Below are 57,671 nucleotides of genomic sequence, written 5' to 3'. Positions count from 1 at the left end.
GTAGATCCCTTCCGAAGTCAGCTCAATTCCCTTTTTCGTCTTGAAGAAAAGCTTTGTCCCGACTTCTTTTTCGAGGTTTTTCAGGCGGTATGTCAGGGCCGGCTGCGAGATGTACAGCCGTTCCGAGGCGCGGCTGATATTTTTTTCTTCATATAAGACCTGCATCGCTTCCCAATCTTTTTCATCCATTTCGATCACTCCATCTATGTTATAAGTATTTTCGATAAGGTATCGAATAAAATATCTATTTCACTTATGACTCAAATTACCATACTCTGTTTTTAGAAGCAATAGAATTTTCAGAAAGGTGGTTCATCCGATGAAAGTGCCGATTGCCGTGATGCGCGGCGGAACCAGCAAGGGAGTCTTTATCAATTACGAGGAAATGCCGGAGGACCGTGTGCTTTGGGACAGCTTCCTGCTCGATATCATGGGAAGCCCCGACCAGCGGCAAATCGACGGCCTGGGCGGAGGCAATTCCCTCACCAGCAAAGCCGCCATCATCAAAAAGTCGGAGATGAATGGAATCGACGTGGACTATACGTTTGCGCAGGTCAGCATCGAAAACCAGCTGGTCGATTTCAAGGGGAATTGTGGGAACATCTCGTCTGCCGTGGGCCCGTATGCCATTGAACAAGGGCTTGTGGCAGCCGTGGCGCCGGTGACGGTGGTCCGGATCTTCAACACGAACACGCAGAAAGTGATCATCGCGGAAGTCGAAGTGGAAAATGGACGGGTGAAAACGGAAGGACATTGCGAAATCCCCGGCGTTCCGGGGACCGGCTCACCGATCTACTTGTCGTTTACCGATGCGCAAGGCGCCGTCACCGGCAAGCTGTTCCCGACCGGCAACCCGGTTGACCGGATCGAAACACGGAACGGCCCGATTGACGTGTCCATCATCGATGTCGCCAATCCCCTCGTTTTTGTGAGAGCAGAAGACGTCGGATTGACCGGCTCCGAATTGCCGCATGACTTCACCGCGGAAAAGCTGGCGGAATTGGAAGAGATCCGCTCAGCCGCCGCTGAAATGTGCCTGTTTTCAACGAAAGAGGAAGCGACCGTGAAATCGCCCGCCGTGCCGAAAATGACGATCATCGCACCTCCCGAAACGTATTTCGACGTCAACGGTGTGGAACGGAAAGCGGACGGAATGGATTGCCGCATCCGCATGATGTCGATGCAAAAGCCGCACCAGGCCTTGGCCATCACCGGCGCCATCTGTACCACGGCCGGCGCCTTTTTAAAAGACACGATTCTAAGCGACGTCATCGAAGTCGAAAACACCGTCCTGCGCTTAGGCCACCCGTCCGGCATTATTGAAACGAAAGTGGACATGATTGCGGGACATATCAGCAACATCAAAGTCGTACGCACCGCCCGCATGATCCTGGAAGGGTTTGTCTACACGAAGCATAATTATGTGTACAGCAAGTCGCTAGCGTGAGGAACGTCCCTTAAAGCGGCAGTTTTTGTGGGCAGGACATCAAAAAGGCTTTCCGGTTTCCCGGAAAGCCTTTTCTTCATTTTTAATTTTACATCAAAGATTTTTGGATTTTACGTGGTTCAAAAAAATCGCCAGTATAAGGATAATACCAGTGATGACGTTTTGCCAGTACGACGAGACGTTTGCCAAGCTTAATCCATTTTGCAGTACCGCGATGAACAAGACACCTAATGCGGTTCCCGCTACTCCGCCAACGCCGCCTTTGAAACTTGTTCCTCCGAGCAACACTGCAGCCGCAACAAGCAATTCCGTACTGGTCCCGATTGTCGGGGCAGCAGAAGCCAATCTTCCAGTTTCGATGATGCCGGCCAATGCTGCAAACATGGCGCTGATTGCGTAAACTACTGTAATCACCAGTGTGACGTTAATGCCAGACAGCTTCGCCGTGTGAGGGTTGCCCCCGACGATGTAGATGGAACGGCCAAAACTGGTGTATTTTAAGAACAAAAACGAAGCGAGGAAAACAACCAGCATGATAATGATCGGATACGGAACTGCCCCAAGCTTTCCGTTGCCCAGAGCCATGATTAGCGGATACTCGGATACATATTTTGTTTCCCCGTTCGTCCAAACAAAAACGATTCCCCTAAACAGCGACAAGGTGCCTAAGGTGACGACAAAGAAATTTAATCCGACTTTTCCGATCAATAGGCCATTGATGAGAAAACCGATCGCTGTAATCGCCGCAATGGTTACGACGATGCTAAGTATTTGCGACATTCCAGTAGACAGCAAAGTTACGAGCATGACGCCGCTCAATGCCATCGTAGAGCCAACCGACAAATCGAATCCGGCTGTCAACAGCACCAGCGTCATGGCCATGGCCATGATCCATATGCCGGAACTTGCGGTGAGCAGGTTGATCCAGTTCTGGACTGTGAGGAATGCCGGGTTGATGATGCTCACGATAATGCACAGGAGAATCAGCAGCGGCCCAATTCCGGCAAACTTCAATAATAACTGCTTGTAGTTCATCTTTTTCGGGCTGACTTCTTCGACGGTTTTTAAGGTAGTTTCAGTATCCATATTTACCTCCGTTCTAATCGTTACCTGTGGCGTAGTACATGATATTTTCTTCGGTAACTTCATGGTTGTTTAAAATCGTTTTCAGTTCGCCCCTGAACATGACGCCGACCCGGTCTGCGACTCCTACCACCTCTTGCAAATCGGAGGATGAAATGATGACTGTTAATCCTTCATCTGAAAGTTTTCGGAGCAGGTGATAGATTTCCGATTTTGCTCCGACATCGATGCCGCGCGTCGGTTCATCCAGCAAAAGCACCTGCGGCCCAATTGATAATGCTCTTCCTAAAATCACTTTCTGCTGGTTGCCTCCGGACAAATGTTCGATGTGTGTATGGACGGAAGCGGTTTTCACTCCTAAATCGGCTATGATCTTTTCAACAACTTCCTCTTCTTTTTTCCGGTTCACCAATCCGAGCAAGGACTTCCGGGACCGGACGCCCAGAACAGCATTTTCAAACACGGATAAATGGCCGATGATCCCTTCGGATTTCCTTTCAGCAGGAATCAGGGTGACTCCCCTTTTCAATGCTTCTACCGGACTTTGGCAAGGGTACGATTCTCCAGCCAAATCAATCTGTCCGTCGGATTCCATGTCGCCTACCAGCGCCCGCAGAATTTCACTTCTTCCGCAGCCCACCAATCCTGAAAAAACGAAGATCTCTCCTTTTCGGATATTGATATCCAAAGCTTTGTTGGCGGAGTTCTTTATTTTCAGCTCTTTGATGCAGACCATGACATTCGCGTGCTGCGCTTGTTTTTTATTTGGAAAAAGATTCGACAATTCTCTTCCAACCATCGACGATATAATCTCTTCTTCGGTCCAGTGCGGCGGGACAAGCCTAGTTATATAATGGGAATCCCGCAGTACGATGATCTCATCGCATATCTTCAAGTATTCCTTCAATTTGTGTGAGATGAAAATGACGATATTGTCGTTTGCCTTGAACTCCTGCAGCAATTCGAACACTAAATCAGTCTGGTCGTCTGTCAACGAACTGGTTGCTTCATCCAAAAGCAGGATGGTGGGCTCTGTCGCCAAGGCTTTTGCTATAGACACCAATTGCTGCTGATCCGGGGATAACTTTCCGGCTTTTTCTTTCACATTCAGGTCCAGCCCGAGCTTGTTCAGATAAAAAGAAGTTTTTTTCTCTTTTTCCTTCCAGTTCACAAACCACTTTCCGCTTTCATTTACAATGACATTTTCCGCGATCGACAACTCTTCCACCAAAGACGGCTCTTGCGTTACCATGGCAATCTTTTGGCGCCGTGCACTTTTAATGGAGGTAATGGGTTCATTCCTGACTTTGACTTCACCTTCACTCGCTTTTTCGATTCCTGTCAAAAGCTTCAGCAGTGTGGATTTTCCTGAACCGTTTTCTCCTGCCAACCCAAGGATGGTCCCCCATTTGATTGAGAAGTTTATGCTTGAAAGCGCCTTGACTCCGGGATAGAATTTGGAGATGTTATTGAATTCAATCGCGTCTTCGCTTCTTTTCATCGCCTTCACTCCCATTGTTCCTTAGTCAGCTGATATTGAATTCAGCTCTTCTTCCCATGAAACAAAATCTTCCGTGTCTTTATTGACCATCGGAACCGGAATCACGATTTCTTTGGGCAACTCTTCCAGTTTTTTGCCTTCGTTAAGATGTTGGTTCAGGAAGTCGACTGCTTCAACGCCTGCTTTGATGGGATTCAAATTGAATGTCGCATGCACTTTTCCTTGTTCAATCGCTTCAATGCCACTTTTTTCAGCGTTCACGCCGATGATCATGACTCCTTTATCAGGGTCTTCTTCATATAAGGTTTTGTTGGCGTTTTTAATAGCCTGTGCCGCTCCAATTGCGGTCTCGTCATTGTAAGTGAAAACGGCCCGAACATTCGGATTTTTCGTGAGGATATTGGCCATGATTGGTGCTGCCCCGGCGATATTATCAGTCGGGTTGTCCTGTTGTTCCACCCATTTGAGGTTATCGTAGTTTTCCGTTTCTTCTTTGAACTTTGACATAACGAAGATATTTCCAGGCACCGGAATGGCCATGCCGATTCCTGCCACTTCCACTTCCTGGCCTTTGAATGTTTCAGCAAAAACCTTTGCCGCTTCTGTAGCGGAAGCACCCCGGTCAAAGATCACCTGGCTTGTCAGGTTATAGCCCTCCCCGCCTTTAGCCACATTGAAATCCACACCAAGCACCGGGATGTTTTTGGCGATTGCGCGGTCAAGCGCCGGTTGGACGGTATTTGCATCCAGCGGCCACACGATGAGTGCATCCACATTTTGTGTCAGCAGATTATCGATGGTGCCCACTTGCTTGCTGGGATCCCCTTGACTATCGATGCCGATCACTTCAAATCCTTGTTTTTCTCCACTGGTTTTAATTGCTTCGTACCAATTTTTCACCGTATTGTTTGAACCCGCCGGGATGGATACGCCTATTTTCAGTGCATCGCTCCCTGAAGCAGTATTTTCAGATCCACAAGCCGACAGAATAAGCACCAGAATCATACAGGTAGCAACGAAAAAGTGTCTTTTGTTTTTCATAAGCTGGCCACTCCCCACGTTTCAATTTGTGTTGTGTTAAAAAATGAGCCGGCAAACCACTATAGGTGAAAACATTCGCCAGCTCATCCTTATTCAACTGGTCAGACCGTCTGTCTCAGCTTTTGAGTTTTTTCCATATCCACCGTACCCCGTTGCGCGTCCGTGAATGCCACTTTATATTGTTCCAGCGCCACCTGTTCCGATACGTAACCGCATCTCACATCAAATGCCACTTGTTCAACCTTTCGATCTGCCGGATTGCCGTAGCCTCCGCCTCCGCCAGCCAATTGTTTGTACACGGTTTGTTTAGGAATGTCGGAAATCAGGTCTTTGACATGGCCCACATATTTTCCATCGTTCGGATAAAGCAGTTCGATTGTATTGATGCTTCCAGGCTTCCCGCCCAATATGCCCGGTGCTCGTGTGTCTTCTGTGCCGCCGTCACCAAAAATGCTGGCTTGGCCGCCATCGTCCAAGAAAGTGAAAGTTGTTTCTACACCCAGGCCGCCCCGCCATTGTCCGGCACCGGCAGAATCTTGGCTGTATTCATATTTCGTCAGGAAAACCGGATTAACCATTTCAAACATTTCGGGATCTTGGGCAGCCAAAGCCCCCCCGGAAGCGATCAATCCGATATGATCGTATCCGTCTGTTCCATAAGTGCCGCCGCTTCCGCCTTTCGTGCCATTCAATAAAATATCCACATACGGCATCTGTCGTCTGGAATCATAGCCATTTACAATGGCACACAATAAAGTATTCCAGCCTGCGGTGATTCGTTCAGGAAGCGCCTCCTGCAGGGCCAGCATGATCACTGAACATACCTGGTCGCTCAAATGGTTTCCGAAACCTGTGGCAGCAGGGTACTTGGGATTGAGCATGGTTCCTTCAGGGACTTTCAGCGTAATGCATCGCTGAACAGCCTCGTTGTGAGCGATTTCCTGCTCGCTCAACATGAAGAACGTAATCATCACGGAAGAGAGCGTGACAGGATACGGCGCGTTCACGTACCCTTTTGTTTGAGGGGAAGTCCCTTCAAAATCAAAGGTGATGTGTTCATCGTCCACTTGTATGTCGACTTTGATGATCATCTCCGCGTTATGGTCATGGCCATCGTCTCGAACTTTCCATGACGCTTTGTAATTGCCGTTAGGCATGCCTTTGATGATTTTCTTCGCCATCTTTTCAGTAGAGTTAAAGATCTCTTCGACAGCCTCATAAATCACCTGTTTTGAATATTGTTCAAACAACACTTTCAATTCTCTTTCACCAACCGTGCAGCCTCCCACCATCGCATGGATGTCATCCCCGACCACCGGCAACCTGACGTTCCCGATGACCAGATCCCACACATCATACCGGAGCTTCCCTTTTTCATAGATTTTCAGCGGGGGAATCCGCAAGCCCTCCTGCCATAAATCGGTGGCGTTCGGATTATAGGAGCCTGGAACCGCGCCCCCGACATCCGCCTGGTGAGCTGTGATAACAGTCCAAGCCACACATTCGTCATTATAAAAAACAGGTTTCAGCACTTTCCAGTCCGAGTTTTGGTTGCCCCCGGTAAACGGATCGTTATGGAGGAAGACATCCCCTTCATAAACGTCATCTCCAAAATATTTCACCACTTCTTTGACGCCTGGACTCGCCGCATATCCAAGAATCGGGATGTATTCTGTCTGCTCGATCAAGTTCCCTTGGAAATCATAAATTCCCAATGAAAAGTCTCGTCCTTCCACAAGCAAAGGGGAATGCGCACTTCGTTCAATGACAACCCCCATCTGGCGTCCAATGGCTTTCAAACGGTTTGACAATATTGAGACTAGGATTTGATCCATACTTTTTCCTCCTCATGTGCTTGAAGTGCATGGGCTGAATCTCTGATGATGAAGTTGCCGTGTTTGTTCAAATCGACATTGAAACCGGTTGGCACTACAATCGTCGTCGTCGTCAACTCAATAATTGCCGGTCCTTGTAGAGCGGCTCCCGCTTTCATCATTTCACCATCGTAAACATCCGTTTCGAGCAATTGTTTCGTCACCGGATCAAAGACCTTGCGTGTGTTTTTCGGCTGGACTTCCTCATTTTCGCCCACTTCGTCTATTGTCTGCGCTTTGAATTCCGATTGTTTGCCTTTGCATGTCAGTCGGATATTCATGATTTCAAGATCACTGTTCAGTAAGCTGAAGCCAAAGAGCCTTTCATGTCCAGCGTGGAATTTGCCAGCGACTTCCGCTTTGTTGTCATTGCTCATATCTTCTTCATCAATTTCAATGGTCACTTCATAGTGCTGGCCAAGATATCTCATATCCAATCCGTAGACCAACGCACTTTCTTCCTCTTTCACGCCTTCATTCGACAAGGCTTTCAGTCCAAGCGCTCTGTCTTCACTCAACACGTCCATGATTTCGTCCAAGCTCGCAGACTTCCAGTTTTTGTTGTAGGTTTTCACGTAATCATGTCGCAGGTTGGATGCGAGCATCCCTACCGCACAAAGCACTGAAGAGAATTTAGGGACGATGATTTCCTTGATGTCCAGTTCTTTTGCAATCATGGCTGCATGCACCGGACCGGCGCCTCCAGCTACTATCAGTGGGAATGAACGGGGATCATGGCCCTGCAGGACGGTCGCTTCCTTGATGCCGTTTGCCATATTCAGATTGGAGATTTCATAAATTCCGAGTGCCGCCTCTTCAATGCTCAACCCGAGCGGTTTGGCCACATGTTCCGACACCGCTTGCCGTGCTTTTTCCAGGTTCAGCGAAATGCCCCCACCCAGGAAAAAATCAGGGTTCAGATAGCCCAACACCAGATCGGCATCAGAACATGTTGGCAATTCACCGCCGCGGTCATAACATGCAGGACCAGGAACGGCTGTAGCGCTTTGCGGTCCGACTTTCAATAAGCCTCCGTCATCAATCCACGCTATGCTTCCTCCACCGGAACCGATTGTATGAATATCCGCCATCGGCAAGGAAATGAGGTTGCGTTTTACTTCTCCCTCTTTTTTGATGCTTACTTCTCCTTTGTCGATGATGGAAGCTTCAAAAGAGGTCCCTCCCATATCGACGACAATGGCGTCATTGAACCCGCTCGTTTTGGCAAACACACTGCCCGCTACCGGTCCTCCTGCAGGTCCGGATAACACCGTAGTCGCCGGGACTTCAACCACATTCAGCGGATTAGTTACCCCACCATTGGACTGCATGATTAGCAGTTCACCCTCAAAATGGAGGCTGCGCAATTTATCGACAAGGTGGCCGATATAATTTTTAAGGATAGGGCCGACATACGAATTCATCGCAACCGTACTTACGCGGTTATAAAGTCTCACAACAGATGCCACATCCGTGGAAATCGATACGAATGCATCCGGCATCAATTCCTCTACGTATTGCTTCGCCAACAGCTCATTTTGGGGATTGGCATAAGAATGCATAAAGCAAATGGCGACAGAGGAAATCCCTTCTTCCTTGAACAGCTCGACCGCATTTTTCAAATCTTCTTTGGTGACTTCAGTCAAAACCTTTCCATCCAGGTGCGTTCTTTCTTTTGCCCCGTATATCAAGTGTCTAGGAACCAAAGGTTTCGGAGCTGCATATTTATTATCGTAAAGGTGTTCCTTGCTACGTACGCCACGGCGCATTTGTAGAACATCCCTGAAACCTTCTGTTGTGATCAAACCGGTTTTAGCTCCTTTGTCAGTTAAAACCGCATTGGTTGTTACGGTCGTTCCATGAACGATCAAACCGGTCTGCTCCAATAGCTGCTGAGCAGTCAGATTGAATTTTGCAGCAATGTTGCCGATACCGGTCAGCACGCCTTCCGATGGATCATGGGGTGTTGTCAATACCTTTTCAACCAACTGCTGGTCGTTTTCGGAATTCAAGAATAGAAAGTCAGTGAAAGTACCGCCAACGTCAATGCCCATTGTAAATTTTGACATAATGTAATCCCCCTTAAAGTTTAATGATGTCGTATGTGCCTCGGCTGAGTGATTCCGCTCCATCTTTCGTAATGATAAAAACATCAGCAATACTGACCCCATATTGCTCCTGCTTGTCTGAATAATTCGGATGCACACTAACAACCATATCTTCTTCGAACAAGCTTGTATCGTCGTCCGTCAAAATCGGCAAATCATGATCCACGCCAATTCCGTGCCCATGCCAGATTCCCATGTTCACATCCAGTTTCTCCGTATGTTTGTAGATGATTTTCGCTACGGTATTGATCGGAATGCCCGGCTTCAACGTCTGCTGAATTTCTTTGATAGCGTTTACACAAGACTGTGCAAGCTTCATTTCTTCCTCGGAAACCTCACCCACTGTGAACAATCCGGCTTTTTCGACCCAATAGCCGTTTTCATCAATCAGTTCCACGTATGCGGTCACTAATGAGTTGTTCGTGATTTTTTCAGAAGTAGGCTTTCTTAAGAAGTAAGGCCCTTCTTCTACGAAAATCAAAGTGTCGATGGCGCCTTTTGCACGCGCAACTTTTTCAATGTCGGCAGCGATTTCTGCGGAAGTTCTTCCAGGTCTGATGGCGGTCTTGAATTCATCAAAGCTTTCAAGGGCTAACGCATAAGATTGGCGAATTCCTTCTTGCTCGTCGGGAGACTTAATGCCTTTGATTTTTTCGATATTTCGGGTGATATCTAACACCTCGGCATCCACCAGATTTTTCAACATGGAACTTTGGCTGCTGCTCATCATCGATTCAAGTCCAACAACCCCTACTTTTTTCGGTTCATACGAGTTGATCAGTTCCCCAATCTGTTGATACAAATCAGCTTCTGAGTGAATGACGTCCCCTGTCCCCAGGAACCTCGCGTCATCAACAAATCCCATCTTTTTCGCTAAATAACTATCTGCTCTTGTAGTGTAATAAGCAATCGGTTTCTGTCCCTTGGCATAAACGATGAAACCCGGTCTGAGAATTGGATAATATCCGCCAAAATAATAAAGGAATCCATATTGAGTGATAATCCCTTTCCCATAGACAACGACAACGTCCAACTTTTCAGTTTCCATTAATGAATCCAGTTGATTCCATCGATATTTTACAGCATTTTTTTCATTGTAAGTTTCCACCATGTTATTCGTCATTTCGCTCTCCCCTTCGCTAATTTAATGACATCAATGTAATGAATTTTGTATTTCCTGATTTTACAGAAAATTCTGTACATCGATTTGACTACAATGTATGATAGAAGAATATTAAAGTCAATAAAGTTTCATGTAAAAAAAACTTACAAGAATTTTTTCGCCTTCATTAATCTTATTTGAGTAAAATATTAAGGGGAGATTTTATGGAACTGTTCACTAAATTGAAAGATTTTGAATTGCAGTCGGTGCCTCTGCAGATTGCAACTGCAATCCAAAAGCAAATATACAAGCAGGATTTGAAACCCGGTGATCGTTTACCGAAACAAGAAGAACTGGCAGATTTCTTTGCGGTAAGTAGACCTACCATTAGAGAAGCACTGGACTTATTAATTGAGTCCCAGTTGATACAAAGGGAATCTCCAAAATCTAAAAGCTATGTCATCGCCAACTTCCATCCAGATAAAGCATTAAAAAGTGTACAAGACATTATATTACTATCATTAACTTTCAATACCTTAACTAAGTGGGAACTCTTTGCAATCAGAGAAATGATTGAAATTCCTTGTGCAGCATTAGCAGCGAAAAACCGAACTGAAGAAGATATACAGGAATTGGAGAGGTTGCTGCCAACTTCAGAGATTCTCAACAAGAGTGTCCCGGAAATTTTTGAGGCGGATGCCAGATTCCACATCAAGCTGGCCGAGTGCACCCGGAATCCATTAGCTAAGACCTTAGTAGAATCTTTGGTCTATGCATACTTCAAATTGGACATTTTTATCAGCGAAGCTGAGAAGCACTCTATAATAGATGGATTACCAGAACTTTTCGAAGCAATAAAAAACGGAGATGAAGAAGAGTCAGTAAAGAAAATGAAGGAGCATATGGACCATTTCAAGTACTATCACAAAAACTGAGGGTGGTATTTGGGTTAATCGCTGCTTCAACGTAAAATCAATCTTTTTATCTCCATTTCAAATTCATTAATATGCAAAAAGGACTTCCCGCTTTTGTGGGAAGTCCTTTACTTTCTAACCTATTTCATTCCGATGGAATCAGATTTTGCAATTGCTTTTTCCACTTCTTTACCGAGCACTTCAATGCAGATACGGATGCTGTTCTTCAGATCCTCATGCGACCAGCTCGGTATCTTGCCGTGCTGAATCGCCAGTTCATGGGAAGCCGGGATGTGGATGAATCCGGAAGGGATTAGGCGGTCCTGTGCTTTCGCGTAGCGGAGCCCTTCATACATGACGTTATTGCAGAGATACGTGCCGGCGGTATTGGATACTTCTGCCGGGAAGCCTTTCTCCTGCAGCTTGTTGACCATGGCGCGGATTGGCAGTGTGGAGAAATAAGCAGGTACACTGCCTTCGGCAATCGGTTCGTCTACAGGAATATGCCCTTCATTGTCGGCATCGCCGTCTTTGACATTGACAGCAACGCGTTCAGGCGTGATCTTGTAGCGGCCGCCTGCCAAGCCGAGCGAAATGACCGCATCGGGACGTGTGTCCTCGATATGCGCTAACAGCTCCTTGCCTGACGAATTGAAATCGACGGACATGATCCTCCCCACGATTTTGTATCCGCCAATCGTTTGACCGTCGAGTTCTTCAACAATCTTCATCGTCGGATTCACCGTGAATTTCAGGAATGGTTCGAAACCGGTCAGCAATAGTTTTTTCATGATTGGTCCTCCTCCAGCTCAAACTCGGCAGGATGCAGGTTTTGCTCAAGGATAATCTTCAGCCCCCACACTCCTAGCTGATAGGCATCAGCAAGTTTGCCCTTTTGTTTCCTTTGGTTATACCATATTTTACAGCGCCTTCACCAGTCCGTCGTCCGCGAGCAGGGTCTGTCCCGTTACGTAAGTGTTTGTACCTGTCTAGTAGATTTTTGCAGATGGGCCGGCCGCTCATCATTTACTCGTATCTACTGTATTCCCTTGTGTTCCTGGGATTTCGAATCGTTCTATAGAGTACTCACGTGATGCTGTTGATGCTTATCTGCAATCTTAATACATTAATTTATATATGGAAGCACGGTAAAAAGACTCCCTGTTCAAAGGGAGTCTGAGTGTCTTCAATGTCAGAGCCACAACCGAAACAATCCTTCATTAACTCCCAGGTTATACATATAATACAACCCGAACGCGGCGCTCAACAGCCCAGCGAACTGGATCAACGGCTTGTTGACTGATGCCTTGTTCTTGCTCATGACGAACGGGATGCCGATGACGGTGTTGAACAGGAGCATGCTGACGATCGTCCCGAAGCCGAATACCAGGATATAGCCCGCTCCCTGCCAGATGCTGTCGACGGTGCTCATCGTCAGGAGGATCATGGCGGCGCTGCCGGCAAGGCCGTGGATAAAGCCCATGAACAAGGGCTTGCGGTAATGGAATTTGCCGCCTGCTCCCGCTTCCGTTTGGCGGTGTGTCCCTTTCTTATGCAGGATTGCCGCCACGCCGAAATAGACGAGCATGATGCCGACGAGGAACTCGAGGCTCATCGCCCATTTGTCGGTGATGCTGATTTTGAGAACAATGAGAAGCAAACCGGTCACGAGCAGTGTGCTGGTGTGTCCGATGCCCCAAAAGACGCCGACCAGCGACGATTTCCAGAGCTTTTTGCTTTCACTTGCCAGCGTCGAGACGCCGATGATGTGGTCAGGCTCGAGCGCATGTTTGATGCCAAGGACAAAGCCGATGGCCAGGATGGACCATAGATTTAACTCGCCCATGCTTATAACCCCACGTCGCTGTATTTCAGCCCGAACTGTGCGCCTGCTTCTTTCTGCACTTCAAGGAACACATCGCGCAGCGGAACGCCATGCGAGATTGCCGCTCGTTTCACGTCTTCAAATTCCGGCGACAGCTTGAGGATTTCGCCTTCGAGCATGCCGACTTTTACCGTAACCGGGCCGTATGCTGTGTCGACGGCCTTGAAATCGCGCTCGAGGATGCGGCGCGTCCACTCCGTCTTGCGGACGCCGAATGTGCTCGTTTCGCGCAGCAGGATGTCTTCGAGCTTAAAGGCGTGCTCCGGCTTCGCGAGGACGGTTATGAGCGTGCCGGGGCGGCTTTTCTTCATGGCGACCGGCGTGTAATAGACGTCAAGCGCCCCTTCTGCAAGCAGCTTTTCCATGACATAGCCGAGCGTTTCGCCGGTTGTGTCGTCGAGCTGGCATTCGAGGACGGAGATCTTCTCGCGTGCTGCAGCCGGCTCTTCGTTGAAGAGGACCGCCCGGATGACGTTCGGGTGTTCGAAATTCTTTTTGCCCGCGCCATAGCCGATGTTCTCAATGGCAAGCGCCGGCAGCTGGCCGTATTCGCTGGCCAGCGCTTTGACGAATGCTGCGCCGGTCGGCGTTGTCAGTTCGCCGCGCACATGGAAGTCCGCGAGCGGCACGCCTTTCAGGATTTCGGCAGTCGCCGGAGCCGGGATCGGGTAGAGGCCGTGGGCGATCATGATCTTACCGTGGCCGGTCGGAACCGGTGAAGAGATGATGCGGTCGACGGCCAGGCTTTCAATCGCCAGGCAGACGCCGATGATGTCGATGATCGAGTCCATGCCGCCCACTTCGTGGAAATGCACTTCTTCCGGGTCCATGCCGTGGATCTTCCCTTCGGCTTCCGCGATGACGCCGAACACCGCCAGGCTCCGCTGTTTGACGCGCGGCGCAAGGCTGCTGTCCCGGATCATCCCGAGGATGGTCGATGCTTTCCGGTGCGAATGCGAATGGTGGCCGTCGTCGTGTGCATGCTCGTGGCCGTGCTCGTCGAGGTGGCTGTGCGAGTGGCTGTGGGAATGTGTATGGCTATGGCCGTGGTCGTGCGAATGATCATCTAAATGGGCATGCGAATGGCTGTGCCCGTGCGAATGGCCCACGCCGTGTTCATGGGAGTGCCCATCGCCTTCCGACTCTTCAAACTGCAGGTCGAGCAGTTTGGCGGAGATGCCGCGCTTGTCGACTTGTTTGACGTTCAGGGTGAACGGGTCGATCGGCAGTTTTTTCAGTTCATCGCTGATATAGGCGATGTCCGCTCCCAGGTCGATGAGCGCTGACAGCGTCATGTCGCCCGAGATGCCGGACTGGCAGTCAAGATATAGGACTTTCATGGTGGACCCCCTCGGAAACTAGTTTCATAATCATGGCAGCCTGGTAGGCGGCGCCGAAGCCGTTGTCGATGTTGACGACGCTCATGCCGGATGCACACGAGCTCATCATGGCGAGGAGCGGTGTGATGCCTTCGAGATGCGCCCCGTAGCCGATGGATGTCGGGACGGCGATGACCGGACGCTCGACGAGGCCGCCGACGACGCTCGGAAGCGCCCCTTCCATCCCGGCGACGACGATCAGTACGCTCGCCCGGGTGATTTCATCGCGGTACGCAAGCAGCCGGTCGATGCCGGCGACGCCGACGTCATAAAGCCGCCGGACATTGCAGCCCATCCATTCCGCGGTAAGGGCCGCTTCTTCCGCCACAAAAAGGTCGGACGTGCCGGCAGCCAGCACCATCACCTGCCCGCCGAATGCCAGTTCCGGCTTGCCCACTGTCAGGATGCGGGAGATCCGGTCGTATTCGGCTTCCGGAAACAATCCCAGCAGATGCTCCGCTTTTTCAGCATCCAGGCGGGTCACCATGACCTTTCCGTGCCGGTCGATCAGTTTGCCCATGATCGGTCCGATGTGTTCGATGGCTTTGCCTTCCCCGTAGATGACTTCCGGGAAGCCCTGCCGTTTTTCTCTGTCGTAATCCACTTTGCTGAAACCCAAGTCTTCGAAATTCTCCATGTTCTCACCTGCTGTCTTAGTCTTGGAAAAAGGCTCCGTGCGCCCATTCCAGAATGCTTCTTGGCATAGAAACGAACCCGTCCCATCCAGGACGGGTCCGCAAGGGTCAGTTCGCTTCCGCTTCGAGCTGTTCGTCGCTCAGCACTTCGTTCATGCTGCCTGTGCGGTAGCCGCGGAGGTCGATGGAAATGTACTTGAATCCGAGTGAAGTCAGTTTCAATAGGATCGGTTCGCGGTGCTCTAAGAGCCCGGCCATCTCTTCCGCTGCCACTTCGATGCGGGCGGTGTGTTCATGATGGCGGACGCGGACCATGCCGAACCCGAGCTTGCCGATGAATTTCTCCGCTTCGTCGACTTGGCGGATCTTCTCCTTGTCGAGGCGGATGCCATACGGGATGCGGGACGCCAGGCTGCACGATGCCGGTTTGTTCCATACCGGAAGCGCCAGTTCTTTCGACAGTTCACGCACTTCGCGCTTGTAGAGATCTGCTTCCTGCAGGACGCTGCGCGCGCCTGCTTCCGTGCGTGCACGGAGGCCGGGTCTGAAATCGTCCAGGTCGTCCATGATCATGCCATCGAGCACGTAATCGTAGCCCAGTTTTTCAGCCAGCCCGTTCAGGTGGCTGTATAGGAGCTTCTTGCTGTGGTACCAGCTGTCCGGCGTATTCGCCGCGACGCCTTCGTCTTCAAGTTCCTTGATCTCAGCCTCCAGGACGTTCGCCCCGAGCTCTTTTGCCAAATTAACGGCACCTGCGAATTCCTCTTTGCGGAACAATTCCGATGCCACAACGACGGCAAGGACGTTGTCGTTTCCGAGTTCCTGTTGCGCGCGCTTTAATACAAGTGCGCTGTCCACGCCGCCGGAGAAGGCGACGATGACGCGGTTCATGCCTTTCAGGATTTCACCGAGCTTGTTGTTCTTTTCGATAGTGGTTGTCATAACTTCCGCCTCGTTTCGTTTTAGTTTATTCGACCGTTACGGTTTCTTCGACATACGGGATGGTCAATGGGCCAAGCGGCAGCACCGCGATGGTCATGTCTTCGCCGTATTTCTTCTTCAATTCTTCGATAGTCGCTTCAATGTCGTGCGTCGGCTTGAGCATGGTGCTCTCCACCTGTTCGTCGGTCAGCTTCGAGTAGACGAAGACGTCCGCCCATACCTGGATGACGGCCTGTTTCTGCACCTGCCACTGGTCGAACAGCTTGAAGTCCGGATTGTTGATCATGTCGAGCAGCTCCTGCGGCGAATTCGCCATCTCGAAGATTTTCGAATAATTGCCGTGGTCCGGCAGCCCATCCGAGCATTCGGAGGCGATGATGATCGAGCCGCCTTTTTTAACGATCTTATGCGCGGCGCTCATGCCTTTGACTGCCTGGTACAGGTTCTGGTCAAGCGGATAGCCCGAATTGGACGCGATGACGACGTCAAAGCGCTCGTCGCAGCGGAGCATCGCGTGCTCTTTGGCAAACGCGCAGCCCCGGTCGTGCGCTTCAAAAAGTTCGCCGGCGAAGATGGCCGTGATGTCCTTCTCTCGGTTCAGTGTCACGTTGAGCATGAAATCCGGCTTGCACATGCCGTTGATCTCGCGCGTCATATCCTGTACCGGGTTGTCGACCATATTGCCCCAAGTTGCGAGCGGGTCGCCGATCATCCGGGCATTGTGGAACGTCATAATGGTCTCGATGCCCGCGATGCCCGGCATCATGCCTTTCGGTCCGCCGGAAAAGCCCGCAAAGAAATGGGGTTCAATGAAACCGGTGACGATTTTGAAGTCCGATTCGACGTAATCCTTGTTCAGGTAGACATCACAGCCGAAGCGGCTGTGGCCGACTTTGATCAGTGTTTCCTTGTCGTGGCAATGGTTGTTGACGATGCGGATGTTGTCGACCACCCATTCGCCGAGCATGCCCACGAATTCCTCGCGGGTCTGGTCGCGGTGGGTGCCGGTGCCGTTGATGATGACAAAATTTTCATGCGGCACGTGGTCCAATTCCTCAATCAGCGCCGGCACCAGGATGTGGTTAGGCGTCGGGCGCGTGATATCGGAGATGACGATCGATACGATGTCCGTCGCCTTCACGGATTCACGGAGCGGCTTCGAATTGATCGGATTGCGGAGCGCTTCCCGGATCGCTTCACGGTCATTTTCCATTTTCGGCAGATTTTTCGGTTCGATGACAAATGCATTGTCGGGAAGATCCAACATGATGCCGTCTTTTCCATAGAGCAGTTCTGTTTTCATACGGGATGCCTCGCTTTGCCGGTAGATTTTGTTCAGGTGCAAAATAACACGTGATCCCCCTATCGGAAATAGGGGGATGACAGGTTCTTTAATTGTCGATGACTTCTTTGGTCTTCACGTTTCTTGGTGCAGCTTCCACTTCATCCACCCGGCCGTCAATGCCTCTTTTACGCTGGTAACGGTCCATCAGGATTACCCCGATCGGGCACAGCAATGCAGTGGTGATGGTCGAGATGGAGATCTGGGCGGTTGCGATAGGCACGATGCTTTCAAGCTGTGCATATTCCGCTGCCGACATCGCGCCTGAACTTACGGCTACCGCAGCGGCTGCCAGGATCGCTGCAGGCGTCGCTGCCGCATTTCCGGCTGTCGAAGATTCCGCCACCGGTGCGATAAAGCTTTTTTCCTTGAAGATCTTGAATGCCAGTATGCCAAGAGCTGCTGTTACAAAGAATGTCAGGAATGCAAGCGCAAGGCCGCCAGCCAGAACTTCCGGATTGAAGAAGTTGGCCAGGTTCATGCCGGCTCCGAGGGCGAACGCGAAGAACGGAATCGTGATCGTTTCACCCGGCTTCAGGAATTCGCGGATTTTCGGATCCAAGTTCCCCAGAAGCATGCCGATTGCAAGCGGCAGCAAGACCGCGATGAACGAGATGACCGGGAACGCAGTACCCATCAGGCCAAGCGCCACCAAGGTGAAGAACGGGCCATCGTTAAGCGACAGGATCGACAAGCCGCCGACATCCGAACGGTTGCCGTATTGTCCCGTCAATGCCGCATAAAGTCCGCCGTTGCTGTTGGTCATGCCGGCGATGATGGCGAGTGTCGAAAGGCCGAGGAGGCCGTGCCATGGATCGAAGAAGAAACCGAACGCCACCCCGACAACGACGCCGCCAAGGTATTTGGAGCCGGTCAAAATCGCTCCTTTTTTCAGCGCCTTGGCACCGACTTTCATATTCATCTGGCTCCCGATGGAGAACAGGAACAGAGCAATCAGCACCAGGGCACCGTCTTTGAACAATTCCTGGGAGAATCCGCCAATCCGAAGGAATTCATAAAATCCGTCTTCGGTCGGTGCCGCACCCAGCCACTTCAGGATGCTTTGGACAAACGGCAAATGAAGCTGGTCAATTGTATTCAATGTGGCGCCAAGCAGCAACGGAACGACCATCAGGCCGCCGGGAACTTTTTCAATGGTATCTTTGATGTTCATACTTCTAACCTCCCTTTAATGTGTGTGTTTTGGTAAAAATATGCACGAACAACCTGTTCGGCACTGGATTCCAGCAATTCCTCGGCCCTTTCAAAGGCTTCGGCTAAAGTCATGGGCCCGTTGACGATGCTGTGTATGCTAACCACGCCGTGCTTATGCAGGACGCCCGCCCCTTCTCCGACACTTCCTGCCAGGATGATGGTCGGGACGTTTTGGCTGCCGGCCCGCTGCGCCACCCCGAGCGGCGTCTTGCCGAAAGCCGTCTGGCGGTCGACCTGCCCTTCCCCGGTAATGACCAGATCTGTGCCTGCCAGTTTCTGATCGAGCTGGATATAATCCAGAACGACATCGACGCCCCGTTTCACGGTCACCGGGAAGAACGCCTGGAACGCGCCGCCGATGCCCCCGGCAGCGCCTGCACCGGCCAAATCGTGCAGCCGGATACCGGTCGCTTCCAATATCCGGTCCGCCCAGTGGACAAGGTTCCGGTCAAGCAGCTCCACCTGTTCCAGATCCGCCCCTTTCTGCGGCCCGAAGACGTGCGACGCCCCGTCCGGGCCGATCAGCGGGTTCTGCACATCCGAAGCAATGATGAATGTGCTTTCGCTGATGCGTGCATCAAGCGAGCCGGTATCGATCCGGCTGACATCCGAAAGCGCCCCTCCGCCAAAGCCGATTTCATCGCCTTCGGAATCGAGGATGTTGAGGCCGAGCGCCTGCAGCATCCCGGCGCCCCCGTCATTGGTGGCAGAACCGCCAAGGCCGACGATAAAGTTTGTAAACCCGTCGTCAAGTGCATGGCGGATCAATTCGCCCGTTCCGTAAGTGGTGGCTTTCAGTGGAGAAAGTCCATTTTCCGGAACCAGGTGCAGGCCGGATGCTGATGCCATTTCCACCACACACGTCTTGCCGTCCCCCAATATGCCATAAGCGGCTTCGGCAGGCTGGTTCAACGGGCCGGTTACTTCCACCCTCCGGATCTTTCCGCCGGTCGCAGCCACCAGCGTCTCCATGGTACCTTCCCCGCCGTCGCCGATCGGAAGCTGGACGGTCTCCGCTTCCGGAAATGCTTTGAGAATGCCTCTATTGATTGCGCTTGCCGCTTGGACAGCGGTCAAGCTTCCCTTGAATGAATCAGGTGCTATGATGATTTTCATCGAATCCCCCCTCCGGAAGCGCTTTCATAAACATAGTCTAAATTATAAGAATATTGACTCGATTCGTCTATGGCTGTACCATCTAAAGATATATGTTACTGAACCGTTTTTGTTGTGCATGTTAACTAAAAAAGGAGATCATTTATGCAAATGCTTACCAAGAAAATCGCGAATGAAATCGTCCGGGAGACTTCTCTCCGTCTTCACCGCAACGTCAATATCATGAATACCGAAGGGATTATCCTTTCGGCTATGGACAAGTCAAGGATCGGGGCAATCCACGAAGGGGCTTTGAAAGTATTGGAAACAAAAAAAATGCTCGTGATCCACGAAGGCGAGGAACTGAAAGGCGCACAGCCGGGCATCAACCTGCCCATCGTCTTCCAGGACCATATTATCGGAGTAATCGGCATTACAGGCGTGCCTGCTGAACTGGAGGAAATCGGCGAACTGGTCAAGATGACCACGGAGCTGATGATCAAACAGGCATTCATGGATTCCCAGATGGAATGGCAGCAGCGTACAAAGGAAACCGTGGTCGATCAATTGCTGAAAAGGTCGCCCTCGTTCACCTCCGTCCAGGAGAACCTCGGCTTGCTCGGCTTCACGCTGACACCGCCCTTCACATCGGTCATCGTCCAGATAGCGGAACGTTCAGCCGCCAACCGCACCATCATCCAGGCAATTGAAGGGATGCTCGGACAACAGCGGGCGCTGGTCAGCTTTATCAATGTCAATCGCCTGTTCATCGGCTTGAATGGCATCGAAGGGAATGAAGCAGACGAGGCGATCCAGGCGCTTCAAGAGCTGCTGAAAAAACTGGATGTCCGTTTCCGGATGGCTTACAGCCTTCCTTTTCATCATCTTCATCAATTCAATCAATCTTATAAAGACTGCGAAATCGCACTCGCGATCAGCGGAAAGGATAAAGAATGCGTCTCTTTTTCCCATATCGAAGTGAAATCCCTGTTTTACCAAGTGGATGCCGACATCGCCGACCGTTTTGCCCACCGGGTACTGAAGAATTTCGATGAAGCGAAAGCCGAGACGCTGGGTGCCTTTTTCGCCAACAACTTGAACATCCAGCAGACTGCGGACGCCCTGTACCTCCACCGCAATACCTTGATCTACCGGTTGAAGAAAATTGTCGAAGATACAGGCCATGACCCGAAGAACTTCGAGGATGCCCTGATTCTGCAAGTTGCGCTTTGGATTTTTCAGAAAGAGCAGCGGGATTAAAATCCTTAATACTATTAATAAGGAAACAAATGAAAAAAGGGCTTCCCAGTTTCCCGGGAAGCCCTTTCGCTTTTCTATTTCTGCAGCCGCTCAACAAACTCGTTGAGCCGCTCCAATCCATTGATGTTGCTGTTGCAGGTTTCATTGTCCAGACAGACGTAATTGCCGCGTTTGACGAACTGGTCCTGCCCGGAGCTTTTCGTTTTCGCCGTGAACAGGCCGACTTCGCTGTGGCGGTTGCAGATTGTGCAGACGCCTTTTTTATGGCTGCGCGTCATCGTGCCGTGGATGCCTTCAAAGCGGCCGTCCTTTTCGGCGACGAGGTACATCAGCGTCGAGCTTTCGGTCCAGGCGATGTAGGAGAGCTTCTTGAAATCGAGCGCCTCCAGCTTCGGCCCTTTCAGTTTTTTCGCTTTCGGGAACAGCTTCTTGAGGCTTTGTTCCGTCACGGTTTTGAAAGGGATGACGTAAGGTTGGAGTTGTTCCAGGAACGCCTCCGCTTCAGCGGTCTCCTTCACTTTGGCGAGCGGATTGAGCACCGCTTTCTGCTCTTCGGTAAGCTGGGGGAACAGCTTGAAGACCTTCTCGTGCGCCAAGTGGCGGAGCACGTTCAGCACTTCGGCGTCGTTTCCGGTCGCCTGCCCCGAGACGAGGATGCCCGCCTGTTCCTTGATAAAATTGAATTGGTCATTGCGGATGAACGCCTCCGGAAGATCCGTTGCGTTCCCGGTTCTGCCGGATGATTCTTTGACATGGATCATATGCTACACTCCTTATTCGTTGGGTTGTACGGAATATATAGAAGCAAGCCGTGTATCGGCGCATCCATGCGGGCGATGGGTCATTTCAAGTCTGCCCCACACAAATTATCGCCTTCCCGGATACCAGGCTTTGCATGAGTGAGTGCTGACGCTGACAATAGATTTTTGATTGCCACCTTATACCACCACCTTTAACGTTCTGTTAGGTCTAATGATACTTGATATCGAGGCCGTTTTCCATTGAAGGGATTAGCGGCTGAGCACCGGATTCCCTTTTTGACCGGCCCATAAATCGCTCGCTTCGATTGCGGTGGCGAGCCCGAGCAGCCGGTGCTCTTCGCCTTTTTGCGCCATGAACTGGACGCCGATCGGCAGGCCGGCATCCGACACATGGACGGGAAGGGATACCGCAGGCTGCCCTGTCAGGTTCGCAAGCTGCGTATACGGCGTATACGTCAAGCTCGGCAGGAACATCTCATAGATTATGTCCTGCTGGCGCTGCATCGTGCCGGCTTTCGCCCATTGCTCGAGGAGCGCCCCCTTCGATTCGGCGGAATGCGTCAGTTCGCCGATCTTCGGCGCCGTGAACGCGGTCGCCGGCGTCAAGTAGAAGTCATACGTGCGGTGCAGCGAAGCCATCTTGGCCGCGGCTGCGTCCCACGAAGCAAGGCTCGCAGAATAATCAGCTGCTGACACGTTCCTGCCGGCTTCACTGAGGAGCCACGATTCGATCTCCATATCGTACGCCGTCATCGGGCGCCCCATCGCGTTTTCAAGGGTCCGCGTGAGGAGCGCCATCTCGCCGCTGTTCATCAAGTAATAGTCCTGCATGAGCCGGACGCCGTCAATGCCGTTGTGGACCTCTTCCACTTCATGCCCGGCGTCGATGAGCCAGCACACAGTTTTCTGCAGCGCTCTTTTCGCATCTTCGGACACCGGCGTGCCGACGGGCGACTCCAGCGTAAAAGCGATTTTCAGCCCCGTTTCCGGAACTTTCAACGCGTCCGTATATTTCCCGGGAAATAGCGGCGCCTGGAACGCGGCTTCCGGCTGGACCGTCTGCAGTATATCAAGCAATGTTGCACTGTCACGTACCGTGCGGGTCAGGGCAAAATCGATCGATGCCCCTTGCCACTGCCTCCCGGCGCCGGGCCCGACCGGTGTCCGGCCGCGGGTCGGCTTCAATCCGAACAGGCCTGTGAACGATGCGGGGATGCGGATCGAGCCTCCCCCGTCGCTTGCTCCGGCAAACGGCACGATGCCGGATGCCACCGCTGCAGCCGCGCCGCCGCTTGAGCCGCCCGGCGAGAATTCTGGGTTCCACGGGTTGCGGGAAGCACCGTACAGTTCGGGTTCACTGATGTTCTTCAAGCCGAATTCCGGCGTGTTCGTGTGCCCGACAACCGAAACGCCCGACGATTTCAATTTCGAAACGAAATGGGAATCGTGCTTTGCAACAGAACCTTCCAGCAGCTTGGAACCCGCAGTCAACGGCTCGCCTTCAAAGGACTGCGAAATGTTCTTCAACGCCATCGGCACGCCGGCAAAAGGACCGGCTTTATTGGCATCCAGCTCTCTCATCGCCGCTTCCTGCCGTGTGGACGTGAATGCGTTCACTTTAGGGTTCAATTCTTTCAGCCGTTCGAAGCTCAGCGCGAGCAGTTCGGCCGCAGTCGTCTCTTTTTTCGCGATTCCCTCCGCCATCGCAGTAGCGTCGAGTGTCAGGTATGTAGGTAAATCCATGGGTTCCTCCAGTCCGGCCAATCGCTGGCCTGTATGGTGCATACCGGAATTGTATCATTGCAGGCGCCCGGAAGAAAATCGATTCTGGGAATAAAATTCCATAACTGGTAGAATGGAAGGAGTTCTTTGGAAAACCGACTTAAGGAGTGAATCTATGAAACAGACAGCGGCCACCGCTTTGATCAGCATCGCGATCCTCACTTTGATCGGGATCACCGGTTTCCTGTTCATCCAGAATGGGGCGTCGGAAGAGGAGGAGCGCCCTGCAGCAGCCGGCGAGGCGAAGAGCCGAATCCAGCCGGCGGTGTTCGACGGCGTCGGCACCATCGAGGAGCCGTCCGGCACGATGAACGAAGCCAAGCTGCAGTTCTTCCTCCATGAAATGACGCACAGCAAGGTCTATGCCGAGGACAAATGGGGCGAAGCGCGGCCGATCAGCCAGGAAAACATCGACCGCCTGCTTGAGGTCGTCGAAGCGAGCGACTTCAAGGACCGGGCGTATTACCGCCGGACGCTTGAGGAATGGCGGGACGGCGACTTCGTGAATGCCGTCGATGTCCACAACAAGATTTGGCACCTCCACGGCGGCACGATCGGCAAGGCCACCCGGCTGATGACCCAGGAGGAAGAAGCCGCTTATATCCAAGCCCATTTTTCACAGTGAAGGAGCTCTGCCGCGCAGGGCTTTTTCCTTTTGCTACGCGTATCAGCTGAGCGTGCTCCCTCCTTTTCCCGCGGCTCTAAAAAGAAGTTGACAAGCTCAGGGAACAGGCGTATTTTTTAGCTTATCACCAAACAAATTCAACAACCTTTAAAATCGCTGAATCGTTTTACGAGCGGGGGAACCATTTCCGATAGCTGCAGCTATCTCGGGGTGAATCTTATTTGTGTAAGAAGGGATACTCTTGGTCCCTAATCCGACAGCTAACTCCGCAAGCGTTGAAACTGTAAAGAGGAAGGCCATAGGGAACCCCTAAGACCGTTCTATTTGGAATGGTCTTTTTTAATTCTTCCATTCCGGCGGCAGCGGCCAAGGCGAAAATTTCTGTGAAAGAAGGACACTCATATCATGAGAAAGCTCACCAAAAAGAAAATCAAGATTTCACCTCCGCTCCTGATCTCGGGCAGCTTTCTGCTCCTGATCTTTGTGGGGACGCTGTTGCTGAAATTGCCCGCCGCCACGACCGTGCCGATTTCCTGGACCGACGCCATCTTCGTCGCCACGTCGGCGACGACGGTGACGGGATTGAGCGTTTTCGACCCCGGGTCGGTTTTGACCGGCTTCGGGGAAGGCGTCCTGCTCGTGCTGATCCAGTTCGGGGGCATCGGGCTCATGGCGTTCGCCATGGCCGTCCTGATGATGTTCCGGAAAAAAATCGGCCTCCAAAACCGGCTTTATTTGAAGGAAGCGTATTCCCAGTACTCGTTCGGCGGCATCATCCGGCTGGTCAAGTACATCCTGATCTTCGCGTTCACCGCCGAAGGCATCGGGATTGTTGCCCTGACGTTGTACTGGATTCCGGAGTACGGGCTTGCGGATGCCCTGCACCTCAGCATCTTCCATGTCATTTCCGCATTCAACAACGCCGGGTTCTCGCTGTTTCCGGACAATCTCGTCGGCCAGCAAAGCGATCCGTTTGTCCTTCTGCTGCTGTCAACCCTGTTCATCGTCGGAGGCATCGGCTTCACGGTCGTGGTCGACGTCTTTCAAAAAAAGGGCTTCCGCCACTGGTCCCTCCATACGAAATTGATGATCACTGGGACGGTGCTCGTCAACTTTCTGGCGACTGTGCTGGTGTTGGTGCTGGAGTATGACAATTCCGAAACGATCGGCAAGCTGCCGCTGTTCGATAAGCTCTTTGTATCCTATTTCACCGGCGTGACGCCCCGGACCGCCGGATTCAACGTCGTCGACTATGGCGCGATGGAAGACCCGACGCTGTTGCTGACGATGATTCTGATGTTTATCGGCGCCGGCAGTGCGTCCACCGCTTCCGGCATCAAGCTGACGACGTTTATCGTGGTCGTGCTGGCGACGATTTCGTTCCTGCGGTCCGAGCGCGAACCGGAAATTTTCGGCCGCACCCTCCGCATCGAGATCATCCTGCGGTCCCTGGCGATTACCGCGATCAGCGTGTTGACCGTCTGGCTGTTCCTATTTTTGCTGGCCGTCACCGAAGATATCCCGTTCCTGCCGCTCGCGTTTGAAGTCGTGTCTGCGTTCGGGACGGTCGGCCTGTCGATGGGCATCACCGGCGAATTGAGCAGCATTGGCGAGCTGCTGGTGAGCGTTCTCATGTTCATCGGCCGGATCGGCCCGCTCACCTTGTTCTTCCTGCTCGTGAAACCTAAGAAAGAGCATTACCGCTATCCGTACGACCAGGTGTTTACGGGTTGAAGAAGCGGCTATACGGTCTGCCTGTATTACTTGATGCCTCTGCCCTTTTCGGAGCAGGGGCATTTTCATAAAAATCTGCGGTCCGCGCCTTTAATATCCAGACAGAAAAAGACATTCCGCCGGTTAGCACGGAAATGCCTTTTTCTGCCCTTCTTCAGGGATGCTTCTATAACGGATCACATTTGCAGTGTCTTACTTGTCATAAGGCGGCATATGGCCTTCTTCCCGGTGGAACGTTGAACTTTCCCGGTCCACCAGATAGGACATCATCCAGGAACCAGCCGCCGCTCCTGTTTTCCAGTCCTCTTTAAAGGTCACCTCGTAAACGCCATCATCCACTTTTTCGGCAGCGGTTGTTCTCCGGACATGGTAGCCTTCAATCTGTCCTTCCCACGTCCCTGCTTCTTTAGGGAACCGGTCGATTGGAGTACCTTCCCCACCGGTCGCGAATTCAACAGCTTCCGCTGCCGTATAGGGCGGCAGTGCTGCAGAAGCGTTCTGGAAATAGCCCCACAACAGCAAAAAGACGAGGAACGGCACAATGCAGAATGCTTTATTCGCTTTGTCCTGCCCCTGCCTTTTCAGCAGCCATTTGTCGATCATGCCATAAAGGACGGCTGTCAGAACGCCGATGAAAACGAAGGGGAGAATCGGAAACAGCAGACCGATGGCCGCACCAAATCCTCCGAGGATCAGGACATACGCCCAGTCCGCCCCTTCGAACCACTTCCGCTGCAAGGCCTCGATGGCAAGTGACACAAGATTCCCGTAGAACAGTACAAACCCTCCGATGTAGAGAAAGAATACAAACGTCATGCCGAAAAATTCTGTGCCCGTCTCATTAACCACGTCATCGGACACAGCAATGCTCCAGGAGCTCCAGGCCATGGACATGATGAACACCGAAAAGAATGTGGCTAAAAGCTTGCGGGCAGCGACCCTCCCGATTTGTTCTGTCATCGTCCACCTCTCCCTGCCCCAAATGCGGCGGCTATTCTACGCCATCAATTCCATGCCGGATAAAAGGAATGGCCGCTTTGATGAACGCCTCCGGCGGCACGTTGCTGTTCCGTCTCCATTCGACAGACGCTCCGTAGATCCCCCAGCTCAGCATGACCGCAGCCATTTTGAGCGCGTCCTCTTTTTCCGCACCATTTCGTTTTCTGAGCAGCTGATGGAAAAGGACTTCAAGCTGCTCGCGGATGATGCGGGCGATGGTGTCTTCATAGCCGCTGTGGCAATGGTGCGACAGCGACTTCTGGAAATTCGTCACCGCTTCGAAGATCTTGACGATCGTTTCTTCATCCACTTCCCTGTCCTGATAGGTTTCCACATCCAGATTCACCAGCAGCACTTCGCTCAAGGCCTTTTCGAGCAGATCGTAAATGTCCTCGAAATGGTAATAGAAAGTGGCCCGGTTGATCATGGCCTCCGCTGTGATGTCCTTTACCGTGATATCCTTGAATTCTTTCCTTTCCGATAGCGTGATGAATGAATCCATGATCAGCTTCCGGGTGCGGACGACGCGTGGATCCGTCTTGGATTGCACCATTTTCTCCACTCCTTTTCAAACAATATCGCCAATGTGTTGGATAAGCGACACATCGCTGGAATTATTGGTGTTGTTTGTTTTCATTATCGCTTACGATTTGATTGTAAAGCAACCCTGCCAGTCCAGAATGCGCTGCCGGCTTGCAAAGCGGCAAGCTGAAACGAGGAGGAAAAAGGAATGAAGGACAATAACGGAATGATGTGTGATCTCGAAACCGGAATTTGCGGAGTGGCCGAGGAAGAAGAAACCGGCCTGATCGATTTTAGCCGGCCGCAGAAAACAGCCACGCTGTATTATGTAACCGACCCGATCTGTTCCCATTGCTGGGCGATCGAACCGGTGCTCCGCCGTTTTATGGAACAGTACGGCACCTTTCTTAACGTCCAGACAGTGATGGGCGGCTTGCTGGAGAAATGGCATGACGGACCCATCGACCCGGCGAACGGCATCTACAAGCCGGCCGATGTGGCGCCCCACTGGAGGGAGGTCGGCGAACATTCCAGAATGCCGATTGATGGCTCGCTCATGGTCGACAACCCGGTGCAGTCGTCGTATCCGCCGTCCTGCGCCTTTAAAGTGATCCAGGAAACGCATGGCGCAGAAAAAGCCGCGGAATTCCTGCGCCGTGCCCGAGAAGCGCTTTTCGCATTCAACCGGAACATTTCAGAGCTCCCGGTTTTGGCCGATATTATCAATCAGATGAAACTCGACGGCGAAGCCATCGTCCGGAAAGCGGAAAGTCCGGCCGGGCAGCAGGCGCTGAATGCGGATTTCGCACTCGCGAGAAGCTTGGGCGCCAGAGGCTTCCCGACCATCATCATGGTCAATGAAGAGAACCAGGGCGTGAAAATCACCGGCGGCCGTCCGCTTGAAGCTTATGTGGACGGGTTGAAACAAGTTTTAGGACAGGAACAGCTGCAAGCAGCCCCGCAGCCGCCGCTTGCGCATTTGCTCCAAAAGGAAGAACTGCTATTTTCCAAAGAAATTGAAGTCATGTATGATGTAAACCAAACAGGCATTGCCGCTTTTATTGATAAAGAGCTTTCACCAGGCAGTTACGAGGAGAAGGAAATCCTCGGCGAAGCGTATTACACAACGAAGGAATAATCAGGAGGAGAAAAACATGGCGTATATCGCACAAGTGGATTTTAAAATGGACGGACCGTTCGGAGATGAGATGGCCGCGGGATTTTCGGATCTGGCGAAAAGCATCAATGACGAAGAAGGCTTCATCTGGAAGATCTGGACGGAAAGCCCCGAGACTAAGGAAGCCGGCGGCATCTACCTTTTCGAAACCAAAGAAACCGCTGAAAACTATGTGAAAATGCATACGGAACGGTTGGCCGGATTCGGCATCAAAGGCGTCAACGCCAAGATTTTCGCGGTGAATCCTGCGCTGACGGAGATCAATAAAGGACCAGTGAAATAAGAGAAACTTTATTATAAACTAATGAATTCTATTAAAAACGTCGACAAAGGATTTGTTTTTCGATCTTTTAGTGGGCGAACTGCTTTCAGTGCAGCTCAGAAAGAAAACATCCCTCGAAATACGAGAAGAGAAGATGCTGTTTAAAGTGCATCCTTTTAACAATAAAGAAAAAGGCATCGGATTATATTCCAATGCCTTTTGTTTCTATCTTTTGCCATCTTTATATGTGAAACTTGATACCATACTTTCCAGCAGCTGATAAAAGCTGTTGCATTTCATCGGAACTAGGCGGCTGAATTGCAGTGCGGTTTTCAGGTATCGGTACACTCCATTCTTTGAAAAATTTCTCTAACCCAGCGGGATGGAGATATGTCAGTACTTTTGCTTTGTCGGTTTTCACAGAAAACGTATGCTGAACTCCCTTAGGTGCGTGAACGTACGTGCCTGGAGTTGCATGAATGACTTCACCGCCTATCATATATGTTACTTCGCCTTCGAGAAGAAAGAAATCTTCATCTTCATTCGTGTGCGTATGAGGCGGTGGCTCCAACCCTTTCAGTTTTTCTACAATGACGACTGCATATTTTCCATCTGTATCTTCGCCGTTAATAAGATAAGAAAATTCTGCTCCACTGAACAAAAATGTATTCTCGGCTGTGGGTTGTTTGGCAATAGGTTTGCTGACCATTGCTTTCCCTCCGTTCACATTTATAATGGAACATTCATTAACAGAGGAGTGCCTGTCGGATTTTCACAAATGGCATCTATACCATATCCAATATTTCAACTTCAATTGGTTGGCTATAGATTGAGCAACCTTTCATAATGTCATTTGTTTTGATTGTAAACCACCTCTTTATGCTTCAACACATTCTCTCGGTTATATTATAGTCCTTTTCCGTAAAAAAACAAAGTGTTTTCTGAATATTAAAATAACTAATAAATCGAGATATTCTAGCCAAGAATTATAGATATCAGCCGCCGATGATGAGCTGGTAGCGCTCGCCGGCGCTGTAGATCTGCTTCGCTTTTTCGATGATCGGCCGGTCGACCATCTTGCCATCGAACATGAAGACGCCGGCACCTTTCGCTTCGTTCTCCGCGTAATCGAGCACTTTCACCGCCCAGTCGATTTCGTCGCGCGACGGGCTGTAGACCTCGTGCATGATGGGCAGCTGCTTCGGATGGATCGCCATCTGGCCGTTGAAGCCGAGTGCACGCGCCGACGCGGCACGCGTTCGCAGGCTTTCGCCGTTATGGACATCGGGGAACACGGTGTCGTAAATCCCAGGGATACCGGCTGCCTTTGCGTACGTGACGATGCGGGACCGCGCGTAAAGCGCTTCAAGCCCGGCTTCGGTCAGCGTCAGGTCGGCGTCGACCGCGTAATCGATGGCGCCGAATGCGACGCCGGTGACGTTCGGGCCGCTGAAGATGTCTTCCAAGCGGATGATGCCAAGCGCCGTCTCGACGAGCACGATCAGCTCGCCCGATGCGCCCATGCCTTCCCAAGTTTCAGCGACCTGCGCCGCACTTTCGGCTTTAGGCAGCATGATGCCCGTGACGTTTTCATGCCGCGCCAGCTTCACGTCGTCCGCATACCACGGCGTGCCGTACTGGTTGACACGCAGGAAGATCGGCTTGGCGGGCCCGTCGCCCAGTTCATCGAGCGCCTGCCGGATGGTTTCCCGCGCGCCTTCCTTGTCGTCCATATGGACCGCGTCCTCCAAATCCCACAGCAATGCGTCCGCTTCGCTGCTGACGGATTTCAGCAGCCGCTCCTTCTTTGTGCCTGGTGTGAACATCAAGCTTCGGTAAATCATCGTTTGGCCCTCCCTTTAAATAATGCCGTCCTTTTTCAACGCCTCGATTTCGCTGTCGCTGAGCCCAAGACCGCCGTACACTTCCCGGTTGGACGAGCCGAGCTCTAGGCCTGCATGGCGGATCTCCCCCGGCGTTCGGGAAAGTTTCGGTGCTGCGTTGAGCATCTTGACGCTGCCAAAATGCGCATCCGGCACTTCGGCGATATTGCCCCGGTAGTTGAAATGCGGATCTTCCACGATGTCTTCGACCGTGTAGACCGGCGCAATCGTCGCGTCAAAGCGGATGAACCGCTCCAGCACCTCTTCCTGCGTATAGCCTTTCATCCACTTGGCGATGATCGCTTCGAGCTCATCGGCATGTTCCAGCCGTTTCTGGTTGTCCGCGAATTTCGGATCGGCGATCAGGTCCTCCCGACCGATCGCCTTGAAGATCCGCTCGACAATCGGCTGCGACGTGCCGGAGATGGCGAGCCATTTATGGTCTTTCGTTTCATACAGATTGCGCGGCACCGTCCAGCCCGTGCGATTGCCTTTCCGCCCCGGAATGACGCCGAGCTGATCGTATTCCATCACCTGGTTGCCGAGCATCCCCATGAGCGCTTCGTAGATCGGCAAGTCGATGTACTGCCCCCGTCCGTCTTCCGAATGGTCGCGTTCGTACACCGCGACCATCGTGGCGTATGCCCCCATGAGCGCCGTCGCGTAATCGGCGAGCGCGAAGCTCGGCAGCACCGGTCCCCGGTCAGGGAAGCCGTTGACCTGCGCGAACCCGGACATCGCTTCTGCGAGCGTGCCGAACCCCGGACGCTCTTTGTACGGCCCGTCTTCGCCGAATCCTGAGACTTTCACGAGAATCAACCCGGGATTGAGCCGGGAAAGCGATTCATAGGTGATGTTCCATTTCTCGAGCGTCTGCGGCCGGAAATTGGTGATGACGACATCCGCCCCTTCGGCGAGCTTATGGAACAGTTCCTGCCCTTTGGGGGTGCTGAAGTTCAGCGTGATCGGTTTTTTATTGCGCGACACGAGCTTCCACTCGAGCGATTCGCCTTCCTTGTGCCGGCCGGCATTGCGCAGCGGGTCGCCCGCCGGATGCTCGACTTTGATGACGTCCGCCCCGAAGTCGCCCAGGTACGTCGCAAGCATCGGCCCGGCGAGCACCGTCGACGCATCGATGACACGCAGCCCTTCAAGCGGCAGTTTTCGGTTTTCTTCCATTCAAACAGCTCCTCCGAATGCTTCTGAAAACGTTTTCAGAATTTTCTACCATCATACATTTTCTGAAGGTGAATGTAAATACTTTGGATACAAAATCCAAATATACCCGGCAGCGGAATCCTCTCGGACTTCCGCTGCCGGGTGCAGGGGTTATTTTTTATTTTGTTCCACAATCCGCTCGGGATGGGTATACAGGTTGAACGATTCGCCCCGCACAAAGCCGACCGCAGTGATGCCGAGCTCTTCTGCGAGCTCCAGGGCGAGTTCCGTGGGCGCGGATTTCGACAGGATGACGGCGCAGCCGATTTTCGCAACTTTCAGCAGGATTTCCGAGGAGATGCGGCCGCTGAAGGCGATGACCTTGTCGCACACATCAATGTCGTTTCGGAGGCAATGGCCGTAGATTTTGTCGAGCGCGTTGTGCCGGCCGATGTCCATGCGCGGCAGGAAAAAGCCGTCGGCGCTGCAAAGCGCAGCATTGTGGACCCCGCCGGTTTTCCGGAATGTCTCCGCGCTCTCTTCCAGCTGCCGCATCAGGGAAAAGCAGTCTTCCGGCGTAAGCGTGGTCCGGACCCCTTCCATCCCTTTGACGGTCAGCGCGTCATGGGCGAACACGAAGCCTTGCCGGCTCATTCCGCAGCACGAAGAGATAAAGCGCTTGTTCTGCAGGTTTTCAAAAAACGGGTAGACTTTGTCCGCTTCGACGCGGACGATGCCCTTTTCGCTGTCGACACGGATGTCCCGGATGCTTTTCGGATTCGGGATGATGCCTTCGGACGCCAGAAAGCCGACCGCCATGTCCTCGATGAATTCCGGTGTGCAGACGATCGTGATGAATTCGCGTCCGTTGATGTAGATGGTGACGGGCTGTTCGGTGACGACCCTTTCCTCCCGTTCCGAGAACGCTCCCTTTTCGTAGCGGAGCACTTTCCGGGCTGTCTGCTGTTTGTTCTCCATGGCCCTTCTCCTTTATGACGCTGTCATTCGTTTGACTATTCCGTAAATTCATTGTAGCGCTCTGCTAAATTGATTATAATACAATCATAACGGGAATGGGCTGTGAAAGGGACTCACGCCATTTAAGTTCCTTGAAAGCCAATAGTGTCACTCGTTTTTCAGTACTATTTAAGATATGAAGCAAAACAGCGCAGACGCCTGCGGGAACAGCGAAGTGCTGAGATCCACTCGTGCGCCAAGCCCGAGTTAGCTCAGCGCGAGCCCGCGGCAAGCCAGCTGTTTTGCGGAATATCGTTTATGAATATTCTCTAGTTCAACCCAAAATTAAATAAAAAGGAGGTGCCGGCATGCCGGTCAAGATAAACGGTTCGTTTTATGAGTTCGAGGAAGGGCAGACGATTCTCCAGGTGGCCAATGCACACGGGATTGCGCATCCGCAGATCTGCTATTTGCCGGAAGTCGATCCGATTGAAACCTGTGACACGTGCATCGCGGAAGTGGACGGGCGGCTCGGGCGGACCTGTTCGATGAAAGCCATCGATGGGATGGACGTCCGCCTCGCTTCCCCGCGCGCGAAAGAAGCGCAGACGGAAGCGATGGACCGGATCCTCGAGAATCATCTATTGTACTGCACGGTCTGCGACAATAACAACGGCAACTGCAAGGTCCACAATACCGTGGACATGATGGAGATCGAACATCAGAAATATCCGTTCGAGCCGAAATGTTCGACGGATGCCGTCGATTTCACCAATCCGTTCTACCGTTACGACCCGAACCAGTGCATCGCCTGCGGGCAATGCGTCGAAGCGTGCCAAAACCTGCAAGTTAATGAAACCTTGTCGATGGACTGGGAGCGGGACCGTCCGATTGTGCTGTGGGACGGCGGTGCGAAGATCAACGATTCGTCCTGCGTCAGCTGCGGCCACTGCGTCACGGTTTGTCCGTGCAATGCCCTCATGGAGAATTCCATGCTCGGCGAAGCCGGCTTCATGACCAGCCTGAAAGACGACATCCTGACGCCGATGATCGACCTGGTGAAAGATGTCGAACCGGGCTATAGCGGCATCCTGGCGATATCCGATGCCGAAGCGGCGATGCGCGAGACCCGCACGAAAAAGACCAAGACGGTGTGCACGTTCTGCGGCGTCGGCTGCTCGTTCGAAGTATGGACAAAAGACCGGAAGATCCTGAAAATCCAGCCGGTCTCGGAAGCGCCGGCGAACGCCATTTCGACATGCGTCAAAGGGAAGTTCGGCTGGGATTTCGTCAACAGTGAAGAACGGCTGACCACGCCGCTCATCCGCCGCGGCGACGAATTCGTCGAAGCTTCCTGGGAAGATGCGCTCGACCTGGTCGCCCTGCGCCTCGGGGAGATCCGACGGGAACACGGCAAGGATGGCGTGGGCATCATCTCGTCTTCGAAGATCACCAACGAGGACAATTACGTCATTCAGAAGCTCACGCGGCAAGTGTTCGAATCGAACAACGTCGACAATTGTTCGCGCTATTGCCAGACGCCGGCGACAGACGGCCTGTTCCGCACCGTCGGAATGGGCGGCGATGCGGGCACCATCCAGGACATCGCAAGCGCCGGGCTCGTCATCATCATCGGCGCGAACCCTGCCGAAGGGCATCCGGTCCTCGCAACGCGCGTCAAGCGTGCGCATAAGCTGCACGGCCAAAAGCTGATTGTCGCCGATCTGCGGAAAAACGAGATGGCCGAACGCGCCGACATCTTCATCCGGCCGAAGCAGGGCACAGACCAAGTGTGGCTGATGGCCGTCACCAAATACCTAATCGACCAGGGCTGGCACGACCAGCGCTTTATCGATGAGAATGTCCACCATTTTGGGGAATTCAAAGAAGTGCTCGGAAAATATACGCTTGACTATGCCCAACAGCAAACCGGGCTTTCGCAGGAGACGCTCATCGCGATTGCTGAAGCCATCCGCGACGCCGACGGCACATGCATCCTATGGGGCATGGGGGTGACCCAGAACACCGGCGGTTCGGATACGTCCGCCGCCATCTCGAATCTGCTGCTGGCGACCGGCAACTACCGCCGGCCGGGCGCCGGTGCCTATCCGCTCCGCGGCCACAACAACGTGCAGGGCGCCTGCGACATGGGCTCCCTCCCTGCCTGGCTGCCGGGCTATCAGCACGTCTCCGACGACGCGGCGCGTTCGAAGTTTGAACAGGCCTACGGCGTCAAGATCTCAGACAAGCCGGGCTTCGACAACGTGTCGATGCTGCGGGCGGTCGATGAAGGCATCATGAAGGCGATGTATGTCGTCGGCGAAGACATGGCGCTTGTCGACTCCAATTCGAACCATGTCGACGAAGTCCTGTCGAAACTGGACTTTTTCGTGGTGCAGGACATCTTCTTCTCCCGCACGGCGCAATACGCCGATGTCATCCTGCCGGCGGTGCCGTCGCTTGAAAAAGAAGGCACGTTCACCAATACGGAGCGCCGCGTGCAGCGGCTTTACCAGGCGCTGCCGGAACTTGGAGGGGCGAAGCCCGACTGGTGGATCGTCCAGGAAATCGCAAAGCGCCTTGGCGCCGATTGGGATTACAGCCAACCGGGCGAGATTTTCGCCGAAATGGCCAGCCTGACGCCGCTGTTTGCTCAAGCGGACTACGAATCGCTCGAAGGCTGGAACAGCTTCCTGTGGGGCAGCCTTGACGGGTCGAGCACCCCGCTGCTGTATACCGACGGCTTTAATTTCGATGATAAGAAAGCGCGTTTTGCACTGTCCGACTGGGTCGAGCCGGTGAAATTCCCCGACGAGTTCGACCTGCACATCAACAACGGGCGCATGCTCGAGCATTTCCACGAAGGCAACCTGACGGACCGCTCGAGCGGCATCCACGAGAAAGTGCCGGAGAACTTCGTCGAAGTGTCGCCGGAACTCGCAGAGGCGCGGGACCTCCGGAACGGTTCGGTCGTCCGGCTCGTTTCCCCTTACGGCGCCGTGAAAGTGCCGGTGGTCGTGACCTCAAGGGTCCGGGGCAACGAATTGTTCCTGCCGATGCATTCGGTGAAAAAGGAACGCGCCATCAACTTCCTGACCGGCCCCGCGACCGACCAACGGACCAACACGCCGGCCTTTAAGCAGACGATGGTGCGGATGGAAGTGCTGCAGAAGGACGGCCACGACCCGCTGCCGAAGACGAACCACCGCACCAAACGGCGCCATCCGACACGGGGTGTGGAAGTCGAACGCAAATGGCAGCGGCCGGACCATGTGCCGCTGACCGACCAACCGGAAGAAAGGTGATGTGCTTTGGCGACACCGATTACACGAATCCATAAAAAGCAGCTGACGCCCGAGGAGCTTAAGCTGCAGCGGCTCTTTGAACTCGAAACCCAAGTAGCCGAGCAGCAGCAGGCGCTCCACAAGCTACTCGAAATCAGCGGCGAACTGGACAAGGCGGGCATTCTGGATGCCGTGAACGCAGTGGTCAAAGCCCGCGAGAATTTGACCGAAATCGCCGTGCACCAGGCGGCGCGCGAACCGGTGACAACTCTCATAAACAACGTGATGAACGCAGCAGTCGCTCTGACGTCGATTGACCCGGCCACGACTGCGAAGCTTGCAGCGGGTGTCCAAGGCGGCTTCCGCGAAGCGGAAACCGCACAGGCAGACCGCCGGAAAATCGGTCCGCTGGGCCTGTGGAAAGCGCTGCGCGATCCGGACGTCAACCGCTCGATCCGTTTCGGGTTGAATTTCCTGAAAGGCATGGGGAAAGAACTGGGGCAGAAATAGAACACTCCCCAAACGACAGAGTCCACGAATGAAACACCGCAAAAAAAGCACGTCTGACGCAATTGTCAGGCGTACTTTTTGACTGGCCTTGCTCCTATACTTCTTCCGTGCGGTCCGTTGCCGGCGGCGGCGCGGTCGACAGGCCGGAGATTTCATTGCGCCATTCCGGCGTCATGTCGATGTCTAGTGCAGCAAGTGACGGCTCCAGCTGCTCCAGGTTCCGGGCGCCGATGATCGGCGCCGTGACAGCCGGATGGGCCATCGCCCAGGCGACAGCAAGCGATGCCGGATGATGGCCTTGCTCCTCGGCGTATTGTGTGAAGCGGTCGGCCGTTTCGAAATAGGTTTTATCGCCGTAGCGCTTTTCGTAGTTTTTCTGTTCGACGAGGCGGCCTTGCGCCGGTTTCTGTCCGCCTGCATATTTCCCGGTCAGCAGGCCGCCGCCAAGCGGGCTGTAGGTGATGACGCCCATCTGCTCGGCTACGGCAAGCGGCAGGATTTCCACTTCCGCCTGGCGCTTCACGAGGTTGTACATCGGCTGGATACACTCGAAACGCGCGAGGCTCTCACGGTAGGAAATGCCGAGCGACGTCGCGATCTGCCAGGCGGCCCAATTGCTGACGCCCGGATAGAGGATCTTGCCCTGGCGCTGCAGGTCGTCCATCGCGCGCAGCGTCTCCTCGATCGGCGTATCCGGATCGAAGGCGTGGACAAAATAGAATTCGATGCGGTCCGTGTTCAGCCGCTTCAGGCTGTTCTCCACTTCCCGCATGATGTGGCGGCGCGACAGGCCGCGGTCGTTGACTCCGGGACCCATTTTTCCGTTCACCTTTGTCGTCAGCACCAGGTCATCCCGGCTGTCCGCGATGCACCAGCCCAGGATCTCTTCCGACTCGCCTTTGTTGTAGACATTGGCGCAGTCGAAGAAATTGATGCCCGCCTCCCGGCAGCGGTTGAACATCGCCCGCGACGTTTCCGCATCGGCATTGCCCCCGAATGACATCGTCCCGAAGCAAAGGCTCGATACTTTGATGCCCGTTTTCCCAATTGTACGGTAATCCATTGCGCTTCCTCCTTTTATGTACCCAATCGCCTTTCCATGGCCCAGCAGCAAAACAGGATGTACGTCCATTATTGCGGAGTTCGGTTATCCAGTCAAACAATTATCTGACTATTCCGGTTTATTGAACTGTAATTTTATCTCCGTTATGTTTCTTAAAAATAGAAAAAGCAGCCTTTGAAGGCTGCCTCAGTTTGTAGATACAGTTAAGAAAAGCTATATCGGATCCTCCACTTCAGGCGGACGCTTTCCGCGGGCTTGCGCCGAACTAACTAAGAACCTGTGCTCCTGCGCAAGCTCGTCGCAAATACTTGCCCTTGCAAGCTTCGGTCAAGCATTGACTGGCGTCCGAGTGGATTTCGGCACTTCGCTGTCCCGCAGGAAAGCTAATGACCGAAGAGAGTTCGGTCATTGGCTTTGCGACGAAGTGCGCAGCACTGCAACGGTTTTTCATGTCCCGAAGCTAGCGCAGCGATGCAGGGACAGGAGCAAAATGTTTGCACTCGCCACCTTCCGTTCCGGATCCTGAAGCCAGTGGCTTGTACTTAACGATTTGAAGTTGGATCTATTTCTCCTGTCTCTTCGATTAGATACAAGTGATGCTCTCGACCGGGCTTGTATTCATAAGAAGACTTTATTTACGGTCTGTACCACCTTCCAGAATGCTTTTCTTTCCAGTTTTCAACCTATGTTTGATTGAACATAATGGTCTTTCCCAAGTAACTCGATTGAACGGCTTTTATGTTCGCTGAAAAGGCCATTGCCCGGATCGATTGCGATGGCTTCTTCCATTGCCCGGACCGCTTCCTCGTGTTTTCCAAGGGAGCGGAGGCTGTTCGCTTTGTGGAACAGGAAATCCGGACGGTCCGGCAATCTGCTGAGCAGTTCGTCCATTGCGGCGACGGCTTCCGAATGCCTCCCAAGTTCACGAAAGTAGTTGGATTTATGATAAAGAAAAAAAGTGGATTGCGGATTTTCTTCGCTTCCCTGTTCTAAGGCTTCCAGCGCCTCTTCGGGCCGGTCCATCAGACGGAAACAATTTGCTAGGCAGAAGTGGAATTCACTTCCGGCGCCGGAAGCTTGCATCCCTTTCCGGTAAGCGGCGATGGCTCTTTCATAGCGTTTTTCCTCCTGCAGCATCAGCCCGGTCCAAAAATGGAGTGGCATTTCATCACCCGCTCCTTCAGCAAATGCCTTTTCGATGATTTTTAATGCCTCTTCATAGCGCCCTTCCTTATAGAGGGCAAGCAGCTCATTTTCCAGATACGCATTTTCTGTTCCCATATTTTCTAAGAGTCCGACGATTCGTTGCTGGCCAAGAAGACGGGCATGTTCAAGAGGGGACAACCCCTGACGGTCCTTAATGTGAATATCTGCACCCCCTTCAAGCAGAAGGCGGATCACCAAGCCATAAAGAAAACCGCCATCGCCGAGAATCACCGCTTCGTGCAAAGCCGTCCAACCGAGTCTATTGGCGTGGCATACCGGCACACCGGCCTTCACGCCGTACTGGACTGTTTTGGCATACCCCTTTTCGCTTGAAGGCAGCAGCGCCGTTCCGCCGAAGCGGTTGACGCTGGTGACGTCTGCTCCGTATTCTGCCATCCCTTTCAAAAGATGGGCATAGCCATGCGCTCCTGCGGCGATAAACGGGCTCAAACCGTTCCGGTCCTTGGCATCCGGATCGCTCCCTGCCAACAGGAGCATCTCCGCTGCCTCCAGGCGGTTGGACAGGACTGCAGCCATCAGCGCCGTTTGCCCGAATTCATTCTGGTAATGGACGTTGGCGCTTCGCCCCAGAAGTTCCCTTACTTTCTCCAGATCTCCCAAGGCGCTCGCCAGCACGAGAAAGTCATCGGCTACATGCGCTTCCATCTTACAAGCCTCCATAGACCTGACGGCCTTGGAACATGACGGCTTTCCGCTCCGGCGTCCGCGCGACCGCTTCGGCAGAACAGGATGCTTCCACAAAGACGAAATCGGCATCGTCGCCTATTTTTGGCCACAGCATTTCCCCTTCATCCGAAAGCGGCACGATTCCGCCCGTTGCGAATTTCAGCGAATTCGCCAATCCGCGTTCATCGCTTTTCCGGTAAAGTTCACTGTAACGTGAGACTTTTTCCAACAGATCTCCTGTTCCGTAGGGCGACCAGGAATCGTAGAATCCGTCACAGCCGAAGTGGACCTTCACGCCGCGCTGATCCAGCAGCTCGATCGGCGGCATCGTTTTGGTGATCGGCACAGTGGACATGATCGCCACGCCCGTTTCCGCCAGTTCAGCCGCAATTTTCTCCTGCTGGGCAATCGCCACTTCGCCGAGGCTGAACGCGTGGCTGACGGCGACCCGGTCCTGCCACCCTGCCTCTTTAGTCAGGCCAAGCAATTTTTCAACTGTGTAGAATCCGACATGCCCGCTGTCGTGCAGATGGATGTCCACATCGGCGTCGAATTCTGTCGCCATTTCCATCATGGCATCCAGTGATTTTTCAATATTCCGGTCGATGCCGGCAGGATCGAGCCCGCCGACCATTGTCGCACCCGAACGCATCGCTTCTTTCATCAGTTCCGGGACGCCGCCGTTCAGCAAGCCGTGCTGCGGAAAAGCGACGATATCATACGTCAATTGATCCTTATGGACTTCGAGGGCGGACCGTATGCCTTCCAAATTTTTCAGTCCGATATACGGGTCGATGTTGACATGCGTCCGGATGTGGGTTGCTCCTTTTGACTGGAGCAGCCCGATCATCGCCGAAGCCCGCTGTTCAGCCGTTTCGGCCAAATCATTCAATTCCGCCGCTTCAAGCTCCAGCCGCTGCTTCAGGTTAACGGCCGGCTGGCAGGCTTTCCAGTCGAGCGAAAGATACGTCTTATCCAAGTGGTTGTGCATTTCCTTGAATGAAGGCAGGGCCAGCAGCCCTTTGGCGTCCATGGTCTTTGCGCCCGCTTCCAAGGGTTCGCCAGCCGGCTGTATGCGACTGATTTTCCCGTCTTCGATCTTCAAATCGTAAAGTGCCGTGCGCGTCTCCACGGAACCGTTGCCGCCAGGCTCCAGCCCCGCTTCCAAAAATACGTTTTTCAGCCATACCGATGTCTTCATAAGAATTCCTCCCTTCTTTCTCTTCACTGCAGTTGAAGCAGCTTGTTTTGGATTTCGTTGCCGTTGAAAAACACCGCTTTGATGTCCGCTCTTCTTGCAATCGCCTCTGCTGTACAGCTCGCGTCAACAAGCATCATTGATGCCGCATCCCCGGCCATCGGCCAAACTCTCTGTCCGCTTTCATCAAGCGGCGTCACGCCGCCCGTTGCATATTTCAGCAAACGGTTCAGTGAAAATTCATCGATGGTTTTAAACCGCTCCGCCAGCACGCCCAGTTTCCGGATGGTGTTCCCTGTCCCGAAAGGCGACCAGTGGTCGGTGATGCTGTCATGTCCCAGTGAAACGCCGACGCCCGCCCGGTCGATTTCCGCTACCGGAATCGTCGGGCGGTTGATTGGAATGGTGGTCGTCACATCAATCCGTTGCTCCCGCAGTTCTGCAAGCATCGAGGACAAAGCGTCCCCCTCCAAATCGCCGAGCGCCATTGCATGGCTGATGGTCACGCGGCCCTGCATGCCAGCCTGTGCCGTGTAGTCGGCAAGCCGGCTGAATGTGAAGGCGCCGAGTGTATCGGGATCATGGAGGTGGAGGTCGATGCCTTTATCATGTTCCGCCGCGATATCGAAGACGGCCGACAGCGACCGCTCGATGTGGCGGTCGACCGTTGCCGGATCCACGCCGCCGACCAGCGTCGCCCCGTTCTTCATCGCTTCCCGCACCAGCCATACGGAATCGCTCCGCAACAGCCCGTGCTGGGGGAAAGCGACGATGTCATAAGTGATGGCATCTTTGTAGTTCTCCAGCGCCCGAACGGTCGCTTCCAGGTTTTTCAGTCCGATGACCGGATCGATGTTGCAGTGTGTGCGGATATGGGTGTGCCCATTGCGGATCAGCAGCTCAATCATGTTCTCCGCCCGCTCCTGGGCGGTCGGCAGCAGTTTCGGCAAGAGCGCTTTTTCTTCTTCAAGGCGTGTAAAGATCCCTTTGGTCAGCGGGGTGCAGGCTTTCCAAGGTCCGCTGTAATAGGTCTTGTCGATATGAATGTGCATTTCCCGCATCGAAGGCAGCAGGAGCGCGCCGCCTGCATCGTATTGCGCAAAAGCGCCTGTTGGCAATTCTTCAGAAATAGACTTGATTTTGCCGCCTTCGATTTCCAGATGCACGATTTCCGTTTCGGTTCCTGTGATGCGATTGCCGTCTTTCTTGAATCCTTTTTCCAGCCGGACATTGGTGATCCATCGGTTCTCCATGTTCTTCCCTCCAGTGAAAAACAGAAAAAGCACCAGGGGGCAGCACTTTTTCTGTTTTCGGTTTGTTATTCAGCTATTTCGACTTCATCGATCATCAAGTAGTTTGCTGCGTTCAGCCAGTAGCCGCTGACGCTTTTATTGTGTGCTGCGATGTGTTCGTAATTGCGGATCGGCACGTAGACCGCTTCATCAAGCTCGATCTGCGCAACTTCTTCATAAATCTCCAAGCGCTTGTTTTCATCCGTTTCTTCACGCGCCGCTTCGATCAGTTTGTCCGCTTCCGGATTGCTGTAATAGAACGAGTTGCCAGCCGGTCCGTGGGAGGCCGTATGGAAAAGGTTGTACTGGTTATAGTCGCCGTCTCCGGTTGCATTGCCCCAGCCGCTGATGTACATCTGATGTTCTCCGTTATTCGTCATTTCGATGAATGTTCCATATTCCACGACCTGGATTTCCACTTCGACGCCGATGCCTTTCAATTGCGACTGGATGACTTCCGCCATATTGATGCGTTCTTTCCGGTCGCTGGTCAGCAAGGAAATCTTCAGGTTTTCAGCGCCTGCCTCTTTCAGCAGTTTTTTCGCTTCGTTCAAATCGTACTCTGCCGGCTTGCTGTTTTCACTGTGGCCGAAGACTTTCGGGCTCATTGCCGAGTTGGCCAATGTTCCGACATTGTTATAGACGCCTGAGATGATCGATTCGCGTTCGATGGCGTGGCTGATCGCTTTGCGCACGCGTTCATCGTCAAGCGGTGCTTTTTGGGTGTTGAACCCGAGGAACTCCACTGCCAGCCCTTCCGTACGGGTAAGGGCCATGGTTTCAGAAGCTTCGATGCGCTCGATTTCGGTGACCGGCACCTGGTCATTGATGTGTGCCTCCCCGGTTTCGATCATTGCCAGCCTAGTGGCATCTTCCGGAACCACTTTAAAGACGACGCGGTCGATGGATGGCTTTTCGCCCCAGTATTCTTCATTTTTTGTCAAAGAGATTTCCTGTCCGCTCTTCCAGCTTTCAAAGACGAACGGTCCGGTACCCACCGGTTTTTCTTTCAGGGATTCCGGGTTTTCCGCTAATGCCTTGGGGCTGATGATGCTTCCTTCCTGGCTCGCCAGGATGGATAAAAGCGGTGCGTACGGGTATTCCAACAGCAATTGGACAGTTGTCGGATCGATCACTTTCACTTCTTTGATCATGGAGAACTTTTCGCGCTGCGGAGAAGCTGTTGCAGGATCCAGCAGACGGTCGAATGTCGCTTTGACCGCTTCTGCATCAAACGGCGCGCCGTCATGGAACGTGATGCCTTCGTTCAACTTGAATTCCCATGTCGTATCGTCAATCACTTTCCATTCTTTCGCGAGCGATGGCTGCAGGACGAAATCTTTGTCCGGCTTCACCAAGCCTTCATAGACTTTCTGGTAATTGATGTTTGCTGACGGGATGTCGGTGATGAAATGCGGATCCAAGTTGGTGGCATCCGAAAGCCGCACGACGTTCAGCGTCCCTCCTGTCGAATTTTCCTTGGCAGTTGCTTCTTTGTCGCCGGACTGTGCTGAGTTGGTGGAGCAGGCTGCCAAAAGCAGGCTGAACACCACCATGAATGCCAACGCAATGTGCTTAACGCTTTTTCTCTTCATAATGAATCCCTCTTTCTCCTTGTGATTTTTCTTGCGCTGCATATGGGCAGTGAAAATCTCTTTGGTGAGCTCATCCCTAATGATAAGAGAATAGACAGAAGATTATTTACACTATCTTTACAAATAATTTCACTATTTCGACTACTATGCCCAATTGCATTTACTTTCCTTGAGATTCTGATAATTTGAAATAAATCGCCCTGCAGCTTAAGGACTCGCAGACGCTTTTCGTTTCAAAAAAATAATCCGTTATGGAGGGGTATTATGGCAATCGAATTGAATAAGGAAAAACCGCTAATCGTCACCCAGACACTCGACCACCCGAAGCAATCGGTCTTCGGCAGCTTCTTCTCCGTTTTCCTTGAGAACAAAGCTGCAGTAGTAGGAGGCCTCATCATTCTCTTCTATATCTTTATCGCGGTTTTCGCACCTGTCCTTGCGCCCTACCATCCGCATGACATCAATCTGGAGAATAAACTCATGCCGCCGTCTACGGAACACTGGATGGGCACCGATGACAAAGGAAGAGATATCCTGAGCCGGATCCTCTACGGATCCAGATTATCGATGGGAGTCGGTTTTGCCGCCGTCATCTTCGGCGCTTTCTTCGGCATCACCCTCGGGTTGATTGCCGGCTATTACGGCAAATGGATCGATTCCATCATTATGCGGTGTATGGACGTCCTTCTGGCTTTCCCGGGAATCCTGCTTGCCCTTGCTATCGTCAGTGCGCTCGGGCCGAGCCTGATCAACGTGACAATTGCAGTTGGCGCATTTTCAGTCCCTTTGTTCGCCCGTATCGTCAGGGGATCGACGCTCGAAGTGAAGCAGCTGGAATACATCGATGCCATCCGTTCGCTCGGCGCAAAAGACGGCACCATCATTTTCAAGCACATCCTGCCGAATATCATGTCGCCGATCATTGTACAAGGCACCTTGCGGGTAGCCACTGCCATCCTGTCGGCGGCTGGCCTTTCCTTCCTTGGACTTGGCGCCCAGCCGCCTTCTTCCGAATGGGGCACGATGCTCAGCAGCGGACGCGATTTCCTGTTCTCGGCTCCGTACATCGCCATTTTCCCAGGGCTTGCCATCGCGTTTCTGGTCCTTGGATTCAATATCTTCGGCGACGGCTTGCGGGACGCTTTCGACCCGCGCATGAAAAAATAAACCAGGAAATTAAGAGGAGGTTTTACCATGCTAATGTTCATTCTCCGCCGGCTTGTCCAAACCGTCCCCGTCATCTTCGGGGTCACCATCGTCGTATTCATCATCATGCAGCTGGTTCCCGGCGATCCGGCCGTCCTGTTGGCAGGTGAAGGCGCAACAAAAGAAACGATCGAAGCGCTCCGGGTGCAGCTCGGGCTGAATCAGCCGCTTTACGTCCAATACGTGGAATATGTCTCCAACATCTTCAGAGGAGATTTCGGGACTTCGCTGAAGAACAACCAGCCCGTGCTGGATGAAATTCTGCTGCGCCTGCCAATCACGCTTGAATTGGCCATCTTCAGTACCATGATCACGATTGTCCTGGGCATGGCTGCCGGCATCATCTCGGCTGTAAAACCTTACTCGATCACCGATACCGTCGTTATGGTCATCGCCCTTCTCGGGATTTCCTTGCCAAGCTTCTGGTTCGGTTTGATGCTGATGTACGGATTCTCCGTCAAACTTCAGATTTTCCCGGTAGCAGGCTGGGACAGCATCGCCCACATTGTCTTGCCCGCCTTCACACTAGGTGCCGGCGGTGCAGCAATTGTCGCCCGCATGACCCGCTCCAGCATGCTCGAAGTCATCCGGCAGGACTATATCCGCACCGCACGGGCAAAAGGCGTGAAAGAACGCGTCATCGTTTACAAGCACGCTCTCCGCAATGCGCTGATCCCGGTCATTACCGTCGTTGGCCTCCAGTTCGGGGCGCTGCTCGGCGGTACGGTGCTCGTCGAATCGATCTTTGCCATCAACGGCCTGGGCCGCATGATCGTCGATTCAATCCGGATGCGCGATTTGCCGATGGTCCAAGGCGGCGTATTGGTCGCCTCCCTCGTCTTCGTAGCGGTCAACTTGCTGGTGGATATTCTGTACAGATTCTTCAATAAACGGATCGAACTAAACTAAAAGGCGGTGCTACTATGACTGGTCAAAACGAAACGATCTTGGAAGTCAAAGATCTGAAAACCTACTTCTATACAAAGCGCGGCGTCAGCAAGGCGGTCGATGGAATCGACTTCTCGCTTAGAAAAGGGGAAACGCTCGGCATTGTCGGCGAGTCCGGATGCGGCAAGAGCATCACGTCCCTGTCGATTCTGCGGCTCATTCCCACGCCGCCCGGAAAAATCGAAGGCGGCCAAGTGCTGTTCAAGGGCCGGGACCTCGTCTCGCTTCCGGACAACGAAATGCGCAAAATCCGCGGCAATGAAATCTCGATGATTTTCCAGGAGCCGATGACATCGCTGAACCCCGTCATCCCGGTAGGCGAACAAATCGCCGAAGCGATCCGCCTCCACCAGAAAATGAACAAAAAAGAAGCACGCGCCAAAGCGGTCGACATGCTGAAACTGGTCGGCATCCCGTCCCCTGAGAAACGGGCGAAGCAGGAACCGTTCCAATTGAGCGGGGGCATGCGCCAGCGCGTCATGATTGCGATGGCTCTTTCGTGCAATCCGGAAGTGCTGATTGCCGACGAGCCGACCACTGCATTGGATGTGACCATCCAGGCCCAGATCCTGGAGCTGATCAAGGACCTTCAGGCGAAACTCGGCATGGGCGTCATCATGATCACCCACGACCTTGGCGTCGTCGCTGAAACCTGCAATACGGTAGCCGTCATGTACGCCGGGAATATTGTCGAACACGCACCAACACAAAATTTATTCGATGAGCCGAAGCATCCGTATACGCGCGGGCTGCTGGCTTCCCTGCCGAAAATCAATGAAGACAAAGAAGAGCTGTACACCATCGAAGGCAGCGTGCCGAGTTCGTACAGCATGCCCCAGGGATGCCGTTTCGCATCCCGCTGCCCGTTCGCCGAATCGGTCTGCCTGCAGAAACAGCCGGAACTCCTGGAACAGCCGGACGGCTCGAAAGTCCGCTGCTGGATGTATTCAGATCAATGGACCGGCGCCAAACCACAGGAGGAGGTATTCAGCTGATGAAGACACTCGAAGAAAAAAAGATCCTTTTGGAAGTCTCAAACTTAAAGCAATACTTCTCCGTAAAGAAAGATTCCATTTTCCAGCCCAAAGCCTATGTCAAAGCCGTCGACGACATTTCCTTTGTCGTCAATGAAGGCGAAACCCTCAGCATCGTCGGCGAATCCGGCTGCGGAAAATCGACGACCGGGCGCGCAATCTTAAGGCTCGACGACCCGACTGATGGGAAAGTGTTTTATGCCGGAAAGAACATCGTTGATCTGTCGAAAAAAGAAATGCGGGAACTGAGGGGCGACCTGCAAGTCATTTTCCAGGATCCATTCGCTTCCTTGAATCCGCGGCAGACGATCAAGCAGATTCTCGGAGAAGCGATGACCATCCAGAAATCCGTCGCAAAACCGCTGCAGCGGGACCGGATGATCGAATTGCTGAACCTCGTCGGCCTGCCGGGCGAAGCCCTGGACCGTTACCCCCACGAGTTCAGCGGCGGGCAGCGGCAGCGCATCGGGATCGCCCGGGCGCTCGCAGTTGATCCGAAACTGATCATTTGCGACGAAGCGGTTTCAGCGCTCGATGTTTCCATACAGGCCCAGATCCTGAATTTGTTGAAAAAACTGCAGAAGCAGTTCCAGCTGACGTTCCTGTTCATTTCCCACGACTTGAGTGTGGTCCGCTATATTTCCGACCGTGTCATGGTGATGTACCTCGGGAAAATCGTGGAGATCTCGGACAAAAAGGACCTGTTCGATGCGCCGATGCATCCGTATACGAAAGCTTTGCTGTCGTCGATCCCGGTGCCGAACCCTTCCGTGAAAAATGAGCGGATCCTGTTGAAAGGCGATGTGCCGTCTCCGATCAATCCGCCGAGCGGCTGCCGCTTCCATACGCGCTGCCCATTTGCTACGGAACGGTGCAAAACGGAAGAGCCGGCCCTGCGCGAGCTGCGCGAAAACCATTTTGTCAGCTGCCATTACGCCGAGGACTTGTTCAGTCCGGAGCCCTTGCTTCCCCCTACAACAAAATAAAGTAATATAACTATTGAGCATTTCTGCTTTTCGGGTTAGCTTTAGGTTACAGCGCCCCCGGAACTGGAGTGCTCTCCTTTCATTCATCCGCCCCATATCCAAAAAGCAAGGAGCAGTGCATGAGATGCTGACAATCGAAGCTTTTTCCCTATACATCATGATATGTGTCCTTGCCCCGCTGATCGGCGCTTTTACATTGCTGTTCCTGTTTGTGTTTGAAAAGCGCATCGATTTGATCGAGAAGGAAAAAAACGAAATCGCGCTGGAAAACGAACTGCAGAAAGCCCGGTACAATCAGCTGAACCAGGAAATACAGCCGCATTTCTTTTTCAATACGATGAACTCGATTCTGAGCCTGGCCCGCCTGGAACGGAAGCAGGAATTGATCCATTCCATCGAAACGTTCTCAAAGCTTCTTAAGCATAAATACAAGACCAATACGACGTTCATCACCATCGAAGAGGAATTGTCCTATGTTCTTTCCTATTTGGAAATCCAGAAAATCCGCTTCCGCGACCGGCTTGAGTACCAGATCACGGCTGAACCCGATGTCCAGCAGGCTATCACGCTGCCTTTTCTGATCCAGACGCTCGTTGAAAATGCCTTTAAGCATTCATTCGAGAAAAAAGCCGGAAAAGCCGAGCTTGCCATCCACATCGAAGCGGAGGGCCCGGCACTCCGCATCACCGTCACCAACAGCTTGCCCAACGAAGGCGAGTCGGATTCAGCTGACGGCGGCATCGGCCTTTCCAATATATCGAAAAGGCTCGACCTGCTGTTTCCGGATGAAGAAAAATCCGTCGGCATCTCCCATTCTCCGCATCGCACCAAAGTGGAAGTCGTGTTTCCGCTTGTTTACAAATCTGACCTGAAGGAGTGAGCTTTCGCCGTGAATATTCTGCTTGTCGATGACGAACCGCTGGAATTGGAACAAATGGAGTATTTGATCAACAAGAATTTTCCCATGTGGGAAGTCCACAAAGCACAGGACGCTTCGCAAGCAATGAAAATCCTGAATCAGGTGGACATCTTTCTGGCGTTTTTGGATATCCAGCTGCCAGGCAAGACCGGCCTTGAGCTGGCCAAGGAAATGAAAGCCATCTCCAAAGCCGATATCGTCATGGTCACCGCTTTCCAGAATTTCGAATATGCCCATGCGGCCATTAAAGTGGGCGTTGTGGATTACATCACCAAACCCGTGATCGAAGAGGATCTGGTGAAAGTGCTCAACAATTATTCGCAGCTGATCCGCTATTCCAACCAGATCCAGCAGTCCCTGAAGCTGATTCACCAAAATTACGAGGAGAAGATCACGCTCAATTACCTGGCTTCGAAGATCCATATCAATCCGGCTTATTTAAGCCGTAAATTCCAGGAAGAAGTGGGCGTCGGGTTTTCCGAATACGTCAATCATTACCGGCTGATGATGGCCAAGAAAATGCTGACCGATAAACCTGAGGCAAGCATCGGGGAAATTTCCGAGAAATGCGGGTTCAACAGCCAGCATTACTTCAGCCAGATGTTCCGGAAAGAGACCGGATTGTCCCCGCGGGAATATCGGCTGAAGGAGATCGGCCAGTGAAGAAGAAGAGCTTTGATTTCTATATCCAAGGTGCTGTGCAGCTGGGAATCGCCTTCGGGGTGGTCAGCGTCCTTGCCCGCTGGATCACCGGGAATACGATTCTTTCCTCTCCGGAAACGCTTATCCGCTATGGCTTGATCGGCGGCATCGGCTATGCGTTCATGGGAGGGCTCGCGCTCGTCCTTTTCGGCTTTATCGCCCGCAAAATCGCCTATGCCTTTGCTGGCCGGATGACAATCGGCGATGTGCTGAAAGAGAAGCTGAGTCCGTTCGGCTACTGGTATATGATGACGCTGCTGCTGATCATGGGCGTATATTCGCTCTTTATCCAGGTGATGGGCGCCGGGCTGCTGCTGTATATGCTGTTCCCGATCCCGCTCGCCATCGGCATGGTGTTCTTCCTTGCCCTCTTGTACTTGGTTGGCGGCATCGGCGGCCTATACCGCATCCATCAGCTGGCGGGAATTAGCGTCATTCTGATTTTCGGCACGATCATTCTCATCCCGGTCTATTCATATATGCAGCAAGGGGTAACGGTCATTTTCGAAGGCATCCAACTGTACCATCCTTACCTGCTGTTTACGAAAAACCAGGAATCCCTGTGGTTCATCTTTACAGGGTTGCTTGTGTTTTCCGGGCAGATGCTGACGGATCGGGCGACATGGCAGCGTGTGTTCATCATCAAAAAAGAAAAGGTCAAAATGGCGTTCGTGCTGACCGGCATGATCTGGTTCACGATTCCAATCGCCATCACCTCTCTCTTTTTGCTGGCCATTTCCGGGCGCACGTTTGAAAACACCTATTCGCTCATTTTCGAATTGGTCAGCATCCTGGAATCGAACGCATTGATTTTTGTGTTCATCCTTTTCTGCTTCGCAGCGGTCCTGTCAGCCGCCAGTTCGGAATTGCATTCGCTGAATTCCCTTTTCATCCGCAACGTCGCCGGTGAATTCCGCGAATTGTCGACCCAACAGCAGTTCAAGTACAAGAATGTTTTCTCGCTCGGGCTGATTGCCCTCCTGTTTTTGGCTGCCCTTCTTCTGACGCCTTACCCGCTGCAATTGCTGTTCTTTTTCGGCAATATATACAGTTCCATGATTTTCGCTATCCTTTATATCGTCTTCAGCAAAGGCCGGGAGACGCTTGCGCCGGTCCTGTCGTCGTTTGTCGGAATCGCGTCCGGGTTCGCCTCTTATCCGTTCACAACGTACTTCGAATCCGTTTGGGTCAGCTTTCTGCTTTCCGGCATTGTCTGCGGGATTTTCATCATCAAAAAAGCTGTCCGAAACCGATTTCGCAACAGCCTGAAATTGGAGGATCCGCCGCATGACACAAAATAACGTTTTTCCTAAAAATCCCCCTTCCATCAACCTGGATCTGCTCCCGACCAAACCGGAAAACCGGACGTGGAGTTTCAGCCATTACTTTTCGGTATGGATGGGATCGGTCCATAACATCCCTTCCTACGTCACGATCGGTGGATTTTTTGCGCTCGGCCTGTCCACCGGCCAGGTTTTCGCAGTCATTGCGTGTGCAGCCCTGCTGGTCGCCATCCTGCTCGTCCTGAACGGCCATGCCGGCAATAAATACGGCATCCCGTTCTCCATCCTGCTGCGTGCCAGCTACGGCGGCAAAGGGGCCATCCTTCCCGGCTTTTTCCGCGGCATCGTGGCGGGCATCATGTGGTTCGGCCTCCAGACCTATGCCGGAAGCATTGCTGTCTCCATCTTTATCGGCACGTTTTTCCCCGGCTTTCTGACACTGGGCGGCAATTTTGATTTTTTAGGCCTGAGTTTACCCAGCCTGCTTTCGTTCGGGCTTTTCTGGCTCATCAACATCCTCTTTATCTTCGCTGACGTCAATACGCTCGGGAAATTGACGAAAACGGTAACGGTCCTTGTGTTTGTCGTGTTCGGCGGAATGTCCCTCTGGTCTATCCAGTTGGCGGGCGGCATCGCCCCGATTCTCGCGTTCGAACCTGCGGGCAGCAGGAATGTCAGCCTGTTTTTATTGATTTCCTGCGTATCCGCAATTGTCGCCACATGGGTGGCACCGATTTTGAGCGTTTCGGATATCACCCGCTATTCGCGTTCGGACCGCGCCCATTCGGCCGGCCAGTTCGCCGGGATTGCGGCCACCTATCTGCTGTTCGCGCTTGCCAGCATCTCGATCATCATCGGTTCTGAAATCGCTTTTGGCGTACCGGTCTGGAACGTGCTCGAAGTGGTCGATAAATTCGATAGCGTCTTCGCTGTCATCCTTTCTCTGACGACGCTGGCACTTGCCACTTTGTCCGTGAATATCGTCGGGAACGTCATCCCAGCGGCAAATCAATTGACTTCCTTGTTCCCGGATAAACTGAATTTCAAAAAAAGCGCCGTTGCCGTCGCCCTCATCGGGGTCGTGCTGCTGCCCTGGAAGCTTATGGAGAACGCCACAAGCATTTTCGCATTCCTTAACCTGGTCGGGGCGCTGTTGAGTCCGGTAATCGGCGTGATGCTGATCCATTATTATTTCATCTCCAAAAAAAGGATCGATCTGGACACGGTATATGGCCTCCCCGGAAAGCAGCCGGCTGCCCCTTTCCAGCTCCCGGCTCTGCTCGCCACTGTCCTGGCAGGCGGATTGAGCCTGCTCGGCAGCCGCATTGCTGCACTTGAAGTGTTCTATACAATGTCCTCGCTTCTGGGAATCGCCGTTTCTGCCGTTCTGTATATCAGTTTCTATTGGGTCCAAACCGTTTTTATCCAAAAACAGCTCAAATAAAAAAGAGAGAATGGGGCTGCCATTCTCTCTTTTTAGGCTGTCGAGAAACCTTCGTTAGATAAGTTAATCAAAGAAATAAACTTCTTATTCCGCTTCGGCCGCTTTGGGCATGGCTTTCGCCATGAGCCGGGAAAAGCACCCGTCTCACAGCTTCGCCTAGCCCGTGGACGCGTCGGCGCTGGAAAGTCTCTATATTAGCGAGATTCATGTTATGAATCTCGCTAATCAAAATTCTCTTTGAAATGGAGTAAAACAGTGGAGAAAACCGTGCTGTTTGCCGAATATCGATTCAATAATCAAAAGAAAGACGTTTAATATCTTTCTCTCTTTTCTTTATTTCAATTCGCCTGCGACGATTGTTCCTTTATGGAAAACCGCCTTCCGCTGCGCGCGCCTGGCGACCGTTTCAGCAGTACATGTCGCATCGACCAGCACGAAATTGGCTCGGTCTCCTTCCACCGGCCACACCTGCTCGCCGTCCTTCGTCAGCGGCGTCAGGCCATCCGTGATAAACCGAAGTGATTGCGAAAGCGACAATTCATCGGTCCAGCGGCTCATCTCGACCAATCTTCCGAGCCGCTCCAGCACATCCCCGTTCCCCGTCGGCCACCAGGAATCAAAGATATTGTCATTGCCAAGCGCTACGTTGACGCCGACTTCATCCAGCAAGGCGACAGGCGGCACATTCCGCCCGACCGGCAAGCTCGAGATGATCGATACGCCTGCTTCCTTTAATAGCTGCGCCACCTCTTTTGCTTCCTGCGGCGATACGTCCCCCAGCCCGAATGCATGGCTGACCGCCACTTTCCCTTGCCATCCCGCATCTTCTGTCAGAGCTGCCAGCCGCTTCATGGTGAAGGTGCCGAGATGTCCCGGGTCGTGCAGGTGCAAGTCGATCCCCGCTCCGCCTTCGACCGCGATGTCCATCAGTTCGACGAGCGACGCTTCGATGTTCAGATCAACCGTTGCCGGGTCGACTGCTCCGACAAGGCCAGCGCCGTTTCGCACCGCTTCTCTCAACAGGGCGGGCGTGTTGCCGCGGAGCAGGCCGTGCTGGGCGAACGCCACGATTTCTGAATCCACTTTATGCGTGTAATTTGCCAGCGCCGACTGGACGCCTTCAAGATTCCGCAGTCCGGCCTCCGGATAAATGTCGACATGGGTCCTGACGGCAGTCGATCCATGGGACAGCAGGACATCCAGCAGATTTTCCGCCCTTTTTTCCGTAGGGGTGCCGATTTGGGACAGGATATTTTTTTCGATGGTGCTCCTTTCGATGACGGATTTTGCCGGGACGCATGCGCGCCACGGCTCGCCCATATACGTTTTATCCAGATGGACATGCTTTTCTGCAAAAGGCGGCAAAGCGAGCAGCCCATTGCCTTCCACCGTTTCCACTTCTTGTGCAAGCGGCTTTTCCGCATCCATGATTTCCGTGATGAACCCGTCGCTGATTTTCAGATGGACGGTCTTTGTCTCTGTTGCAAGGACCCGTCCATCTTCTCTGATGTAGCCTGTTTCCAATAAAATATTCTTCAATATATACATCTTCATGCCTCCCGTTTCTCCGCTTTGCCTTCATTATACAAAACAAAAGGGGTACCCTTTCGGATATCCCTTTCATTCAGATCATTTGATGGATACGTTGTTGATATCCAGGTAGCCGGATGGGCTGATGGCGAAGCCGCTGACGTCTTTGGACATCGCCGCTACGTTCTCGATCACGCGCACCGGGATATAAACAGCTTCTTCCATTTGAATTTCCTGTGCTTTGGCATACAATTCGATGCGTTTTTCCGAATCCGATTCTACTCGTGCTTCTTCGATCAGCTTGTCCACTTCGGGATTGCTGTAGAAGGAGGTATTGCCGCTGCCGCCTTTTGAGCTTGAATGCATGAGGTTGTACTGGTTGTAATCCGCATCCCCCGTTGCATTCCGCCAGCTGATGATGAACATTTCCGTATTCCCTGAGCTTGTCGTATCAACAAACGTTCCGTATTCCATCACTTCAATGTTCACTTTGATACCGATGCCTTTCAGCTGGGACTGGACCACTTCCGCCAAGCTGATCCGTTCTTTGCTGTCCATCGTCGTCAATTTGATTTCAAGGCCGTCCGGATAGCCGGCTTCGGCGAGCAGCCGTTTGGCTTCTTCCAAATTGTATTCATAAGTTTTCAGCCCTTCGTGGTAGCCGAAAACTTTAGAGCCCAACAGCGAATTCGCTTCCCCCCCAATATTGTTGTAGACGCCTTTTCGGATGGCATCCATCTGGATTGCATGCGATACCGCTTTTCTGACTCTGACATCATTGAACGGCTCTTTTTCGACGTTAAACGTGATGTATTCCGTTCCGAAACCTTCGCTTTGATAAACTTCGGAATTCTGTGAAGCGTTGACCGCATCAAATTGGGAGATGGACAGCGGCTCGGCAATATGGGCTTCACCCGTTTCAACCATCGACGTGCGCGTCGTTTCCTCCGGCACCACTTTGAATTCCACTTTCCCTACTTTTGCCGGTGTTCCCCAGTAGCTTTCGTTTTTCACCAAAACAATCTCTTGTCCAGGCGTCCAGGATTCAAAAACAAACGGCCCGGTGCCATTCGGTTCCTGGATCACTTCCGCGCCGAACTCTTCGATTGTTTTCGGATTGATAATGCCCCCTTCGTGGCTGGCCAAAATCGAGAGGAGCGGCGAATAAGGCTGGGATAATAGGAATTGGACCGTATAGTCATCGATGACTTTCACTTCATCCACCATTGCCAAGACTCCGGCCCGCGGCGATCCGACTTCCGGATCCAATAAACGGTCGAATGTCGCTTTCACCGCTTCGGCAGTGAAATCCGTTCCGTCATGGAAGGTGACGTCCTGGCGCAGCTTGAATTCCCAAGTCGTGTCATCCAGCTGTTCCCAGCTTTCTGCCAAAAGCGGCTGCAGTTCCGCATTTTTGTCACGGCCGACCAGGCCTTCGTAAATTTTTCCGTGCGTGACACTTGCTGCGTTGATGGTCGACATGAACTGGTGATCCAAGTTTTCTGCATCTGACAGCCTGGCGATAATCAGCGTATCTTCCGCACCTGCGGCTTTTGCTTCACCGTCTTCTGTCGATGCCGCTTTTTCTCCGGTTGAACAGCCTGCCATAAACATGATGATCAATGCCAGAACAAGTCCATTTCTTATCCGTATCAATTTCCCCACATTGCTTCCCCCTCGAGTTTCGATTTTTTTGCTGGCTTTATTATAAAAAATATTCTGATAATTAAGTTTCACTTTCTTTACTTACTTTTACATAATCTTTACGTGAATCATTTTCGAGCGCATCGACCAGCGGGAAGGATGAATTGAACAGCACTTGCTCCGGCAATTTCTGGTAATCCCTTTCAAGGTATGCACGTTTCATCTTTTCAAAATAGCCTTGTCCTTTGCGCTGAATTTCCTTCAGATCGACGTTTGGAATCTGCTGGTCCCGCATGACGATCCTTCCATTGATGATGGACAGTTTAACGTCCCTGCCGGAACCGCTCATGATCATGGTGCGGATCGGGTCATCGGTTGTTCCCATATGATAGCCGTCCAAATCCACGGCGATGATGTCCGCTTTTGCCCCTGGCGCCAATCGGCCCAGATCGTCCCTTCCCAAAAACTTGGCGCCGCCAAGCGTTGCAGCCCGGAAGAAATCGGCGAATGTGGAATCTTCCACCTTTTTTTCATGCAAGCGGGAAATCATGCTTCCGGTACGAATGTTCTGGAACATATCGGGAGGGAACGTATCGGTTCCGATGGCCAAGTTGACGCCGGACCGTTTGTATTTCGCAAATGACTCCAAACCGCCCGAATGCCTTCCCATGATGAGCGGGCAATGGATGACAGTCGTTTCTGTGTCCGCCAATATGCCGATGTCATCGCCTTCCCCTGCCTTCGCTTCACTGTAGCCGGCGATGAAATGCGCGTGCGGAATTCCGGTTTTCGGTCCCAAAAATCCTAACTTGCCTAAAAACTGAATCGGCGTCACGCCATGTTTATCGACAATCGTGTGATATTCGAAGCTTCCCTGCGCAGCATGGAGCTTGATCGGCACATCCAATTGCTCGCTATAGGTTTTTGTCTGCTTCAAGCTTTCCTCCGTCTGGCATTCCACGCGCTCCGGCGCGAGCATTCCTTTGATAAGGCCATCGTACGCACCGTCAAATTCCTCTATGAACTGAACGGCTCGCTCCAGCCCTTTTCTGCCCGCTTCTTCATCCCATACCAACCGGATTTCGCCATCCGGCTGAACGGCACGCATTCCGGATTGGTAGCTCGGCCCCAAATACGTTCTGAGCCCCAGCGTTCCTGCATGGTGGGCTGCTGCCGCCAATTCTTCATAGGTTTCTGCCCACTTCTTATAGAAGACAGACGTGATCGGCATGGCAGTCGTAATGCCGTTTAAGATCAATTGTGTATAGGCGTACAGCGATTTGAACGCCTCTTCTTCAGCCGTCATGGCTTCATGCGGCCCATGATCCATATACTCCTGCGACCATAATAGATTTTTCGACTTTTCTGCATCCGCTTCAATATGGAGGATGTCATGGTCAATGTCTCCCAATGCATTCAAATCAATGAATCCCGGGCTTAGCACAGCGTTGCCGCAGTCAATCGTTTCATCCACTTGCCCTGCGTACGCTTTTCCGACATACAGGATGGAATCCCCTTCGTAGACAACTTCCGCATCCTTCAAGAGAACGTGATCCCCTCCGTCATACCCCACAACATAGCTGCTTTTCAGTTTCGTTTTCATTGCCCTTCCTCCTCGGTGATCGTAAATTGGTAATCCGTTTCATCAAATCGTTTCTCGTCAACATATGCCCGGGTATGCCCCCAGAAATAATCGGTAGGCGCCATGTACTTTTCCAAGCCGGCGCGTTCAATGGTTTCAAGCGCCACCGCATTCGCTTCTTCGATAATGCGGTTTTCGTCCACTGCCGCTGCCTTTCTTTCTTTCATTAAAACTTTCCCATCGACAATGACGTGACTGACATCCCCTCCGACCGCCTGGTGGACCAGGCGATGGACGTGCATGGTTTCCGGGGTCAGGTGCGCCTGCTTCATGTTTACCGTGATAAGATCCGCCTTTTTCCCAACTTCAATCGAACCGAGTTCATCGTCCCAGCCGACGCATTTGGCCGCATCAATGGTGACCATTTCCAATAGCTTCCCCGGCGGCAAATAATGCTCATCCCGCATGGCGGCCTGGTGGATCAGCTGGGTTTTCCGCATCGCTTGGAACAAGTCGAAACTCGTCGATGGAGAAGTTCCGTCCGTCGAAATGGCAACAGTCGCCCCAAGTTCGATCAATTCCACTATCGGCGTTCTCGCGCTGATTTGGGTGACGCTTGGGCTGGTGCTGACATTCGTCCCGGTATCGGCGAGAATCCTTGCTTCATCAAATGAAATGCCGCGGCAATGCTGCAAGTGGACATCGGGTCCAAGCAAGGCATAGTCTTTGTCCTGGACCGCCATATGGATCATTCCTCCAAAGGCATCCGAGTGGATCCGCGTTTCGTGCTTTCTGGCAATCTCCCGGATTTTCCGCGCTTGGTAGCGGTCGTGATCAGTCAGCTGATGCAGCCTCGAAGGCGGCGTAGGCCCCGA

The 57,671-nt window shown here is 52.7% G+C and carries 49 protein-coding genes and 1 riboswitch (2 of these 50 running past the window's edge); of the genes, 17 read left to right on the top strand and 32 right to left on the bottom strand.

What is annotated here, in order from left to right; genetic code table 11:
• On the bottom strand, positions 1-189 hold the beginning of the coding sequence (locus ACFSDB_RS00855; protein WP_204891527.1) for a LysR family transcriptional regulator. 675 nt of this gene lie to the left of the window's left edge; only the first 189 of its 864 coding nucleotides appear in the window; its start codon is at positions 187-189; its stop codon lies beyond the left edge, outside the window.
• Positions 190-319: 130 nt separating this feature from the next.
• Between ACFSDB_RS00855 and ACFSDB_RS00850 the strand changes: the two genes are divergently transcribed.
• On the top strand, positions 320-1,447 hold the full coding sequence (locus ACFSDB_RS00850; protein WP_204891528.1) for a 2-methylaconitate cis-trans isomerase PrpF family protein: 1,128 nt from the start codon (positions 320-322) through the stop codon (positions 1,445-1,447).
• Positions 1,448-1,540: 93 nt separating this feature from the next.
• Here ACFSDB_RS00850 and ACFSDB_RS00845 read toward each other — a convergent pair whose 3' ends face one another.
• The 6 genes from ACFSDB_RS00845 to ACFSDB_RS00820 all read right to left on the bottom strand — a co-directional run bounded on the left by ACFSDB_RS00845 (position 1,541) and on the right by ACFSDB_RS00820 (position 10,177).
• Complete coding sequence (locus ACFSDB_RS00845; protein ID WP_204891529.1) at positions 1,541-2,533, bottom strand: ABC transporter permease; 993 nt, start codon at positions 2,531-2,533, stop codon at positions 1,541-1,543.
• A 13-nt stretch (positions 2,534-2,546) separates the two neighbouring features.
• Positions 2,547-4,031, bottom strand: coding sequence for a sugar ABC transporter ATP-binding protein (locus ACFSDB_RS00840; RefSeq protein WP_204891530.1), 1,485 nt, complete (start codon positions 4,029-4,031; stop codon positions 2,547-2,549).
• 21 nt (positions 4,032-4,052) lie between these two features.
• Complete coding sequence (locus ACFSDB_RS00835; RefSeq protein ID WP_204891531.1) at positions 4,053-5,072, bottom strand: sugar ABC transporter substrate-binding protein; 1,020 nt, start codon at positions 5,070-5,072, stop codon at positions 4,053-4,055.
• Between the two features lie 101 nt (positions 5,073-5,173).
• Positions 5,174-6,907 (bottom strand): hydantoinase B/oxoprolinase family protein, encoded by a 1,734-nt coding sequence (locus ACFSDB_RS00830; RefSeq protein WP_204891532.1) that lies wholly within the window; start codon positions 6,905-6,907, stop codon positions 5,174-5,176.
• The gene (locus tag ACFSDB_RS00825) at positions 6,892-9,015 is read right to left on the bottom strand and encodes a hydantoinase/oxoprolinase family protein (protein WP_204891533.1); all 2,124 of its coding nucleotides are present in this window, start codon (positions 9,013-9,015) and stop codon (positions 6,892-6,894) included. The genes ACFSDB_RS00830 and ACFSDB_RS00825 overlap by 16 nt, the downstream gene beginning before the upstream one ends.
• 13 nt (positions 9,016-9,028) lie before the next feature.
• Positions 9,029-10,177, bottom strand: a complete 1,149-nt coding sequence (locus tag ACFSDB_RS00820; protein WP_377338771.1) for a M24 family metallopeptidase — start codon at positions 10,175-10,177, stop codon at positions 9,029-9,031.
• A gap of 203 nt (positions 10,178-10,380) precedes the next feature.
• On the opposite strand from ACFSDB_RS00820, the gene ACFSDB_RS00815 reads away from it, so the two are divergent.
• Positions 10,381-11,091 (top strand): FadR/GntR family transcriptional regulator, encoded by a 711-nt coding sequence (locus ACFSDB_RS00815; protein ID WP_204891534.1) that lies wholly within the window; start codon positions 10,381-10,383, stop codon positions 11,089-11,091.
• Between the two features lie 119 nt (positions 11,092-11,210).
• Here ACFSDB_RS00815 and pcp read toward each other — a convergent pair whose 3' ends face one another.
• The 8 genes from pcp to ACFSDB_RS00775 all read right to left on the bottom strand — a co-directional run bounded on the left by pcp (position 11,211) and on the right by ACFSDB_RS00775 (position 19,584).
• Positions 11,211-11,861 (bottom strand): pyroglutamyl-peptidase I, encoded by a 651-nt coding sequence (pcp, locus tag ACFSDB_RS00810; RefSeq protein WP_204891535.1) that lies wholly within the window; start codon positions 11,859-11,861, stop codon positions 11,211-11,213.
• A 401-nt stretch (positions 11,862-12,262) separates the two neighbouring features.
• Entirely contained in the window at positions 12,263-12,916 is a 654-nt protein-coding gene (locus ACFSDB_RS00805; protein WP_204891536.1) for an urease accessory protein UreH domain-containing protein, read from the bottom strand.
• 2 nt (positions 12,917-12,918) lie between these two features.
• Positions 12,919-14,295 (bottom strand): nickel pincer cofactor biosynthesis protein LarC, encoded by a 1,377-nt coding sequence (gene larC, locus ACFSDB_RS00800; RefSeq protein ID WP_204891537.1) that lies wholly within the window; start codon positions 14,293-14,295, stop codon positions 12,919-12,921.
• Positions 14,276-14,971 (bottom strand): nickel pincer cofactor biosynthesis protein LarB, encoded by a 696-nt coding sequence (gene larB / locus ACFSDB_RS00795; protein WP_204891538.1) that lies wholly within the window; start codon positions 14,969-14,971, stop codon positions 14,276-14,278. The genes larC and larB overlap by 20 nt, the downstream gene beginning before the upstream one ends.
• Positions 14,972-15,077: 106 nt before the next feature.
• Positions 15,078-15,911 carry an ATP-dependent sacrificial sulfur transferase LarE gene (gene larE / locus ACFSDB_RS00790; protein ID WP_204891539.1) on the bottom strand — a complete coding sequence of 278 codons (834 nt, stop codon included), beginning with the start codon at positions 15,909-15,911 and terminating at the stop codon, positions 15,078-15,080.
• A gap of 25 nt (positions 15,912-15,936) precedes the next feature.
• On the bottom strand, positions 15,937-17,214 hold the full coding sequence (larA, locus tag ACFSDB_RS00785) for a nickel-dependent lactate racemase (RefSeq protein ID WP_204891540.1): 1,278 nt from the start codon (positions 17,212-17,214) through the stop codon (positions 15,937-15,939).
• Between the two features lie 88 nt (positions 17,215-17,302).
• Positions 17,303-18,427: a 2-keto-3-deoxygluconate permease gene (locus ACFSDB_RS00780; RefSeq protein ID WP_204891541.1), complete on the bottom strand. Its 1,125-nt coding sequence runs from the start codon at positions 18,425-18,427 to the stop codon at positions 17,303-17,305.
• The gene (locus ACFSDB_RS00775; RefSeq protein ID WP_204891542.1) at positions 18,424-19,584 is read right to left on the bottom strand and encodes a glycerate kinase; all 1,161 of its coding nucleotides are present in this window, start codon (positions 19,582-19,584) and stop codon (positions 18,424-18,426) included. The genes ACFSDB_RS00780 and ACFSDB_RS00775 overlap by 4 nt, the downstream gene beginning before the upstream one ends.
• Positions 19,585-19,728: 144 nt before the next feature.
• Here ACFSDB_RS00775 and ACFSDB_RS00770 point away from each other — a divergent pair, with 144 nt between their 5' ends.
• Positions 19,729-20,823: a CdaR family transcriptional regulator gene (locus tag ACFSDB_RS00770; protein WP_204891543.1), complete on the top strand. Its 1,095-nt coding sequence runs from the start codon at positions 19,729-19,731 to the stop codon at positions 20,821-20,823.
• 74 nt (positions 20,824-20,897) lie between these two features.
• Here the strand turns inward: ACFSDB_RS00770 and ACFSDB_RS00765 are convergent, their stop codons facing one another.
• Positions 20,898-21,584 (bottom strand): FusB/FusC family EF-G-binding protein, encoded by a 687-nt coding sequence (locus tag ACFSDB_RS00765; protein WP_204891544.1) that lies wholly within the window; start codon positions 21,582-21,584, stop codon positions 20,898-20,900.
• Between the two features lie 249 nt (positions 21,585-21,833).
• Complete coding sequence (locus tag ACFSDB_RS00760; RefSeq protein ID WP_204891545.1) at positions 21,834-23,327, bottom strand: amidase; 1,494 nt, start codon at positions 23,325-23,327, stop codon at positions 21,834-21,836.
• Between the two features lie 154 nt (positions 23,328-23,481).
• On the opposite strand from ACFSDB_RS00760, the gene ACFSDB_RS00755 reads away from it, so the two are divergent.
• Together ACFSDB_RS00755 and ACFSDB_RS00750 are read left to right on the top strand one after the other, a co-directional pair.
• A complete protein-coding gene (locus ACFSDB_RS00755) occupies positions 23,482-23,991 on the top strand; it encodes a DUF6241 domain-containing protein (protein ID WP_204891546.1) in 510 nt (169 codons plus the stop codon).
• Positions 23,992-24,135: 144 nt separating this feature from the next.
• A riboswitch (cyclic di-AMP (ydaO/yuaA leader) is annotated at positions 24,136-24,281 on the top strand.
• 115 nt (positions 24,282-24,396) lie between these two features.
• On the top strand, positions 24,397-25,725 hold the full coding sequence (locus ACFSDB_RS00750; RefSeq protein WP_204891547.1) for a TrkH family potassium uptake protein: 1,329 nt from the start codon (positions 24,397-24,399) through the stop codon (positions 25,723-25,725).
• A gap of 192 nt (positions 25,726-25,917) precedes the next feature.
• On the opposite strand, the gene ACFSDB_RS00745 is transcribed toward ACFSDB_RS00750, so the two are convergent.
• The gene (locus tag ACFSDB_RS00745) at positions 25,918-26,685 is read right to left on the bottom strand and encodes a hypothetical protein (protein WP_204891548.1); all 768 of its coding nucleotides are present in this window, start codon (positions 26,683-26,685) and stop codon (positions 25,918-25,920) included.
• A gap of 31 nt (positions 26,686-26,716) precedes the next feature.
• Entirely contained in the window at positions 26,717-27,277 is a 561-nt protein-coding gene (locus tag ACFSDB_RS00740; protein ID WP_204891549.1) for a TetR/AcrR family transcriptional regulator, read from the bottom strand.
• A 177-nt stretch (positions 27,278-27,454) separates the two neighbouring features.
• Here ACFSDB_RS00740 and ACFSDB_RS00735 point away from each other — a divergent pair, with 177 nt between their 5' ends.
• Entirely contained in the window at positions 27,455-28,384 is a 930-nt protein-coding gene (locus ACFSDB_RS00735; protein WP_204891550.1) for a DsbA family protein, read from the top strand.
• A gap of 16 nt (positions 28,385-28,400) precedes the next feature.
• On the top strand, positions 28,401-28,706 hold the full coding sequence (locus tag ACFSDB_RS00730; RefSeq protein WP_204891551.1) for a monooxygenase: 306 nt from the start codon (positions 28,401-28,403) through the stop codon (positions 28,704-28,706).
• A 220-nt stretch (positions 28,707-28,926) separates the two neighbouring features.
• Here the strand turns inward: ACFSDB_RS00730 and ACFSDB_RS00725 are convergent, their stop codons facing one another.
• The 4 genes from ACFSDB_RS00725 to fdhD all read right to left on the bottom strand — a co-directional run bounded on the left by ACFSDB_RS00725 (position 28,927) and on the right by fdhD (position 32,704).
• Complete coding sequence (locus ACFSDB_RS00725; RefSeq protein ID WP_204891552.1) at positions 28,927-29,394, bottom strand: cupin domain-containing protein; 468 nt, start codon at positions 29,392-29,394, stop codon at positions 28,927-28,929.
• A 286-nt stretch (positions 29,395-29,680) separates the two neighbouring features.
• Positions 29,681-30,529, bottom strand: coding sequence for an HpcH/HpaI aldolase/citrate lyase family protein (locus ACFSDB_RS00720; protein WP_204891553.1), 849 nt, complete (start codon positions 30,527-30,529; stop codon positions 29,681-29,683).
• A gap of 15 nt (positions 30,530-30,544) precedes the next feature.
• The gene (locus ACFSDB_RS00715; protein WP_204891554.1) at positions 30,545-31,747 is read right to left on the bottom strand and encodes a CaiB/BaiF CoA transferase family protein; all 1,203 of its coding nucleotides are present in this window, start codon (positions 31,745-31,747) and stop codon (positions 30,545-30,547) included.
• 150 nt (positions 31,748-31,897) lie between these two features.
• Complete coding sequence (gene fdhD / locus ACFSDB_RS00710; RefSeq protein ID WP_204891555.1) at positions 31,898-32,704, bottom strand: formate dehydrogenase accessory sulfurtransferase FdhD; 807 nt, start codon at positions 32,702-32,704, stop codon at positions 31,898-31,900.
• Between the two features lie 347 nt (positions 32,705-33,051).
• Between fdhD and fdhF the strand changes: the two genes are divergently transcribed.
• Both fdhF and ACFSDB_RS00700 read left to right on the top strand, forming a co-directional pair.
• Positions 33,052-35,988, top strand: a complete 2,937-nt coding sequence (gene fdhF, locus ACFSDB_RS00705) for a formate dehydrogenase subunit alpha (protein ID WP_204891556.1) — start codon at positions 33,052-33,054, stop codon at positions 35,986-35,988.
• Positions 35,989-35,994: 6 nt separating this feature from the next.
• Positions 35,995-36,477: a helical membrane plugin domain-containing protein gene (locus tag ACFSDB_RS00700; RefSeq protein ID WP_204891557.1), complete on the top strand. Its 483-nt coding sequence runs from the start codon at positions 35,995-35,997 to the stop codon at positions 36,475-36,477.
• Positions 36,478-36,571: 94 nt separating this feature from the next.
• On the opposite strand, the gene ACFSDB_RS00695 is transcribed toward ACFSDB_RS00700, so the two are convergent.
• From ACFSDB_RS00695 to ACFSDB_RS00675, 5 genes are all read right to left on the bottom strand, one after another.
• Positions 36,572-37,540 carry an aldo/keto reductase gene (locus tag ACFSDB_RS00695; protein ID WP_204891558.1) on the bottom strand — a complete coding sequence of 323 codons (969 nt, stop codon included), beginning with the start codon at positions 37,538-37,540 and terminating at the stop codon, positions 36,572-36,574.
• 678 nt (positions 37,541-38,218) lie between these two features.
• Positions 38,219-39,412, bottom strand: a complete 1,194-nt coding sequence (locus ACFSDB_RS00690; RefSeq protein WP_204891559.1) for a tetratricopeptide repeat protein — start codon at positions 39,410-39,412, stop codon at positions 38,219-38,221.
• A gap of 1 nt (position 39,413) precedes the next feature.
• Positions 39,414-40,634: an amidohydrolase family protein gene (locus ACFSDB_RS00685; protein ID WP_204891560.1), complete on the bottom strand. Its 1,221-nt coding sequence runs from the start codon at positions 40,632-40,634 to the stop codon at positions 39,414-39,416.
• Positions 40,635-40,657: 23 nt separating this feature from the next.
• Positions 40,658-41,884, bottom strand: a complete 1,227-nt coding sequence (locus ACFSDB_RS00680) for an amidohydrolase family protein (protein WP_204891561.1) — start codon at positions 41,882-41,884, stop codon at positions 40,658-40,660.
• 65 nt (positions 41,885-41,949) lie between these two features.
• Positions 41,950-43,518, bottom strand: coding sequence for a glutathione ABC transporter substrate-binding protein (locus tag ACFSDB_RS00675; protein ID WP_204891562.1), 1,569 nt, complete (start codon positions 43,516-43,518; stop codon positions 41,950-41,952).
• A gap of 264 nt (positions 43,519-43,782) precedes the next feature.
• Between ACFSDB_RS00675 and ACFSDB_RS00670 the strand changes: the two genes are divergently transcribed.
• The 8 genes from ACFSDB_RS00670 (at position 43,783) to ACFSDB_RS00635 (ending at position 52,040) form a co-directional block, all read left to right on the top strand.
• Positions 43,783-44,685: an ABC transporter permease gene (locus ACFSDB_RS00670; protein ID WP_204891563.1), complete on the top strand. Its 903-nt coding sequence runs from the start codon at positions 43,783-43,785 to the stop codon at positions 44,683-44,685.
• Between the two features lie 27 nt (positions 44,686-44,712).
• On the top strand, positions 44,713-45,633 hold the full coding sequence (nikB, locus tag ACFSDB_RS00665; RefSeq protein WP_204891564.1) for a nickel ABC transporter permease: 921 nt from the start codon (positions 44,713-44,715) through the stop codon (positions 45,631-45,633).
• A 14-nt stretch (positions 45,634-45,647) separates the two neighbouring features.
• Positions 45,648-46,667: an ABC transporter ATP-binding protein gene (locus tag ACFSDB_RS00660; protein ID WP_204891565.1), complete on the top strand. Its 1,020-nt coding sequence runs from the start codon at positions 45,648-45,650 to the stop codon at positions 46,665-46,667.
• Positions 46,667-47,692 (top strand): ABC transporter ATP-binding protein, encoded by a 1,026-nt coding sequence (locus ACFSDB_RS00655; RefSeq protein ID WP_204891566.1) that lies wholly within the window; start codon positions 46,667-46,669, stop codon positions 47,690-47,692. The genes ACFSDB_RS00660 and ACFSDB_RS00655 overlap by 1 nt, the downstream gene beginning before the upstream one ends.
• A 124-nt stretch (positions 47,693-47,816) precedes the next feature.
• Positions 47,817-48,572 (top strand): sensor histidine kinase, encoded by a 756-nt coding sequence (locus tag ACFSDB_RS00650; protein WP_204891567.1) that lies wholly within the window; start codon positions 47,817-47,819, stop codon positions 48,570-48,572.
• A 9-nt stretch (positions 48,573-48,581) separates the two neighbouring features.
• Complete coding sequence (locus tag ACFSDB_RS00645; protein ID WP_204891568.1) at positions 48,582-49,274, top strand: response regulator; 693 nt, start codon at positions 48,582-48,584, stop codon at positions 49,272-49,274.
• Entirely contained in the window at positions 49,271-50,614 is a 1,344-nt protein-coding gene (locus ACFSDB_RS00640) for a sodium:solute symporter family transporter (RefSeq protein ID WP_204891569.1), read from the top strand. The genes ACFSDB_RS00645 and ACFSDB_RS00640 overlap by 4 nt, the downstream gene beginning before the upstream one ends.
• Positions 50,601-52,040, top strand: coding sequence for a cytosine permease (locus ACFSDB_RS00635; RefSeq protein ID WP_204891570.1), 1,440 nt, complete (start codon positions 50,601-50,603; stop codon positions 52,038-52,040). Before ACFSDB_RS00640 ends, ACFSDB_RS00635 begins: the two co-directional genes overlap by 14 nt.
• A gap of 333 nt (positions 52,041-52,373) precedes the next feature.
• On the opposite strand, the gene ACFSDB_RS00630 is transcribed toward ACFSDB_RS00635, so the two are convergent.
• The 4 genes from ACFSDB_RS00630 to ACFSDB_RS00615 all read right to left on the bottom strand — a co-directional run.
• Entirely contained in the window at positions 52,374-53,588 is a 1,215-nt protein-coding gene (locus ACFSDB_RS00630; RefSeq protein ID WP_377338750.1) for an amidohydrolase, read from the bottom strand.
• 81 nt (positions 53,589-53,669) lie between these two features.
• On the bottom strand, positions 53,670-55,184 hold the full coding sequence (locus ACFSDB_RS00625; protein ID WP_204891706.1) for a glutathione ABC transporter substrate-binding protein: 1,515 nt from the start codon (positions 55,182-55,184) through the stop codon (positions 53,670-53,672).
• A 112-nt stretch (positions 55,185-55,296) separates the two neighbouring features.
• Positions 55,297-56,817, bottom strand: a complete 1,521-nt coding sequence (locus ACFSDB_RS00620; RefSeq protein ID WP_204891572.1) for an amidohydrolase family protein — start codon at positions 56,815-56,817, stop codon at positions 55,297-55,299.
• Positions 56,814-57,671: the 3' portion of an amidohydrolase family protein gene (locus ACFSDB_RS00615; protein WP_204891573.1), read on the bottom strand. It continues 657 nt past the right edge of the window; the window shows 858 of its 1,515 coding nt (coding positions 658-1,515); the start codon falls outside the window, past its right edge; the stop codon is at positions 56,814-56,816. The genes ACFSDB_RS00620 and ACFSDB_RS00615 overlap by 4 nt, the downstream gene beginning before the upstream one ends.

The organism is Planococcus chinensis, from assembly GCF_042681545.1.
In the GTDB taxonomy this organism is placed as follows: domain Bacteria; phylum Bacillota; class Bacilli; order Bacillales_A; family Planococcaceae; genus Planococcus; species Planococcus chinensis.
This window is presented reverse-complemented; position numbering and strand designations above follow the sequence as displayed.

Bases quoted from the DNA above. Each gene is read 5' to 3' on its own strand.
- ACFSDB_RS00740 (WP_204891549.1), bottom strand. From the start codon at position 27,277: ATGGTGCAATCCAAGACGGATCCACGCGTCGTCCGCACCCGGAAGCTG.
- ACFSDB_RS00620 (WP_204891572.1), bottom strand. From the start codon at position 56,817: ATGAAAACGAAACTGAAAAGCAGCTATGTTGTGGGGTATGACGGAGGG.
- ACFSDB_RS00745 (WP_204891548.1), bottom strand. From the start codon at position 26,685: ATGACAGAACAAATCGGGAGGGTCGCTGCCCGCAAGCTTTTAGCCACA.
- ACFSDB_RS00770 (WP_204891543.1), top strand. From the start codon at position 19,729: ATGCAAATGCTTACCAAGAAAATCGCGAATGAAATCGTCCGGGAGACT.
- ACFSDB_RS00670 (WP_204891563.1), top strand. From the start codon at position 43,783: ATGGCAATCGAATTGAATAAGGAAAAACCGCTAATCGTCACCCAGACA.
- ACFSDB_RS00825 (WP_204891533.1), bottom strand. From the start codon at position 9,015: ATGTCAAAATTTACAATGGGCATTGACGTTGGCGGTACTTTCACTGAC.
- ACFSDB_RS00765 (WP_204891544.1), bottom strand. From the start codon at position 21,584: ATGATCCATGTCAAAGAATCATCCGGCAGAACCGGGAACGCAACGGAT.
- larB (WP_204891538.1), bottom strand. From the start codon at position 14,971: ATGGAGAATTTCGAAGACTTGGGTTTCAGCAAAGTGGATTACGACAGA.
- ACFSDB_RS00845 (WP_204891529.1), bottom strand. From the start codon at position 2,533: ATGGATACTGAAACTACCTTAAAAACCGTCGAAGAAGTCAGCCCGAAA.
- ACFSDB_RS00630 (WP_377338750.1), bottom strand. From the start codon at position 53,588: ATGTATATATTGAAGAATATTTTATTGGAAACAGGCTACATCAGAGAA.
- larA (WP_204891540.1), bottom strand. From the start codon at position 17,214: ATGAAAACAGAACTGCTCTATGGAAAAGACGGCATCATGTTGGATCTT.
- ACFSDB_RS00735 (WP_204891550.1), top strand. From the start codon at position 27,455: ATGAAGGACAATAACGGAATGATGTGTGATCTCGAAACCGGAATTTGC.
- fdhF (WP_204891556.1), top strand. From the start codon at position 33,052: ATGCCGGTCAAGATAAACGGTTCGTTTTATGAGTTCGAGGAAGGGCAG.
- ACFSDB_RS00635 (WP_204891570.1), top strand. From the start codon at position 50,601: ATGACACAAAATAACGTTTTTCCTAAAAATCCCCCTTCCATCAACCTG.
- ACFSDB_RS00650 (WP_204891567.1), top strand. From the start codon at position 47,817: ATGCTGACAATCGAAGCTTTTTCCCTATACATCATGATATGTGTCCTT.
- ACFSDB_RS00840 (WP_204891530.1), bottom strand. From the start codon at position 4,031: ATGAAAAGAAGCGAAGACGCGATTGAATTCAATAACATCTCCAAATTC.
- ACFSDB_RS00680 (WP_204891561.1), bottom strand. From the start codon at position 41,884: ATGGAGAACCGATGGATCACCAATGTCCGGCTGGAAAAAGGATTCAAG.
- ACFSDB_RS00835 (WP_204891531.1), bottom strand. From the start codon at position 5,072: ATGAAAAACAAAAGACACTTTTTCGTTGCTACCTGTATGATTCTGGTG.
- pcp (WP_204891535.1), bottom strand. From the start codon at position 11,861: ATGAAAAAACTATTGCTGACCGGTTTCGAACCATTCCTGAAATTCACG.
- fdhD (WP_204891555.1), bottom strand. From the start codon at position 32,704: ATGGAGAACAAACAGCAGACAGCCCGGAAAGTGCTCCGCTACGAAAAG.
- ACFSDB_RS00690 (WP_204891559.1), bottom strand. From the start codon at position 39,412: ATGGAAGCGCATGTAGCCGATGACTTTCTCGTGCTGGCGAGCGCCTTG.
- ACFSDB_RS00715 (WP_204891554.1), bottom strand. From the start codon at position 31,747: ATGGAAGAAAACCGAAAACTGCCGCTTGAAGGGCTGCGTGTCATCGAT.
- ACFSDB_RS00660 (WP_204891565.1), top strand. From the start codon at position 45,648: ATGACTGGTCAAAACGAAACGATCTTGGAAGTCAAAGATCTGAAAACC.
- ACFSDB_RS00780 (WP_204891541.1), bottom strand. From the start codon at position 18,427: ATGAACATCAAAGATACCATTGAAAAAGTTCCCGGCGGCCTGATGGTC.
- ACFSDB_RS00730 (WP_204891551.1), top strand. From the start codon at position 28,401: ATGGCGTATATCGCACAAGTGGATTTTAAAATGGACGGACCGTTCGGA.
- ACFSDB_RS00655 (WP_204891566.1), top strand. From the start codon at position 46,667: ATGAAGACACTCGAAGAAAAAAAGATCCTTTTGGAAGTCTCAAACTTA.
- nikB (WP_204891564.1), top strand. From the start codon at position 44,713: ATGCTAATGTTCATTCTCCGCCGGCTTGTCCAAACCGTCCCCGTCATC.
- ACFSDB_RS00775 (WP_204891542.1), bottom strand. From the start codon at position 19,584: ATGAAAATCATCATAGCACCTGATTCATTCAAGGGAAGCTTGACCGCT.
- ACFSDB_RS00750 (WP_204891547.1), top strand. From the start codon at position 24,397: ATGAGAAAGCTCACCAAAAAGAAAATCAAGATTTCACCTCCGCTCCTG.
- larE (WP_204891539.1), bottom strand. From the start codon at position 15,911: ATGACAACCACTATCGAAAAGAACAACAAGCTCGGTGAAATCCTGAAA.
- ACFSDB_RS00815 (WP_204891534.1), top strand. From the start codon at position 10,381: ATGGAACTGTTCACTAAATTGAAAGATTTTGAATTGCAGTCGGTGCCT.
- ACFSDB_RS00695 (WP_204891558.1), bottom strand. From the start codon at position 37,540: ATGGATTACCGTACAATTGGGAAAACGGGCATCAAAGTATCGAGCCTT.
- ACFSDB_RS00675 (WP_204891562.1), bottom strand. From the start codon at position 43,518: ATGAAGAGAAAAAGCGTTAAGCACATTGCGTTGGCATTCATGGTGGTG.
- ACFSDB_RS00685 (WP_204891560.1), bottom strand. From the start codon at position 40,634: ATGAAGACATCGGTATGGCTGAAAAACGTATTTTTGGAAGCGGGGCTG.
- ACFSDB_RS00760 (WP_204891545.1), bottom strand. From the start codon at position 23,327: ATGGATTTACCTACATACCTGACACTCGACGCTACTGCGATGGCGGAG.
- larC (WP_204891537.1), bottom strand. From the start codon at position 14,295: ATGAAAGTCCTATATCTTGACTGCCAGTCCGGCATCTCGGGCGACATG.
- ACFSDB_RS00805 (WP_204891536.1), bottom strand. From the start codon at position 12,916: ATGGGCGAGTTAAATCTATGGTCCATCCTGGCCATCGGCTTTGTCCTT.
- ACFSDB_RS00720 (WP_204891553.1), bottom strand. From the start codon at position 30,529: ATGATTTACCGAAGCTTGATGTTCACACCAGGCACAAAGAAGGAGCGG.
- ACFSDB_RS00725 (WP_204891552.1), bottom strand. From the start codon at position 29,394: ATGGTCAGCAAACCTATTGCCAAACAACCCACAGCCGAGAATACATTT.
- ACFSDB_RS00755 (WP_204891546.1), top strand. From the start codon at position 23,482: ATGAAACAGACAGCGGCCACCGCTTTGATCAGCATCGCGATCCTCACT.
- ACFSDB_RS00850 (WP_204891528.1), top strand. From the start codon at position 320: ATGAAAGTGCCGATTGCCGTGATGCGCGGCGGAACCAGCAAGGGAGTC.
- ACFSDB_RS00830 (WP_204891532.1), bottom strand. From the start codon at position 6,907: ATGGATCAAATCCTAGTCTCAATATTGTCAAACCGTTTGAAAGCCATT.
- ACFSDB_RS00625 (WP_204891706.1), bottom strand. From the start codon at position 55,184: ATGTTTATGGCAGGCTGTTCAACCGGAGAAAAAGCGGCATCGACAGAA.
- ACFSDB_RS00820 (WP_377338771.1), bottom strand. From the start codon at position 10,177: ATGACGAATAACATGGTGGAAACTTACAATGAAAAAAATGCTGTAAAA.